Genomic DNA, 40,885 nt, shown 5'->3' with positions numbered 1-40,885 from the left:
GTGCGGAAATCGCGCCGCGGCGTCTTTGGCGTAGGCGTAGTCATTCTCGTCGAAAACAACGAGCTTGAGCACGATTTGCGGCTTCTGCTGCGCCGCTTCTATGCACGCCTGGAATGCAGCCCAATCGGTCCTCATTTCGCTTGACGGCGGCTTTGGGCTGAGAACCAGCACATCAAGATCCGCAAACCAGTCACTGACCACCGAACCCTGGGTTTCCAGCGCAAAACGGTAACCTTCACCATGGCCTCGCTCGATCAGCGCACCGAAGGGCTGAATGGCCGGATTACCGCCTGACAGCGACACCATCACTGGCCGGCCACCGGAAAACCCAACGACGCTTTGCCACACCGCATCGATTGGCATCATCTCCCATTCGTGGCGAAATTGACTGTCCACCGCATGGAGGCTGTCGCACCAGGAGCACCGGTAGTCACACCCGCCGGTTCTGATGAAGACTGTAGGCAAACCGATGAGCACTCCCTCGCCCTGGATCGTGGGCCCAAATATCTCGCTCACACGGATTGCGGGACGCGTGTCCGTCACGGCCGGTATTCCGCCCAGGTTTTCGGGGTTTCGCTCACCCGCACGGCCGCGGTTTCCGGCAGACGTGCCTTGCACCATTCATAGAAATGTCTGGCCAAGTATTCCGCCGTGACTTGCTCATGTCCCAGCACCTCGTTGAGGTGCCGATGGTCGAGGCTCTCGTCGATATAGCGTTTGAGCGGCGCCAGATCGTGATAGTCGCGCACGAAGCCGTGCGCGTCCAGATCCTTCGCCGAAAGTTCCACTTCGACGATGTAGTTATGCCCGTGCAGGCGCGCGCACTGATGATCCGGCGGCAAAGAGGTGAGCTGGTGCGAGGCCGAGAAGTGGAATTCCTTGGTGATGCGGAACATCAGACGCTTCTCCTCCGCAGCGCCTCGAGCCAGAAGACAGGGTCTTGGTAGTCGGTAGGATCAGCGTGCCCCGCGAGATGAAACGCCTCGCGCCGCTCCACGCAGGTCCCGCACCGTCCGCAGTGACGCTCGCCGCCCTTGTAACACGACCAGGTCTCCGCAAATGGCGTTCCGTGTCTTGCTCCATCCCGGACGATGTCGCCCTTCGTGAGGTTGACGTAAGGCGTGTAAAGGCGAATCTCTGCGTAGCCTTCCAGCGCGCGGTCTTGCATCATCTGGAAAGCTTCGATGAAGGCCGGACGGCAATCTGGATAGATGAAATGGTCCCCACCATGGACGGCCATCGCCACCGCTTCGGCCTTGTGCGCGGTGGCGAGACCGAAGGCAATTGCCAACATGATGGCGTTCCGGTTCGGCACTACCGTGATCTTCATCGTGTCTTCGGCGTAGTGGCCGTCCGGCACGTCGAAATTATCGGTGAGCGCTGAGCCGGAAAGGCCGCGGCCGATTTCGGGGATGTTGATGATCTGGTGCGTAGTGTTCAGTCGCTCCGCGCAGAGAGCGGCGAAGCCCAATTCTTTCCTGTGCCGTTGGCCGTAATCGAAAGACAGGAGGCCGGCGAGCTCGTGCTCCGCTGCCACGCTGTGAGCAAGGGAAACGGAGTCCAATCCGCCGGAGCAGATGACGAGAGTCTTCATCGTGGTATCCTTGTTTTGACCGGGTAAGGCTGCGACCGGAGATTTCTCTGCGCTCCCCCTACCCCAGCGAGTCAACTTTGTGAACCCGGTGGAGTCTGATCGCTGACGTGCCGTGGCGCACCGGGCGCCAACAGCGGGCTCTTTCATGGATGTCCAAACCCAAGCATATGCTCAGAAGGACAAATGCGAAGCGACTCGAGGCATTGCTGGGAAAGAAGCTGACCTATCCAAATCTGCGTTACGGATGCTTGCATAAGCCACACGCGAAATTGGCGAATAACGAGGAAGGAACGGAGTTCGTTAACGGCGGGAGTGCAGAAGCCCAAATTCAAGGACAGTGCGCGCGCCCCGCTTCAGGATCAGTTCGATCTGGAACACGAATCCGCCGTTGCAATCACCCCTATATTGCGCGCAATAGCCTACATGGCGTTGGATGAACTGGATTTGGCGATTTTCCAGATGGCGGTCGAAAGCGTCCGCTCACTCTCCCTAAGCTTCAACGAAAAAGCCGCAGAGATAGCCACGAGGAGCCACGGTGTCCTGGTTTTCGACGTGCGGGTCGATGGTGACTCGGAGGTCCAGCGGATCGCAGCCATCCGATATCGAGCCGACCAGACGGGCGTGGTCGCGTTGGACAGACAAGGCCTTGTTACCCGCTCTTGCATGGTCAATGGCACTTTCTCACATTTCATTTCGCCATTGGAGAACTGGGCCAGCATGCCCCTGTCAATGCAGGCCAAGATCGATGTCACCGTCCATGCCGGTCTCTTCCTAGGCGCCTTGCGAAATGCCGGTCATATGCTTGGCAGCTAGCATATGACCGGAATGCATCTGTGGATTTTTGGCTCCACCTGCGCGTCCGAGCGGCCGGCCACCGAGGCTCTGTGGCGCGCGGATGTGTCCGGGGAGAGCGCAACGATCTGCTGCACACGTTCGGATATACCTCACGTGCACGAGCCGCGCTCATTAGTTACCTTCTCCTTCACGTTACAGGGATTGCGCGAAAATATTCCGCCGGTGCGCCTGCTTGGCGGTTACGCCGCGCTTCTGCAGTTAATCGAGCAGGAAAATCGCGCAATCAGTGGAGATCCACGAGAACTGGCTTGAGGTGACCCGCTACCTCAACATGGATCATCTGCGCGAGCACAAGAAAGAGAACCTGAGGGCACTGGCCGCCTGAGACGCGGCCCGCCATGTCCGCCGCTCCGCTAACACGGGGGCTGCGCGGCGGACACGCCAACGTCACCGCTAATGCCACGCCATCTTTGCAGAACATGACGCACACAACTAAAGGGACGGCATGGCCGACATCGCCGCGACGCGTCGCTCTTAGGCCTACGGCAGCGTTGACCATGCCAGCACTTCTTAGATGGGAGCATGAATACGAACCCCGTTCGGCGAGCTATTGCGCGATTCACCATTCGTTCACTTTGTTAGCGCACGTTCATAAGCGGACATGTTGGTGTAGCTCGTACGTGCCCAAAGCCCCGGCGCATCGACCCAGCGCCGGGGCTTTTTTGGTACCAGAAGGCACCGCTGAGAGGAGCATCGTCCAGCGGTGCAGGCCTTGGCTGCTCTGTGAACGATTCCGAAGTTGCTGTTTTTTTGCGGCGTAAAGAAATCCGGGCTTTTACGGCGTCCAAAAACTCGGGTGTCTGCGACGGGGCGCGCCATTTGGCGTGGCAACGCCGGAATTGCGGATTGCACCTAAAAACTTCCTGGGCCCAGGTCGTGCGGCGGAATCGACCGGAATAGTCGTAAGCTTCGCACTACGCCGTCCGGCCAGCATATCAACCGTACGTCGCGCCCGCTGGCAGGAGCATTGGTCAGGCTGAGCATCGTTAAGCGCTACGCCGACAGGCCGAGAACCGGTTGCCATAATACAGGTCCGTTCAGACGTCCCCTCCAGCGGATGCGCTTGAGGCTAGCGTGGGAAATCTCGAGAAAACCGGCGACCGCCTCCGTGTTACCAACCGGCTTCGGCTGTCCGATGCGCGTCAACGGCCACGTTGCGAGACGCAGGATCCGTTCCATGCGCGTATCGGTCACTGTCACAATCCGAGTGAGATTATTCGCCAAGCCGAATTCGATCATGCCGGCGAAGAGCTCGTATGTTGCTTGCGCCAGTCCGCCAGACTTAGGCGCTGATGGAGGGAGATCGAGTGCGAAACGACTGCTCTCCCAAATGCGGGCACTCGCGGGCGCCGCAGTCTCACCCAGCAGCATCGGAAAGGTATCGCGCAACATTGTCGGTCCGGTAGTCGGTAAAAGACGGACGCAACCGCAAATTCGCCAGTCGGATCCCTTGAGAAGCAGATAGACGGGGTTCAGGCTGTCAAATGCGTCTGTTTCCATCTCGCTTTCGGTCTGAACTTCCCAATCCAGCCTTTCCTTGAAGACCCGATGCCTGAGCCCGTGCATTTCGTTGAGCTCGTTTGGAAACTCGCCGTAGAGTTCAGGTGTTATCAGCTGAATCATCTGTCGCCTCCGTGCAGGATGTGTTCCCGCTATCGAAGAGCAAAGCCGACATTGATGCAGCCTGTAGACCTTTACAGCTTTCCAACAAAAGGAGGTCAGGATCTCCACTGACGGGAAGCAGTCAGCCGTGCTATGCCCTGGTTTATGGTTCGCACGCCAAGCTTTGCCTTGGCGTTTTCCAGATGGAAGGTCACGGTGCGTTTCGAGACGCCGAGGATCTGGCTGATATCCCAGGCGGACTTACCGCGCGCCGCCCATTTCAGGGATTCGAACTCCCGTGGGGTCAGCGTTATGCCATCCACCACGCAATCTTCGGCGAGCTGGCGCCGGGCATGTATATGAAAGTTGATTGCGACCAGCTGCAATGCTTTTTCGTAGCGAGTGAGTGACCGCAAGAGAGGCGGACAGGACTGGTCGGAAGCGAAGGTCAGCGCCGCAAACCGGCCGCGATGGTCATGCATGGACATGGTCAATCCGCCGCGAATGCCAAAGTGAGCTGCTTTTTCCAGGATTTCTTGCTGCGAGGCCGGCAGACACTGGCGGGGTCGATCCACGCCCCAATCAAAAGTATCCCAGCCTTGCAGCCCGCGCAGGATCACCGGATCATGGCTGTGGTAGCGCAGTTGCAGATAGTGCGATGTCCAGGATGAAGGATAATTTGAAATCAATCGCGGCGTCTGGCCGGAGACCGACGGGTAACTGAAATAGGCGAAGAGCGGAAAGTCGAAGCCGGCTGCGGCGGACGCCATCGCCTCATGGAGGTCGACCGCATCGATGCTTGCAGAAAGTTGCTCGACGAAGTTTTCGAATACGCGATACATCAGCCCTTTGCGCGACCTCCTCGAATGTTGCTCGATGCCAGGGGAAATCTGGGTCTAAACGACCCCGCATCGATGCGACGCGGACGATTTGGTCGCCATCATCGCCGGCATTACTTTGCTGCTTCCCGGTAAAGCGAACGCCGCGCACCTGGCCGCTTACCAGCCGGGGATGTTGAGACGTTATCGATGAGCCGCGTGTCGCCGAGCCAAGCCGCGACAAGCAAGCGTGCTGGTCGGTCAAGCCTTGCTAGCGGCTGCAGGTCTGTTTCGCCGCGAAGTTCCAGGTACTCGACCTCGCGATAGCCTGTCGCCAGAATTGTTGCACGCGCTTCATCAAGCATGGGCAAGACAGGAGAGCCACGCGCAAGCCGCTCAGCCGTGTCGAGCAAGACCGAAGCCAGCTTTGGGGCAATGGCGCGTTCTGCTGGCGAGAGCCGGCTATTGCGCGACGATAGTGCAAGACCATCGGTTTCGCGGACTGTCGGACATGCGACCACCGTGATCGGGATGTCAAGGTCCCGGACCAAGCGCCTGACAAGCTGAAGCTGCTGGAAATCCTTTTCGCCAAAGAAGGCGAAGTCAGCGCCGGTCTGCAGGAAGAGCTTGGCCACGACCGTCGCCACGCCATCGAAATGGCCGGGCCGGAAGGCGCCGCACAGGCCCTCGCTGAGAGTGGACACCGAAACGGCCGTGGCGAAGCCCGCTGGATACATCTCGTCTGCATCCGGTACATAGAGCAGATGTGCGCCTGTCGGCACGAGCTTGGCAGCATCTTCGTTTTCCGTCCGAGGATAGGCGGCAAGGTCGGCGGCACTGTTGAACTGCTTGGGATTGACGAACAGCGTCACGACTACCCGCTCGGCCTTCTGAAGCGCGGCCCGCACGAGACTCAGATGGCCTTCATGCAAGGCTCCCATGGTCGGCACAACGGCGACACGGGCGCCTGAGCGACGCCATCCCGCGGCAACAGCGCGGAGTTCGGCAACGGTTCGAACGATCGGCACGCTCATGTGACGTCTCCGGCCTTCGTCTCGTTGGCGTAGAGATGTTCGGCTGCCGGAAAGCGCCGTTCCCTCACGTCGGCGGCATAAGCCGCGATCGCCGCATCGGCCTGGTTGCCTAGTTCGGCGTAGCGTTTGACGAATTTCGGCCGGAAAGAGCCGAAAAGCCCAAGCATATCATCGCTGACCAAAATCTGGCCGTCGCAGGCCGGCGAGGCGCCGATGCCGATTGTGGGGACGGCGATCTCCGCAGTGATGCGCCGTGCGAGCGGCTCGGGCACTTTCTCCAGCACCACCGAGAAAGCGCCGGCTTCCGTGACCGCACCGGCGTCGCGCCTGATGCGCTCGGCATCGTCTCCCCGCCCCTGGACGCGGTAGCCGCCGAGAGTATTGACCGCCTGCGGCGTCAAGCCGACATGGGCCATGACAGGCACGCCGCGCGCGGCGAGGAAGCGGATCGTCTCGGCCATGGTCTGCCCCCCCTCGAGCTTCACCGCTGCACAACCGGTCTCCGCCATCAGGCGCGCAGCGTTGCGGAAGGCCTGCTCGGGGCTTTCTTCATAGGAACCGAATGGCAGGTCTACGACCATCAATGCTCGCACCAGACCGCGGCGCACCGCCTGGCCGTGCATGATCATCATGTCGAGAGTGACGCTCAGCGTCGACGAGAGGCCGTGCAGGACCATGCCGACGCTGTCGCCGACGAGAACGATGTCGCAGTGTCGATCGGCCAAACTGGCGATCGGCGTGGTATATGCCGTCAGGCAGACGAGTGGAGTCTGGCCTTTCCGCATCCGAACATCCAGCGGTGCAATTCCCTTTCGATCACCAGCTGCGCTCAACCCATCCCTCCTTCCCTTGCGTTACCCGCCGCGGGTGTCGCGTTTGGCACATTTTTGTGCAAGTGCGAAGAGCTAAAAATGGGGATGCAGCTGTGCGGTGTTGACGTGCGGACAGCCTCGCTTACATTAAATCGATTAAGGCTCCCGGGCTCGGGTCAACCACTTTTACGAACATGGACGATCAGGCAACAGGAACCAGGAAAGACAAAGCCGGCAAGGCGGACCAAGTCAAAGTGGACCTGATCGCCGTCGTCGTGGCCGTAAATGAAAGTGACCCCTGTCTCCTAACCATCGGCCAGGCTGACACCCTGCCGTCCGGACCCTTTGCGCTTGAGCACCGGTCGCCGCAATCCGGTTTGAGGGGGTGGGTCGAGCAGCAGACCGGCCAGCCCTTGGGGTACATCGAGCAGCTTTACACCTTCGCCGATCGGGACCGAATCGGCGCCGAACGCCAGCAGCGCGTCATCTCCATCAGCTATCTCGCTTTGACCAGCAAAGAACAGGCAACGGGCTCATGCAAGTGCGGCTGGCAAAGCTGGTACGACTATTTTCCATGGGAGGACCACCGCTCCGGCACCCCGCCGGTGGTGCTGGATGTTGTGCGACCACGCTTGATCGGTTGGGCAGACGGAGCGAGCGACGCGGCCACGCGACGCGAACGCCGGCAGCGGGCGGCGATCGCCTTTGGCTTCGACGACCGTTATTGGAATGAGGAGCTCGTGCTTCAGCGATATGAGTTACTTTATGAAGCAGGCCTGGTCCAAGAGGCCGGAAGAGGACGGGAGACGCCGCTTCCCCTGGTGCCGAGCAAATCCATGGTCGCTGATCATCGCCGTATCGTGGCAACGGGCATTGCGCGGCTGCGCTCCAAGATCAAATACCGGCCCGTCGTCTTTGAGCTTATGCGACCGACCTTTACGCTACTGCAGCTGCAGCGAACCGTGGAGGCGCTCGCCGGCAGGCTCATCCACAAGCCGAACTTTCGCCGCCTGATCGAGCAACAGGAACTGGTCGAGGAGACCGGCGAGACCACTGCGGAAACCGGTGGTCGGCCGGCGAAGCTCTACCGCTTCCGCCACGCCGTTCTCGACGAAAGGGCCGTCGCCGGGACAAAATTGCCGCTGGCGCGGGGTTGACATCCCTTATACTCACGGCAAGTATATGCCGGTTATCTTCAACTAGAGTATAAGCGGGGGCATCAATGAGCGCCGTGCTGCCTACGGCCGCGTTCCTCTACGAGCGCGTCCGGCGCGTGATCCCGCCGATTGAATGGCCGTCTTTCGTGGACGATATCGAAGCCATCCTTGCGCTCAAGCGCGAGCGCAATGCCATCATCCTGGCGCACAACTATCAGACGCCCGAGATCTACCATTGCGTCGCAGACATTGTCGGCGACAGCCTGGCGCTGGCCCGCAAGGCTGTGACAGTCGAGGCGCAAGTCATCGTCGTTGCCGGCGTGCATTTCATGGCCGAGACGGCCAAGCTGCTTAATCCGAAAAAGACCGTGCTTATCCCCGACCTCGGCGCTGGTTGCTCGCTGGCCGATTCGATCACGGCACAAGACGTGCGGCTGATGCGACAGAGTTATCCCGGCGTGCCCATTGTCACCTATGTCAACACCTCCGCCGCTGTGAAAGCCGAGTCCGACATCTGCTGCACCTCGGGCAACGCAAAGGCGGTGGTGGAATCGCTCGGCGCGCCGCGTGTGATCATGCTGCCCGACGAATATCTCGCCAAGAACGTCGCCGCCGAGACGAAGGTTGGGATCATCGCCTGGAAGGGTCGTTGCGAGGTGCATGAGCGCTTCACCCCGGCCGATATTCGCGAACTGCGCGCCGCACATCCGGGTGTCATCGTGCTGGCCCATCCCGAATGCCCCCCGGACGTTGTCACAGAGGCGGATTTTTCGGGTTCCACCGCGGCCATGTCGGATTATGTCGAGCGGGAAAAACCACCCCGCGTAGTGTTGATGACGGAATGTTCGATGAGCGACAACATCGCGATCGCGCATCCCGACGTCGAGTTCGTCCGCCCCTGCAATCTCTGTCCGCACATGAAGCGCATCACGCTGGCTAACATTCGCGTCGCACTCGAGGAGAACCGGCATGAGGTTCGGATCGATCCCGGGATTGCAGGGCGCGCGCGCCGCTCGGTCGAGCGTATGATTTCCATATGAGCCTCGACGTTCATGACATCGGCGGGGCGCCGGTCATCATCGGCGCCGGTGTGGCAGGCCTGATGACGGCGCTTCATCTGGCGCCGGAACCGGTTGTGCTTCTGTCCAATGCGGGGCTGGGAACCGGAGCCTGCAGCGAGCTCGCCCAAGGCGGTCTTGCGGCAAGTGTCGGCGGCGAGGACAGTCCCGAACTTCATCTTTGTGACACCGTCGCGGCCGGCGACGGTCTCTGCGACGTGACGACTGTGCGGCGAACGGTCCGAGCTGCACCTGAAGCGATCAGGACTCTAGAGCGGTTCGGTGTCGCATTCGATCGACGCGCTGACGGCGCGTTGCGGCTCGGGCTTGAGGCGGCGCACTCGCAGCGGCGGATCGTGCATGCGGCGGGCGATGCCACCGGTCGAGAGCTGGTCCGCGCGCTGATCGCCGCGGCACGGCGCACAGCCTCCATCACTATCCTGGAAAACGTGGAGGCCCGCCGGCTTGTCGTGGAAGACGGGGCGATTATCGCCGTGGTCGCGGCCGGGTGCACGGGCGCAATCGCCTTGCCAACGCGCCGCGTGGTCCTGGCGACCGGCGGCATCGGCGGCTTGTTTAGCGATACGACAAACCCTCCTGGCTCATGTGGACAGGGGCTCGCGCTCGCCGCCTGTGCCGGGGCGGAGTTCGCCGACCTAGAATTCGTGCAGTTCCACCCGACCGCCCTCGAGGGTCCGCGGCGGCCGATGCCGCTGGTGAGCGAAGCGGTGCGCGGCGAGGGTGCTGTGCTCATCGACGAGCAAGGAGAGCGTTTCCTCGCTGAAACCCCCGGGGGCGAGCTTGCGCCTCGCGACGTGGTTGCGCGCGCGGTTTGGCATCAGCTCGCTGTCGGACGCCGTGTGTTCCTGGACGCAAGGCAATGTCTCGGCCTCAGATTTGACAAGCGCTTTCCGGCGATCGCCGATTTGTGCCACCAGGCCGGCATCGATCCCGCGACCGACCCGATCCCGGTGCGCCCGGCGGCACATTATCACATGGGCGGTGTCGCTGTAGACGCTGCCGGCCGCAGCTCCATCGAGGGATTGTGGGCATGTGGCGAGGTCGCATGCACCGGTCTGCACGGCGCGAACCGACTCGCCAGCAACTCGCTTATCGAAGCGGCGGTCACAGCGAGCTGGGTTGCTGAAAGCGTCGCCGACGTATCACACACCCGGCGTCCGCGCGTGTGTTCCGCATTCGTGCCTCGACGGCCAGACGCCTCCGGCATCCGCCCAATCGTCTCGGCCGCGCTCGGCATCATCCGCGATAGCGAGACGCTACGCGACGGGGTGGCGACCCTGTTGCCGATCGCAGCTCACGACAGCGCTGCCTCCGACCCCGCCTTGGTCGCGCTGATGATCGCCATTGCGGCCCTGCGGCGCGAAGAGAGCCGCGGCTCGCACTATCGTTCCGATTTCCCCGGACGCGATGCAGATGCGCGCCAGTCACGGCTGACACTGTGCAGCGCAATACAGACCGCCGTCGCACTCAGCTGGCGGGCGCCGATACGGAGCACCCTGACATGAATTCGTTCTCACCCCTTCCCTCAACCCTGATCGAGCCGATCGTGCGCGGTGCTCTTCTCGAAGACCTGGGCAGATGCGGTGATCTGACCAGCGACGCCGTGATCCCGCGTGATCGCACGGCCACCTTGGTGCTCAAGTCGCGACAGATGGGCATCGTTGCCGGTCTCGATCTGGCCGCCTTCGCCTTCATGCTCGTCGAGCCTGCGATCGACATGCACATCTGGCGAGCTGACGGCAGCGATGTCGCGGCGGGCGAGACTATCGCCAAGTTGTGCGGACCGGCGCGAGGCCTGCTCACGGCCGAGCGCACGGCGCTCAATTTTCTGTGCCGCCTGAGCGGCATCGCCACTGCCACAGCGGCGATGGTCGAGGCCGTGCGTGGCCACAAGGCGAAGATCGTGTGCACGCGAAAGACCACGCCCGGCCTGCGCGCGCTGGAGAAATATGCGGTACGCGTCGGCGGCGGCGCCAATCACCGCTTCGGGCTCGACGACGCCGTGCTGATCAAGGACAACCACATCGCGATCGCCGGCGACATTCGCACGGCAATAGAGCGGGCGCGCGCCGCCGCAGGCCACATGGTGAAGATCGAGGTCGAGGTCGACACGCTGGAGCAGCTCGATGTAGCGCTCACGCTGGGAGTCGACGCAGTGCTGCTCGACAATATGTCGGTTGAGGACCTTGCGCGCGCCGTGGCAATCGTCGGTGGCCGCGCCATCACCGAGGCTTCCGGTCGGGTGACGCCGAAAACGGCTCCGTTGATTGCTGCGACGGGGGTCGACCTCATCTCAGTCGGATGGCTGACACACAGCGCGCCCATCCTCGACATCGGCCTGGATATGCCGGCGCATCAGCGCGCGCTTGAACTGATGGAGATGGAATGAAAGGCATTCCCACCTCCGCTGGAGCGCGCCGACGCAGGAACTGCTCCATGCGAGCCTGCATCTTTGTGCGGCGCACCCTCCAACTGGTTCAGGCTCATCGGGCTGATCGACGATCATAGCGAACCCGAGGAGGGTCGACAGACTCCTGCACGCGCTGTCGGACCAGCGACAAAGCTTTTGATGATGACGATTGGAACGAACTCGGAGTGCGACGTGAAGCAAGCCATGCAATCGATCGAGGGGGCACTATCCCGATGGAACCGCAAAGAGGCCGAGGCTATCCACGGGATGCCGTTCAATGACCTGCTCTTCCTGGCTCAGACAATCCACCGCCAGAACTTCGATCGCAACCGGGTGCAGCTGTCGCGGCTGCTCAGCATCAAGACCGGCGGATGCCCGGAGGATTGCGGCTATTGCAGCCAGTCTACGCATTACGAAACCGGCCTGAGGGCGTCCAAGCTGATGGAGGTGGAGCGTGTCATTGCCGAAGCGATCAAGGCGCGGGACGCCGGCGCCACCCGCTATTGCATGGGCGCCGCATGGCGCAGTCCGAAGGAACGCGACATGGGCTCCGTGGTCGCCATGATCGAGGGCGTGAAGGCGCTCGGCATGGAGACGTGCATGACGCTCGGAATGCTGGACCTCAGTCAGGCGCAGCGCCTGAAGGCGGCCGGTCTCGACTACTACAACCACAACATCGACACGTCCGAGCGCTATTACGGCGAGGTTGTTTCAACCAGGACCTTTGCCGACCGGCTGGAAACACTTGGGCACGTGCGCGAGGTTGGCATGAAGGTCTGCTGCGGCGGCATTGTCGGGATGGGAGAGGAAAAGGCCGATCGCATCGACATGCTGGTCACACTGGCGAACCTGCCCGAGCCGCCGGAAAGCGTGCCGATCAACATGCTCATCCCCATCGAAGGCACGCCGCTTGCCGAGGCCGAGCCCATCGATCCGATCGATTTCGTCCGCACCATTGCGCTCGCCCGCATCATGATGCCGAAGTCCTATGTAAGGCTCTCCGCCGGCAGGACGGCGATGAGCGACGAAACGCAGGCGCTGTGCTTCTTTGCCGGCGCCAATTCGATCTTTGTCGGCGACATGCTGCTGACGGCGGACAATCCCGGCGAGGACAAGGATAATCGTCTATTCAGGCGTCTCGGCATTGAGCCGATGCCACGCGAGGCAAGATGAACGAGCCGCCGCTTGCCCGCTATGAAGCAACCTTGCAGGGTCTGGCACGCAAGGGCCGGCTGCGGACACTGGCGCCGCGCGCCGGGCTCGACTTCTCGTCCAACGATTATCTCGGGCTTGCTGCCTCGAAGAGACTTGGCGATGCAGTCGCGGCGGCAATCGAGGGGGGCACCCCGGTCGGCGCTACCGGATCGCGGCTCCTGCGCGGCAACGCGCCGGAGCATGAGGCATTGGAGGCAGATGCGGCGGCGTTCTTCGGGGCCGAGCGGGCGCTGTTCTTCGGCAGCGGCTACATCGCCAACTTCGCCCTGCTGAGCGCCCTGCCGCGAAAGGGTGACCTGCTGATCCTCGACGAACTCGCGCATGCCAGCATGCATGAAGGGGCGCGGGCTGGACGCGCCGAGTTCAGGCCGGCCACGCACAACGACATAGATGCTTTTGAGGACGCGATCAGGCGCTGGCGCGCCGAAGGTGGCATGGGGCATATCTGGATCGCAGTCGAAGGCCTGTACAGCATGGATGGCGACTGCGCGCCGATGGAGAGCCTGGTCGCGCTTGCCGATCGGTACGAGGCATTCATAGTGGTCGACGAGGCGCATGCCACCGGCGTCTGGGGACCGGACGGCCGGGGGCTGGCCGCCGCTTTCGAGGGCCGCGACAACATTGTCGCGCTCCACACATGCGGCAAGTCGCTCGGCGCATCCGGCGCACTCGTCACTGGGCCGGGAGTGCTGTGCGACTATATTGTCAACCGCTGCCGGCCCTTTATCTACGCCACCGCGCCATCGCCGCTAATGGCGGTGGCGGCGCGCGAAGCGCTCGCAATCCTGGTCGACGAGCCGATGCGCCGCGTTCAGCTGCACGAGTACGTTGCCTTCGCGGGCCGCCAACTGGCCGAGCGCTGTGGCGTGGCGCGCAGCGGCTCGCAGATCCAGCCACTTGTCATTGGCGACGTCAGCCGCACCATGTTGATGGCGGCGGCATTGCAGGCCCGCGGCTTCGACATACGCGGCATTCGCCCGCCGACCGTGCCGGAGGGCACGTCGCGGCTGCGCATTTCGCTGACGCTGAATGTCGGCAAGCCTGACATTTCGGCCATGGTCGAGACGCTCGTCGAGGTGTTGGCCACGGCATGACCACGCGTATCGTCGTCACCGGAACAGACACCGGAATAGGCAAGACCGTGTTCTCGGCTGGGCTGGCCGGGCTGCTCGACGGCTTTTACTGGAAGCCGGTGCAATCTGGTCTCGATGAGGAGACCGACAGTGAGGCGGTTGAACGGCTCGCCGGCCTGCCGTCAGGGCGCGTGCTGCCGGAAGCTCACCGCTTGAAGAGCCCGCTGTCGCCGCATCGTTCAGCCGAAATCGACGGCGTCTCGATTGAGGCTGCCGATCTTGCATTTCCGGTCCTGCCGACACCGCTCGTCATCGAAGGCGCTGGCGGACTGATGGTGCCGATCAACCGACAGACAAGATTTATTGACATCTTCGCTGAATGGCGGCTGCCGGTCATTCTGTGCGCCCGCACCGAGCTCGGCACGATCAACCACACTCTGCTGTCGATCGAAGCCCTGCGGGCTCGCTCCATCCCGCTGATCGGCATCGCCTTCATCGGCGAAGAGGTAGCCGATACGCAAAGGACAATCACCGAATTCGGCGCGGTGCGTCAGCTCGGCAGGCTGCCACACCTCGTTCCGTTGACGCGCGAAACTCTGCGGAAGGCGATGTTTGCCGGCTTCGACCTCGCCAAGATTGCCGGAGGCGAATGATGTCGCGGTCGCCGGTCTGGCATCCATTCACCCAGCACGCGATCGAGCCGGCCATGCCGTCCGTTGTCCGCACGGAAGGGGTTTGGCTAGAGACGAATGACGGAAGGCATATCCTCGATGCAATCTCCTCCTGGTGGGTGGTCACCCACGGGCACCGCCATCCACGGATCATGGAAGCAATCCGGAATGCGACTGAGATGCTCGACCAGGTGATCTTCGCCGGTCTCACCCATCAGCCGGCAGAGCAATTAGCCTCGGCGCTGATCGAAATAGTGCCGGCAGGCCTCGACTGGGTCTTCTATTCCGACAGTGGATCCACGTCCGTCGAAGTCGCGCTGAAGATGGCGCTCGGCTATTACCGCAATATCGGCGCGCCGCGTTCGCGCATCGTCGTCATGGAACACAGCTATCATGGCGACACGATCGGCACGATGAGCGTCGGAGCCCGCGGCGTGTTCAACGCCGCCTACGAACCCCTGCTGTTCGAGGTCGACACCATTCCGTTTCCGGCCGCAGGGCGCGAGCAGGAAACGCTGGATAGATACGAGGCTTTCTCTCGCGACCGCCGCGCCGCCGCGCTGATCCTCGAGCCGCTGGTGCTCGGCGCCGGCGGCATGCTGATGTATCCGGCCTGGGTTCTGGCCGAATTGAAAAAGATCACTGAGGCCTCCGGCACGCTGCTGATCGCCGACGAGGTGATGACCGGCTGGGGGCGCACCGGAACCATGTTCGCCTGCGACCAGGCATCGATTTCTCCTGATATCCTGTGCACCTCGAAGGGCTTGACTGGCGGCGCAATCCCGCTGGCGGCCACGCTTGCCACCGACACCATCTTCCGGGCCCACTATTGCGAGGACCGGAAGAAGACCTTTTTCCACTCGAGTTCCTATACCGCCAATCCGATCGCTTGCGCGGCAGCATTTGCCAATATCGAGATCTGGCGGGACGAGCCGGTGGCCGAGCGGATTGCGGCCTTGAGTGCCGGGCTGGCCGTCGGGCTTCGACGCTTTCGCAACAATACCAACTTCACAGATTGCCGGGCGACCGGCACGATCGCAGCTCTCGATCTGCGCGCCGGCTCAGCCGGCTATCTGGCCGAGATCGGGCCAAAACTGCGCGCCTTTTTTCTCGAACGCGGCCTGTTGGTGCGCCCGCTCGGCAATGTCCTTTATCTTCTGCCGCCCTACTGCATCACCGGCAACGAGCTGGACAGGCTCTATGATGCCATCGAGGAGGCCGGCGAACGCTTCGGTTCCCGGCCATGAAGAGATCGTCGACCATTCTCGGCTTGGGTCATGATGCGCCGTCGCGCAAGGTCGAGAATCCGGAAATCGAAATCCGTCTCGGGCTTGAGCCCGGCTGGATCGAGCAGCGGACCGGGATACGCTCGCGCTTCTGGGCAACGGACCAAGACACGCTGTCGGGTCTTGCCGCGCACGCCGGCGACATGGCGCTGGCGAATGCCGGCATCGACCGTGGCGACATCGGTCTTTTGCTGCTTGCCACCTCGACACCCGATCACCTTTTGCCGCCCAGCGCGCCGCTGGTCGCGCATCGGCTGGGGCTCAGCTGCGCCGGCGCGGTCGATCTGACCGGCGCCTGCGCCGGCTTCATCTATGCGCTTATGTTCGCCGACAGCTTCACCCGTCTGCACGGGAAGGCGAGCCTTGTCATCGCCGCCAACATCCTCAGCCGCCGCATCAATCCGGCGGAGCGCGCCAGTGCCGTGCTGTTTGCGGACGCCGCCGGCGCCGTGGTGATTGCCCCGTGCGATGACCCGGATCGGGGCATTCTCGGCGCCGCGTTGGCTTCGGACGGCTCGCGCTACGGGCTGATCCAGATTCCCGCCGGAGGAAGCAACACACCGTTCCACGGCGGCATGGACCTCGGGCAGACCCGCATGACGATCGCCAACGGCCGTGAAGTGTTCAGCAAGGCCGTGGACATGATGACGGCCTGCTCGCAGGACGCGCTCACTTCTGCCCGAATGCTGCCGCAAGACATTGATCGTTTCGTGCCGCATCAGGCCAATGCTCGGATTTTCGATGTGGTCGGGAGGAACCTCGGAATAGCGGATCAGGCAATCGTCAAGACGATCGCCGAGTACGGCAACTCTTCCGCCGCGACCATCCCGCTCTCGCTGTCGCTCGCCCATCGGACGCAGCCGTTTCGGGCGGGCGAAAAGATTCTCCTTGCGGCGGCGGGTGCCGGCCTCACCGGAGGCGCCCTCATCCTCGGAATTTAGCGGTACGACGGCCATGCACAGGATTTGTCACGAATGACACTAGCAAAACGGGCCCAATGCGAAAAAATAGTCGCCGGCAAGCTGCATGGGCACTGGTTTGATGACGCGAGAGCGAAAACCCTGCAGACGATTTCTCGAGCAGGACGATCGGCAACGCTACTTTGCTGGGCGAGGAGTGGTTGGCGCCAGTCCAGGAGAGCGGAGGTATCCAACTCCTCATTGCGATGAAGTCATCCTCGATATGTCGGCCCTTATTGGTCAACATCGTAACAGCAGTAGTGGCAGCCGTGAATTGAATAACCGGCCCCCCGAAGGCATCAACCGTCATGCAGTCCGAAAAAAATGCTCATCTGCCTGTCTCAACAACGCTGGCTCCATTTCGGAACCCGGTGTTTCGCTCGATCTGGACGGCCACACAAATATCCAGCCTCGGGTGGCTCGTGCAAACGGTCGCCATCAGTTGGCTGATGGCCACGATTTCCGCTTCGGATCTGATGGTTGCACTCGTGCAGGCCGCATCCACGTTGCCGGTATTCTTCCTCTCAATTCTTGCCGGAGCCATCGCCGACAACTTCAGCCGCCGATGGGTGATGTTTACGGGGCACTGCCTGATAGCATTGGCATCAACGACGCTGATGATTTCTGTGGGTCTGGGATTTGCCGGTCCCTGGCTAATTCTCGGATTAGGTTTCCTGGCCGGCTGCGGCTTTGCGCTCACGGATCCGGCATGGCATGCCTCGGTCGGCGATATCCTCGACAAACGTGACATTCCGGCCGCGGTGACGCTGATGTCTGTCGGGTACAACACGGTCCGCAGCATAGGACCGGCTTTGGGGGGCGTGATCCTGGCCTTCTTTGGACCGCTGACCGCTTTCGCCTTGGCCGCGCTGAGTGATCTGGCGCCTCTAGGCGCATTATGGCGCACTAGATGGAATGTTCGCACTTCACCTCTCCCTCGTGAGCGAATGACGATGGCAATTCATGACGGAGTGCGCTTCACGGTATTGTCCTTGGAGATCAGGGCAGCGATTGCCCGTGCGACCTTTTTCGGGCTGGCAAGCATCTCCATCCTTGCGCTACTCCCACTAGTCGTCCGGGATCAGCTGAAAAGCGGCCCAATCGTCTACGGCATCTTGCTGGCCGGCTTCGGCATGGGTGCTTTCGTCGCGGGCATGAGCAATAGCTTTCTAAGGCGGATCACGTCTCAAAACAGGCTGGTATCGTTCGCCTCTGTTGCTTGTGCAGCATGTTGCCTTTCCCTTGCACTCACATCATCGGTCGCCGTGGCGGCCGTTTCGCTGGCACTTGGTGGCGCGGGTTGGCTTATCACCTGGACGGGCATCGACGTGTCGGTGCAGCTGGCAAGCCCAAGGTGGGTCGTCGGCCGCACACTGTCGATATACTACGCCCTGAGCGCAGGGGGTATGGCGGCCGGCAGCTGGATCTGGGGTACTGTCGCACAGGACTACTCCTTAGCCTGGGCTCTGGAGGGCGCCGCAGGCGCTCTGTTGCTGGTTGCAGCTGCGGGGATACTGTTGCCGGTCCGTCCATGGGAAGAAACGGATCAGGAAAGTTCGGATTTTCACGCGCCGGAGCTGGCACTCGAGTTGAAGCCCAGGAGTGGCCCCATAGTCGTCAAGGTCGAGTATCTTATATCCGAAGAGAATATCGAGACCTTTCTGGGCTACATGCGCGCAAGGCGCCATGTTCAGAGCCGTGCCGGTGCGCGAAACTGGACGCTGCAGCGAAATCTTCAAAAGCCTTCGAGTTGGACAGAGACATTCCGCACGCCAACCTGGATGGATTTTCTGCGCCTGAATCATCGGCTCACGGCAGCGGATAAGGAAATCGGCCAGCGTCTCCTGGCACTGCATGATGGAGAGCGTCCTCCGCACACAGTGCTGTCGATCGAACGAACGACTGAGGCAGCTCGTACCCGTGCCTCAACAATCTTTTCTCGTCCTCCCAGGTGACGTGATCACGAAAGCGATCGCATTCTGCCGCGCCGGTCGATTTCAAGCAGCGCGAAGGCCGCATCGCCAGTACGCGGAGCCTATGCGTCCGGCGCTCTCTCGCGAATACCCATGCCGCGCGGGGCTCGAGGCCGGGGGCAGGAACGGTCCGTTCTGGCCATCTTCGATGCGGCGCGCGACGGCAAGAAGGAGGGCATGGGCTTCGAGCGCTGGTGGTCGCGCCTGCGCACAAGCCGATCAGCATCACGTTCGACGTGCGCTTCAGCAGCGCTGTGCGGCTCAGAGACTGGCAGAAGAGTATCTGACTCGCTAGCGGCTGGCGGTGGGCCAGCCGGAGCCAGGCCTGTTCGAAGACGGCGCTGGCGCTCGACCTTTCGGCGCCGGACATGGAGTGAGGGTGGGCGAAACGGAGAACCAGTCGCCTTGACGCCCTTGCAGGACGCCATATTTACCGCGAACGGCAAGCTTTCAGGGATCATTGCTGCGCCTTTGGGCGGCTTGCCGTTCCCGATGTTCGAACGCGTCGGTGAAGCTGTCGAGTTCTTGGGGGGTCATCCCAAGCGCCCGCCCCTCCTCCCGCCATGACGCGACCGCCTTTTCGACTTCTGCGAGTATCGTCTTCGCTCGATCGCTCCTGATCCGGAAATAAGCGATCACCGACATCAGTGCGTCGACAGTCGCTTCGGGCCCAGTTTCCTCGGATATCCAGGTTTTCAGCTCTCGCACGCTCAGGGAACGGGTTGATGTCGAATGCAGGCGCCAGGCGCCATTGCCCGTGATGCACATGGAGAAAGCCGTGATTGTGGAGGTGGTCCTCGACATTGGTGATAAGGATCGAACGCGATGCGCCGCCAAAGCTCTTCGATGTTGGCCGCTGGCTGGCTGCCGTGCTGACGAAGCACATCCACAAGTTCAGTATAGCTATGCTCGCCAACGTCCCCTGACTCTGCGCCGATCATCGTGGCGGCCGAGATATACATGAGTCGATTGCCGTTCGGAGTCCTATCGAAACGCCGTATGAGCGCGACAGGGGCGCCGTCGCTGTCGAGCAGACGTGTCTCAGCAGCATCCACGCCGGCTTTTCTGGCCAAATTCATAGCGAGCACTTCGCCTTTTGTGACAGATCGATCATCGGCAACGCTCGGAAACTTACCGATAGCGAGGCGTCCGTCATCGTCGACGACAGAGCATTTCGGACGAAGGCCCCCAAGGGACGTGCCACGTCCACGCAAATAGGCGAGATCCGTTGCCGTCTCGGTGTTCGTCTCGACGGCGTGCGTGGCTGCGAGGAGTTGACCGATTTCAATGAGCGGCGGCGTGGTGCGTCGACCCTCCTCGGTCGTTCTTTGGTAACGCCCTTCTTCGTCCTTCAACCGGAGCGCACCAATGCGGCTCATGTCGTCCACTGCCAAGAGGTAATCCATCGCGTTCAGAGGCCGCGTTTCCGCGACATTTCCCGCCCGGCGCGCCTCTTGGCGACGCTTGCGTGGTCGCGCTGGATTACACGCCGGCCCCATCCGTCCGGCTCCGTGTCCGCGATCGCGTTGTGGAACACGGATCCATCGCCGGTCTTTCGATGGAATTGAGGGCCAGTAACGAGTGGCAGACCGGGTTCGATCGATAAGCCTTCCGCTGCTCTCAGCCAACCTGCATCATATTCAAAGGCAGCGCTCTCGCGCGCACCCTGCTGATCATAGCGCAACGTACCCAGTAGCATCGCTTCTTCGCCAATGTGAACAGCAAAGAACGTCTCATATTGCACCCGGTGGCTTCCGCACCCTTACCCTCTTGGGCAAACGTTCAGCGTCGAGGAGCAGGCCTTGCTCATCGCGATGCGCGTCGATGATCTGCGCCAAAGCCTCATCAAAGCCCAAAACGAAAAAGGTCATGGCGTAGGCCCCCATAGCGACGGTCGGGTCTCCTTTTTCGATCTTCAGATAGGTGCTCTTTGCGACACCCAGTCGTTCCGCCATCATCATCACGGTCAGGCTGCGCTTCTTACGGGCGACCGCAATGTCGGCGCCGAGCTTGCCAAGCGCCCTCTTGACTCTGGGAGGCAATGTATCTGTCACTGTTGAGCGCATGTTTGTCTCATAGAAACGACCTTAACTCTCTCTAGGGCGCTTATATAAGACCTAAGCCGTGATCTGTCGAGAGTTGGCCTGTTTGACCGAACAAGGCGGTGGCCCTGCAACCAACCGCACTACTCTCGTGAGCATGCATCCATCCGATCCGCAATGGGCGCTAGGTGAGTCGCACGGGGGTGTGAACGATTGCGCCGCTGCAAAACGAAACGGGCCATCCTTGGCACGATCCAGTTGTGCGCTGCAGCGAGGCTCCCGCCTGACGTGTACCGAGCGGCGCCGCCGCATGCTGTCTCGACCCGAGCTTCACAGCAAACAGGTGCTGTCGGTATCGAACGAAAGTGTCATATATCGAACATACGAACCGTCTCCCAAAACGTCTGCTCGGTGCTCAGCCTGACCCCCAAAAAGCAAAAAGAAAAGAGCGCGACGAAGTTGCGCCGGCCAATTTAAGTGTCAGCGCGGAGTTACCTCTTCAGGATGGCACGTCGCTTGCTGCTCCGCATCGAACGCCGACGGCCAACTCACAAATAACGGAGATGAATATTGGTTCAGAAATGCTGAATCCCCGATGTACTGAAAGAATGAGGAACGCTTGTGGGAAGCGCGGCAGGGCAACAGGCGATTTTGCCTTTTCTTGGATCCGGACGGAAGTCGAATCTCACCTCCTTCGGGCAGTTGATAGCCAACCACAGTTGCTTCTTCTATAAGTCGAACTGCTATAAAGAAATGTACAAGTATAACTTGGCTTACTCACACCGGGACTACTCAAGTCAACTTAGTATCGGGCATTCCTCAGGTACGAAAGAGGAGCGAGATGCACATGTTTTTGGTCCTGGGATAGGCCGCCGGTTCGCCCTTTGACGCGTCCGCCTTTTATTCTTTGAACTGGAGATCCAGAATGAACGTAAGCAGTCTTCTTCTCGGCTCAGTTGCGGCCCTGATCTCCGTTTCCGTCGCTCGCGCGACGGACGAAGTCTCCGCGCCGGGTCCGACCGAATATGTCAATATCTGCGACGTCTACGGTTCGGGCTACTTCCATATCCCCGACACCGAGACCTGCGTGCGCATCGGCGGCTACATCCGTTACGACGTCGGCCTCAGCGATGTCCGATCGTATGACGGGATAAGAACCTCCGATGTGAGAACTGGCGAGGCTCAGGGCACCTGGCGAAACAACACGCGTTTCACGTTCAAAACTTGGACGCGCCAGGAGACCGAACTAGGCGCACTGAAGACCTATACTGAGACTCGCGTGAACTTCGGCAACCACAACGCTTATCCGGGTCCGGAAAGCCCTCACAACTATAGCTTCAACAGCGGCGTCAAGTTGTCTTCCGCCTGGATCCAGCTTGGTGGCCTCCGAGTTGGCAAGGACGAGTCGGCCTTCGACACGTTTACAGGCTACGCCGGAAACGTACTCAATAACGTACTCGTTCCGTACGGCGACTTCGATACCAACGTGGCTCAGTATTACTTCGATGCCGATAATGGCTTTTCGGCTCTGGTTTCACTTGAACAAGGGTCGGGTGTAGTCGGTACTATCGACAGCTATGTTCCGCACGTCGTCTTCGGCGTGAAACAGACGCAGGGCTGGGGCGCGATCACCGGCGTAATGGCTCGTGACAGCGACTACGAAGCTTTGGCCGGCAAGCTCCGAGTCGATATCAATGTCACAGATGACCTGTCGCTATTCGGAATGTTCGGCTACGGCTCCATTGGCAATCTCAATGATGACCCAACCAACGCGCTCGCCGCTCACGGTCGCGGCTTCTACAAAATTTGGAGCGGCAACTGGGCTTTCTGGACGGGCGCCACTTACACGTTAAACGAGAAAACTTCATTCAACCTTCAGGTCTCGGGTGATCAGCTCAGGAACTCCGGACTGGCTGCAAACGTCGCCTATATGGTCATTCCAGGTTTCACAGTCACAGCCGAAGTCGATTATGCCCATTACGCCAAGTTCGCTGCCGTCGACCGTTCCGGAACGAACCCGGCTCACGTCGGCAAAAGGAACAGCCTCGGCGGCGTGCTGCGATTCCAAAGCTCGTTCTAACGAAGCGAATCTGAATGTCGGAGGCCCGACTGGAGGCCTCGGTGTCTGGCTTTACGATGTTCAAAATGTGGTCCCGGACGATCATGCCCGGACATTGGTTGCCGGACTTCATAGCCTGATCAGCGAGGCTTCCATAGAGCGCTTAGCAATGCCACTGAATAACTCGTCCAGGACATGTCTCTCGGCCCCATCTGCATCCCTGTTGTGCTACCCTCATTGCGATGAGCGCTCGAGATCGCGAGCTTCGGAGGACCGGCTGAGAAATGCCTGGACGCTTCGTCCAAGCACTCGTCAAGTTTCCTCAGTGGTTCAGAATCATCTTCGGCGACCGTCGTTGCAAAATTAGTTCGGTTCAGTAAGATTCTTGTTCTGTTTGGGTCATCTTGAAGAACTACTCCGTGTCTGAGTCGCAGCGGACCGCCCAGAGGCGCGCAAGCCTTTGGTCCTGATCGAACCCGTGACAGCATAAGCTCGATCTTTAGTCCACGTTGGTGCTACCTTGCCTAGTTCTCCGGCGCGTGATTTGTCGCCGAGATATGGCGGATCGAGCCGGCGTCCTCAGCAGCACCGCAAATTGCGCGTGATTGCATCCATGTCGTGGATGTTCTTTATCGAAGCAATCGATTTCTCTGGCTGTCCGATGATGAATATGAAGCGTCACGTGGCGTGGTGGGCGCCATCGGAGTAGTTGCATGGAAGTTTGTCCAGTGTGGCCCGGGTGCCGAGGCGTTCGGTGAGGTCGACCATGTGATCAGCAATCGAACGGCAATCGGCGGTCGTGGAGACAATGAGCACGGATTCGGCCAATAGCTGGGACCATCTACCTGATAATAGCTGCTACAAACCGCATGTGGTCGGCGAGCACGGCCGCGCGCGGGAATGTCCTATGTCGGTCGACCTGAAGCCGCGATGGTGGCGTACCGAACTGTTCGGCCGCAAATTGCGACGATGTCGCCCACATCACAGCTGCGACTGCAGTTTCTCATGCCAGCGCTAAATTGAAGTGTTCAGTAGGAGCCAAAGCAATATGCACCGTCGTAATCTGATCAAAGGATTTGTTGCACTCGGCGCGTGTCCTATTTGCGCTGAAGCCGCGCGGGCGGCCAGCACCGAATGGGGATATGCCGGCCTGGTCGGACCCGAACAATGGGGGCATTTGGACAAGACAAATTTGGTCTGCTCGGCGGGCATGCAGCAATCGCCGGTCGATATCCGGGGCGCGGTCAAAGCGGATATTCCGCATATCGCCATAGGCTGGCACAAGGGCGGCGGCAGGATGGTGAACAACGGCCACACCATTCAGATCAACCTGCCGCAAGGCAGCACGCTCACTCTGGGGGATCGTGTCTATGAGCTGCTACAGTTCCATTTCCATGCGCCAAGCGAGCACCACGTTGCAGGCAAGAGTTTCCCGATTGAAGCGCATTTTGTCCATAAGGACCGCAACAGCGATACTCTGGGTGTGCTGGGCGTGTTTCTGACGCCAGGCGCGACAAATGCCAGTTTTGCCAGGCTTGCTGCAGCATTTCCGGCAACGTCAGGCGAAGAGGCAGCGGTCGACGACGTCGACCCGAACGGGCTTCTGCCGGCTTCGCTTGGCTACTGGACATATGAAGGATCTTTGACGACACCACCATGCACCGAAAACGTCGACTGGATGGTGGCGACGGAACCGGTTGAGGTCGACCCAGCAGACATCGAGCGATTTACCTCGCTATATCCCCGGAACGCGCGCCCTATCCGTTCACCCAATCGGCGCTTCATCCTGGGCTTCAGCTGAGGGTCCCTGAAGCCGCGAGGGGTCGAAGCATCGCGTGCGCGTTGTATTCATCTGCTTCCAAGATCGCAACGATGTGCTCCGCATCGCGGGGGTCCTTTGGGCGCTCATTCTCGTTCTGGAAGCGGGCCAAAACCAAGTTTGGCAACGGTGTTGAACCGTCCTCATAAGGGGAGAGGTAGGCGTGGCTTTCCTATTCCAGCAGCATCCGGCCGCATACCGAACCCGTGGCGAGCTGGACTTCAGGTTGGATCTTCGCAAGGCGTGCACCGCGGATCAAACGCCGTTTCCTTGGGAAACACGGCTCAGTTCCGACAAAGCAATTGTAATCGCCCTAGCCGCCTCGATTGCGCTCTTGGTCGGGACGCAGGGGCAGCCCCCGCAGATCAACGACGCGATCCTAAGCCAACTGCGAACGATTCAGATCAACGATGCATTGCTCCGGCGCGACGTCGCCCGCGCCCGGACGGATATGGTATTGGACTCCCGATCGGTTGCTTCTACCGGACAGGCATTGCAAAGGAATCGTGAAAACTTGCAACGCCCTCCCGAGACTTCGCCCGATGAGAGCTCCGGGCAATCCAGATTGCGCGCGCAGCTCATAAACTCGATCGAAAACAAAGAGGCTGCCGTCTCAGCCTTGGTCAAGCAAGATCAGCTTGTGCAAAACTGTCTCGCAGATCTTGCTCGCTCGCTTGGTCGCCTTGGGGGGGCATCGTCGCGCAGAGTTGCACTGTCTAAGCTGATCGCGTTTTCGGCCGAACCGGGGCTCACCCTTGCATCACAGATGGATCAGCCTCCCGACCGATTTGCTCCGAGCCAGGCCCGGGCTGCCGCGGATGCTTTGGGCATTTTCCGCAGTCTCCTGTCTTTTTTATGGAGGTTGGACCAAGCTGCCAATCAGATCGCATCCCTCGACACGTCCTCCAGGGCCGCCGAACTGGAGCGAGAGCATCTGAAAGGCTACAGCTTGGCCAGCGCGCAAGCGCAGCGTACGCGATTTTTCTTTGGCTTGCTGTCCATATGCCTCTGCTTGTTTGCGATCATTCGGTCCTCCAGGCAGCATCTGCGGATGAACCGGCTGAAAAGGCGGTTGCAGCTTGAAGAGGCAATGCGTGAGATCGAATCTCGCTTCAACGATAGCAAAGCAAAGAACGCCTCGGCGTGCTTTTCCACCGAAGCAGCGCTTAGAGTCGTGCAACGCGTTTTCGATGCGCATCAATGCGCGCTTGCTCTGGTGGATCCGAGTCTCAGCAGGCAGACTGAGTGCTTTGTGGCGACCACGTGCATACCCGTCTGGAACGTCGCGCTTATTGATGAAGTCGTTTCACTTGTCCGTGCCGGACGACCAGTGTTTCGCGTCGTTCCGGCGGCGGAAATGGTTCGGACCGCCCTAGGCACTTCCGGTGTTTGTCAAATTGTTGCTTGCAGGGCCTCCGATCAGCAGGCTGTGGTTTGCATCCTTGTTTTTGAACGAGATCGCTCACTCCCCTCAGCAGACGACCTGCGGGTTCTTGCCAGTGCCATTGTGCGTTTGAGCAACCATCTTGAAATGCAACGAGTAAATGCCGAACGCGACCTTCTGGTGAGTCGATGGGAGCATGTGGAAAGGCTGAGGACCGTCGGCACGATCGCAAGCGGCGCCACACATGAATTCAACAATATTTTAGGCGCAATAATCGGATATTCAGAGATTGCCCAAGGGCTGGTGCGTCGACCCTCTAGGATTCGGAACCACATCGACCAAATCATCTTAGCTGGACACCGAGCCAAGCTGATCGTTGACCAGATCTTGTCACTCAGCCGAAACCGGAAGCGCGTGGCAGTGCCTATCAGCGTCTCCGAGATGGTTATGGATCTTGCGCCATTGCTGCGGGTTACAGTTCGTGCGGGTGTTCAGTTGAATTTCAAGATCAATGAGTGGCAAACGGTGGTCGAGGGCAGCCCAACCGAGATACAGCAAATCCTTATGAATTTGTGCAAGAACGCGTCGGAGGCTGTCTTGAACCAGGGCCGTGTCGAGATTAGCGTTTCCCGCGCCCAAGTGTGCCAAACAAAGCCACTGGCTCGGGGCACCTTGAGACCTGGACACTACGTTCTCCTCTCCATCAGCGACGATGGCCCGGGAATTGCAAGTTCGATACTTCCGCATGTCTTTGAGCCCTTTTTTACCACCCGCTCTCGCCTCGGCGGGACCGGGCTGGGTCTTGCTGCGGTTGACAGGCACGTGAGCGCGCTCGCAGGATGCCTTGACGTCACCTCAGCTGTTGGCCGAGGTACCCGCTTTGATATCTACTTACCGGCCTCCGAGGAGGAGCCAGTCAGCGCTGACATCGCTGTCGGCCCATACGACGGATCACTTGGCAACGGAGAAATCATTGCAGTCGTGGAGCCCGACCCAGCAGAGTTGGAGATCTACAAGAAGAATATCGCCGCGCTGGGTTATAAGCCGGTCGGCTTCGCGACCTTCGAAAGCCTTTGCGGCTGGATCGAGAGCGGGAAAGCAGCCGACCTGCTGATCTTGGGTAAAATGCCTTTCCTCGAGCGAGAACAGGCAGAATCCGCATGCCCCACCCTCATGACGGTGCCTGTCATAGTCGTCGGTGAAATCGACCTCATGCCGGTCACATCTGCTAATCAGACCTTCGTCCTTTGGCTAGCGAAGCCGGTCTCGTCCAGGACAATGGAGCATGCAATTCGTACAATGATGATGGCATGATGCCGCTGACTCGCTCAGGCTACCCAAGCAATCTGAGAAAGCCCGTCAAAGAGGCATCGAAGCAGAACAAAATGACGCGTCACATCACAATCGACCTATCGAGCCCGAGACGTTGTTCTAGCCTTAGTGCTTGTTAAGAAGGTCGGCTACTGTCTCTCCCCGTCGCCGGGCATCGGCGGCGAGCCATACCTCTCCCACCTCATATACTTCGCCTTGGGTACGGAACGGTACAATGACGTCAATGGCAGCCGACAGCATGTCAAGAAGCGTGCGGTCTTCCACAGCGGCTCCTTGCGGGCTGCTCTTGACGAGTGAAAAGAGCTTTTTAAAGCCTTGGACCGGATCTGCCCCGTGAATCGTTGATATTGATCCCGCATGGCCGGAGACGACTTCGCTGAGGTAGGCCCATGCAGCATCGTCGCGCATCTCACCCAGCAATATTCGATCAGGGCGCATGCGCAAGCTGGCTTGCAACAGTTGCTCTGCCGTCACCGCACCTATGCCTGCCTGGTCTTTTGGATAGAGTAACCGGACATGGTTCTCATGCGGGATTGCAAGTTCGAGCGTGTCCTCGATACTTATCAGTCTCTCTTGCGGGGGTATAGCGTTGATCAAAGTCTTGCTCATTGTCGTTTTGCCGCTTCCAGTAGGTCCGCAAAGCAGCATCGTGAGCCGCCCGCAAACGCACGCTCGCAAAAATTGCTCCAAGTCACCATGGTCGTAGTGCTGAAGAATCGTTTCGTCCTGCCGCTCTTGGCGCTCCTTTCGTGACCGCCATTGATTCCAACGCGAGTATTCGTAGCGAGAAGAAACTTCCTTAAGCTCGGTCACACGACTTGAGGGACGCCGTATGGTCAGGCTTATTGTTCCTGAGGGAACAGCGGGCGGCAAACAGATCTGCAGCCGCTCTCCGTTCGGCAGCTCAGTCGCACAGAGGGGGCTTTGCGGTCCGACATCTTGCTTGCGCAGCGCTCCAGCGAGGATCGCGATGTCCTCCAGATCGTCATAAGATAGCGGTAGCGGATGTTTCGTGAAAACGCCGGCCTGTCGGACAAAGGCTTCCCCAGGCCGGTTGATAGCGACCTCTTCGGTCCTTGGCTCCTCAAGCCATTTCAGAACGGGGTCGAGAAGCAAACGCAATTGAGGATCAGCCTCCGATCGCATTTTTGTCTCTCCGGCGTTCGCGATGTTGGGGGGCTGGCGCCACGGCGGTCGCTCTAAGTTCGTATACATCTGAGAAATCGAGGTCCCGAGCCACAAAGATGGATACAGCATCTCCCTGGTTTTTCTTCAGAGTTGGCGGAAGGTTGATCGTCGCTCTCAGTGTCGTCTCGACGGCTTGTCCACCATTGCTCTGGAAGCTGTTGATGCCGCTTCCTTCGCCAGAGCTAGCCGCATATTGACCGGCCGCCTGAAACGCACCTTGAAGGACGCTCATGAGCATTGCTCCGCCAAAGCGCTGCCAGACGTGATTATCCACCGTGCCAGGCATACCGGAGCGGCCGAGTTCGTCAGCGCCCGGCGATGCTATCGACACGAGGGCATGGTCAGGCGTTTCGATGCGCGTCCACAGCACGAAGACACGCGCATCCCCCTGTTGGAGACCGCGCTGGATCTCGCCAATCACGGTCGTCCCGCGATCCAGGAGCACGACATTGTTGGTAGCGCCGCGGACGTCTTTAGGTAACACGCACTTCACATAACCCGGTAAATTTGTGTCGACTGCCGTTTGCAAAATGCAGGGAATGATCGTTCCTTGAGTAATCACTAGATCAGGGTGCGGCAAAAGTGTAGCCCGGCTTGGCTCCTGTATATCTGGCTTCAATCGCCCTGACAGATCGCCACCGATTGAAATCTCATCCTCGGTCGCGGGAGCATCCTTATGGTGGTCTTCGCTCCGCTGACCGTCGTCGGGCATTTGACTGCTGCTACTGTAGGCGAAAATTGGTGTTTCCTCCGGCGGCGGATCAGCTGGCGCCGGTGGCGTGGATGGCGCAGGATCTGCCGCCTGCGCCGCCTGTACGGGTGCTGGAGGTTCGGGAGCAATCTCGATTGGCACAGGGCGGTATGGCTCAGCGTTGGGGAAAATTGGCGGTTTTGGCTGAGATGGTTCATCTTGTGTGCTGGGACGACCTCCGAGCCAGATGAGCGATAGAGATGAGATGAGAACAAGACCAGCGACGGCCAACTTCTGCGATCCCGATAGATGCCGGCGGGCCGGCTCCGAGACGATCGATCTAGATGCATCGACATCGTGTGCCGACTGTGGGCCGGTTTCATTCATCGGCCCGAGCCTTTCAAAACGCGCCACACGTCGGGTCTCACTGTACCGGTCCCTGGCGCTCGTCCCACAGGATCATAAGCCCTGTTGAAAATGGACAGGACCGTATTGCCATCTCTCAGACGCCATTCCCGGGCGACTGCGGATACTTCAACATAGTCCCCTTTGACTGTGTAATTGGCAGCGGCTTCCTTGCCGTCGGGATTGATAACGTAGAGGGAGGGTATGCGGGAATTGCTTGCGAAGCCAAATACGGTCGTAAAGCCATTATCGAAGACTTCCAGCGGCGCCAGCGATCGGTCGCCCTTTGCGACGTAGTGAAAATTGCTTTCGTCCGGACTGGCGGTTGCGGCGGGCCGATTCAACAAATCCTGAACTCTGTCATCTTGCAGCACTTTCGCCCGGGCCTGACCAAGAATCGAGCGCCTTTCTGCTTCCTTTCTCTGAGCAGCAGCCTCATCAGCAGGGTAGGTGAACTGCACACTGTAGTATAGGTCAGGTTGCTGCTCATCGAGTTTTGGCATCGCTCTCGTTGAAATACTGAATACGTATCTCCGTGTACCGGACTCACTCTCGGCCAGCACGATGACCGGCTGCGGCGGGAGCATCCGGCTAGCCTTAAAAAAGAGATAGTTGGCGCGCGGGAGCGCAGCCAGGTCTTTGCTATTGGAAACGGCCACGGCTGCGACGGTCTCGTTGGTCGCGAATGTGACAACCAGCGTTGCCCCCACTGCGGTCGATAGGCGCACCACTTCGTCGGGACGGTAAGCCAGGTAGCGCATCCGCGCATCATGCTTGCCGGCAAGTGGCGTGTCTTCCGCGGACGCCTCGATCGTTAAGAAAAGTGAACAGGCCATCGCGAGAAACGCTCGTTTTGTCATGGCTGTACGGGCCCCGGGATTGATACACTATCTTCCGAGGCTTGATAGGAGGTAACGAGTAGTCCTCCCGGATTGGTCAGCCTCGATTGCCCAGGCAGACCCGTCAAGCGCTCGTAGCGGATGGTTGCTGTCCAGGTGGTCACCATCGGCATCTGCCCATCAACGATAAGAGAGCGTTTGTAGCGGATCTGTTGAACGTCCGGACTGATGTCATTTGAGGAAATGTGCTCAACCTCGAGCTTGCCGCGCTTGCCGACCGTGACTTGCGGCGAGGTGGGATTCGGATAGTTGAAGTAATCTTGATATTCCTGTCGCACAGCCGGTGCGCTGAAACTGGATACGAGATCATAGCCGTATTGGGCTGTATCTGCTGTGTAGCCCTCGCGCAGGCGTACATATTCCCACAGCGAAGCATTTACGACGGCCCGGTCTTGGGTTGCCGGCAGTTGAGAGACTGACACTTCGCTGTCAACTGTCCCATCCGGCCGTACCCAAAGGAACACAGGCACGAGCTTGGCCAACGGGACCATGGCAGCGATGGTAAATGCCTGCGCAACGTTTCCTAGGACCGCCGCCGCCGCAAAGGCTATAAGGGTCTTTGACAGGCGCCGCGCAGACTTCGCTCGTGACGTTTGAAACGCTTCCACCTCCTTGTAGTGGGCGGCTAGCGTTTCTCTCTCCACCAGAAGGGCATGTTCAGGAAACTTCACTTGGGCTCTTCCGCGCAATCGACCTGAAGATCCTCAGGGGTGATTTCCCATTGTCCCACGTTCAGTTGGAATGGCGTACCCGCACAGGTCGCAAGCCCATCGGTTGTCTTGCAGGCGGCCAAAGCTAGGATTGATAAAATTAGGCAATATTTCATTTTGGCACCGCGCTAGTGATTGATTAACGACCCGCCGTTTTGGCAGGGGGGCGAGTGAGGCTGCCAGGCAGTTGGTTCGTACTTGCCCAAGAGCCGCCGGCGATGCTGCTGGCGATCGCCGGAAGCGCGACGATCAGAGCGTCGCCAGCCAGGAAAAGCATGTCGAGTTCGTAAAGCCCGATGATCTTGGCTGCTGTCGTACCGGAGTTTTTGATCACCGCAAGCATGACTACCAGCGAGGCTGCTTCGGCAGCGATAACTATCGTTGCAACGATGTTGAGGAGGAGAAGCAGCAGCCCATACGAGAGCAGTTGGCCGATCCATTTGGTAGCTATGTCTCGAGTGTGATCAAAAAGGTAGCCTACAAGAACCAGGGGGCCGATCGCCAAAAGCACCTTCGTCAGAATTCCGACGGCATCATAGATCTCGAACGCTGTCCACAGCGCGCCGTAGAAAATCCATTCCGCTCCCTGGAAAGCAAGTATGTCCTGGCCATTCATAGGCCCAATTTCGGAAGCAATCACCTGAAGGCTATACTGAGTTAAAGCAAACATCATGTCGAGCTTCTGGGGGATACCGATGAAGGGCAAGTCGCTGCCACTGATCTGGTGAGCAAGCCTTGGAATCGTCTCGTCGAAGACCGCTTCAATGTACTGCTGGTAGTTGGCCTGGCTTAAGATAAGGGCAACGACAATCGATACCATGATTACGCGCGAGATACCCCCGCGCGCATCGACTTGACCACGCATGACCAGACAGCCTTGGATTATTATCCAAAGCGTGACACACGCGACCAGAGGCGCGCTGACCGCCTCTTGGATTTTTTCAAGCACGTTGTGCAGCCCTAACGTAAAGGCCTGATGAAAGATCGTGTCTATAGCCGTGAATGGCGCGTGAATTTTGAAAGTCATGGCGTGAGCCTGATTTGTCGCTGATCAGCGCAGCTGAGCCGGATGAACTCAGCGTCGTTTACTGGCGGATGCCAAAAAAGATGCTAGCGGTCTTCTGGCGTTCGCGACGCTGCGTGGCGGCCTCCTCCCCGGCGTGAAGGCTCGCTTGTGCAGTTGCCATCGTCAGCAGACTTGTGGCCTGAACATTTTGGATGATCGCATCATGGATCTGCTTGAGGACCAGACCGTTGGTCACTGTGGCCTGCACAATATTTCCCGAGCGGGAAAGCTGACCAAGCGTGTTGTCGTTAGCCTTAAGGCGCTTGTCCATTACGTCCAGAGTGTCGGCTGCAAGACCTGCGGCATTGGCGGCACCAGCGATTTGCTCCTCTAACAGTTTCCCTTCTGCATCGGTGCCGGTGACTATCCGAGTTGGGTCCTGCGCAATGTTACGCGCTATGGTCGAAACTGGCGCCCGAGCATCAAACATCTGCCCCTCCAGCTTATTGCTCGACGGGTAGTGATTTCCTTGGTTCAGTGCGCCCAACAGTCCCATGACACCGAATGACGACGTTAGCATATCCACCATTTCGATCGTGGCAGCGAGCGTCTCGGCTGACTTTATAAGGATCGCCGCAGTGGAAATCGCGGTCGCGGTCGCTTGTGCTTCTGTTAGAGGGTCGCTGACGACAAATTGCGACCTGGCCTGTCCGTGAAGCAGAAGGGAAGCAGCAAGCGTCGTTGCTGCAAGCTTAGCAAATCTCATGAATATTCCTCCGTCAGTCTTGAACTTCGTGGTAACGAGCCATGAACTTATCGAGCCACCCACTTGGGGCATCTCCGTACTGGTCACGAAGCTGGTCGGCAAAGCGCACGGTGTTGGCCCGCCCCGAGAGCACGGCTACGTACTCGCGCATCTGGCCAAGGTCGAATTCGCAAACAACACTCCCGCTGTCGCGCTTGAGCAAAAACTTGCGGCTGCCAATTGCCATTCCCTGGCGGATTGCCTCGAACTCCTGAGTAGTGCACTTCAAGCCATCGACATACGCGGCCCGGTCGGCCGTCGGTGATGGGTAGAAAATCTTCGTCATGCATTGTGCAACGAGACTAGCTCCGAGGGGCGATTCCAGCACGTGTTCAGGCTGCTGCGTTGCGAGTATCAACATCCCGTTGTTCTTGCGAACGGTGAGCAAGAACTTGTCGATAACAGCCGAGAACTGTGGGTTGAGCAGATAGAAGCGAAATTCGTCGCAGCTCATGACGAACCGACGGCCATCGACAACAGCGCCCACGCGGTGCAGAAGATATGCGGCGGCCGGCGCACAGACCTCCTCAAATTCCAGGAGCTGCGTCATGTCGAAGCCGGTAATGGAGGCATCAAGCCTTACTTCGTCGACATCGCCGTCAAAGGCCCATCCAAGCGCATTCCCTCTACACCACCGCTGCAGCCGCGCTCCTGCGCCCTCGGAGGGGCCGTGCAGCAGGAATTCGCGCAGGCCCGCAATTGAGCGCATGACGGGCTCGAACGAAAGTTGACGAACAATGCCACGTTCCAGTCGACGGCTTTCCTCCGGCGAGATCGGACCACGGCCGTCACTCTCGATTAGGGCCATCAACCATTCGCGCAGAAAGTCCAGCGAGGCGGAGGTGTTGTCCAGTCCACGCAGAGGAGCCAAGCCGCTCGGAGCGCCTCTGCGCAACGCTAGATATGTCCCTCCCGTGGCTCGCACCAGCAGTTCACCACCCCGGTCCTTATCGAAAAAGACGATGGCACCATCGCGATCGACCACGCTTTGTTCAAGCATCGCGAGGATAAAGGTCATCAGCGTCGTCTTGCCTTTGCCGACGGGCCCGAATATCGCCGTCATGCCGACGTCATTCTCATGGGGGATGTAGTCGAAAGAAGTTCCACCGTTTGTGCGAAAGCGCGCAACAGCTTTGCCCCAATGGCCGGAACTGCAACCGCTTGGGAAGTTCTCAAAAGAGACAAGCCCGGCAAAATTGTACGAGGTGATCGCCCCGGGGCGCGTGCGCCACCTGTTGTTCCCCGGAAGTTGGGACCAGTACGCGGCCTCCATGCCGATACCCTCTTGGACGATTACGGCGCCCGCGTCGGCCAGCCTTGCGCGCGCATTTGCTGCGCGATCTGCAAGGCTATTGAGGCTGTCGGCATAGACGCACAGGCTCAGATGATGCGAACCCATGACGAACTCGTTGCTTGCCAGTGCGTCCTCTGCTTCGGCAAGTTCATTGATCTGGGTGAGAGCCTTGTCGCCGGCACTCGTCATCTGGCTGGACTTAAGGCTAAGCTTCGCATGAGCTTGTGGCCGAGTGAGGAAGGAAAAGCTCTGGCTGAGGACAAGCGGGAAGTTGGCGGACAGCAGGGGATTTAGCATGCCTGGCCGCGTCGTCGCCGGATATTCACGGAACGAAAACAATGATCCCACGGAGCTATCCCCGGGCCTTCGAATCTCAAGCGCCCGTTTCCCGCAGATGACCTGGTCAGTGTAGATCGAGGCGCCAAGTGAGCCGGTAACCATCGGAACCGGAAGAAACCGGCAAGTCATTATCAGCCGAAGCGCCTCCCCAATTTCCGTGAAGAGCACGTTGCCTTTCTCACGAATACCCAACCGGCGCAGACCGTAACCGCCGAGTGAGCCAGCAATGATCTGCCAGAGGTCTTCAAGGCTTCGCATTTGGGTGGCCAAATCGTTGTCATTCCGTCTGGGGGATTTTGCAATGCGCAAGCCGATCTTGCCGATTGCGGTGCGGGGGAACACAACGACAGTGAGGAAGTGATCGTTGCGAAAGAGCTTTCCCGACAGCACACGGCTCTCATAGGCCTCGCTCAGACTGCCAGCGAATGCACTTTGAAACTGGCGCGGTGCCGGCTCCGGCACATCGTTGTTTCGCACAAGATGAGCGTATAGCGTGACATTGTCATCGGCGATGTTGCGCAAGAGAGTGTTGAACGCGCGGCAGCGCGAGTTGCGCATCTCAGCGTCTTCCAAATCAAATGGCAGGCCGCTCACGTGTGCCATGGCCATGATCGATCCGTCTTCCAGAAGGACAACCTGGTCGCTGAGATGACCAACATACGGAAGATAGATCTCGCCAGATCTCTCGGTCCGGCCACTGGCGCCAAACATTACACCATTCCTCTTCCGCGTTTCGGCACTCTGATCGGATTGGCGCTGACGCTCGCGCCGCCCCAAACCGGCCCGTCCACGCTTCTGCCGGCGGTCTGCAAATAGAGGAGCGCGACGCTTGCGGCGTTATAGTCACGCTCAACAACCAGCCGCGCTCCGAACCAGAGTGGCACGAGCACGATTTCGTAGAGTGGATTCTGAAGGATAATGATGACGAGCCCAGCCAACATCATGAGCAATCCGGCCAGCGTCAGCGGCACCCCCAGAAACAGTGCGGGGCGTGTCGCCGCCACATAGAGGGTGCTCACTTCCAGCCGGTCGCTCATCAGCCACCGCCTATGAGCGCCTTGCCCAGGAAGCTGGCGCCAAACATGATGACGATCCCTCCAACGACACCCGCAACCAGGCCAAGTGAAGCACGACCGAACATCCAAGAGATACCGATGGCCACGAGTCCGAGCACGGCCAGTGATTGTCCGAAGGGGCCAAGTATGAAGGTGCAGATATTCTGGACCATCTTGGCGGGATCTGTCCCTCCGGTCACCTGAGCCGCGGCCGGTCCGCTGGAGAAGACCATCCATGCCGCGCCTGCAGCAGCGGCCGGTACATATTCAGCCGCCATGCGCAGCATGGAAAAAGGCAGAGGAACACGCGTTTTAAACGCATGAAATATTTTGAGTGGCTTCATCATTGCATCTCCATGATTCAATCGAATACGAGTTTGTTCGGGTTCGAGGGTTCCCGCTCTTCCGCAGCCTGGCTGCCTGTCGGACCGGAGGGATCGGCCCCGGAGCGGTTTCGCTGATAGGAGCCCCAAACGTCCCACGAATCTTGTGCGGGCTGCTTTTCATTAGTCTGTTGGCTCTGTTCGAGCAGAGGGGGCACTGTTTTCGGACCGGCTGCCTCAAGGTCTGGCCCATCTTGAGCGGTCGGCTCCAGCGTTCGCTCAAGGAGACTTGAGATGTCCTTTGCGGCCGACTCGACCTTGCGTACATAACCGTTGGTGAAGCCACGCGTGACGTCGCCCGTGTTATAGGCCGAGATGGCACGGCGAAGCGCAAGTTGCTGCGCCGGAGCAGTCGTGCCGCCGGCATACCGGCTTTCAAGCAAGTGGGCGGCAGCCGAAAGCGAGGCGCAGGGCTCGAAAGCCTTATCCGGTGTGAGATTGAGCATGGGAAAGTTGTTGCTGTTTATCTGCATCAATCCAACGTCGACAGAATGTTGTGCTTCGAGGCGGTGCTTGATGCCTCGCGTGGCTTCCAGGTGATCTATCCAGCGAAGCTGCTCACCTGTGGTGTTGTCATGAGCCACCAGCGGTTCAAAGCCACTTTCAATCTTGGCAATCGCGGCGAGGGTGGACGGCGCAACCCATGGAGCGCATTTGCGCGACAGGCTGTGGAACTCACGGGGAGAAAGTGGCGCGGGCTCGGCTGGGAGTGACATGGATGTCAACAGGACGATGGCCAGGGGCCAAGCTGCAATAAACATTCCCGATCACCTACCTTTCCAAGCCGCCGGACGAGTTCTGCCCCTGTCCGGCACGCGCTTATCGGGAAGGTCTGTTACTCTGTGATGTTCAATTTCAGCTTTTCGGTTTCAACTGAAACAAAGACCGTGTTCGTGTTAGCGTAGGTGAGCAGCTTGCGCATGCGTGGGCTGGCGCGGGCCCGATCAGCCAGCGACATCCGGAGCATCTTGGTACGATGACTCCTGTGCGGGATTGCTCGTCCCGGCCGTCCGTTGCTCCTGGACCGTGGCCCGCGACTTCGGCGTCATGGATGGTGATGGGATCTTCTGTCATCGCTAAGCCAAGGACAAAATGGGAAGCTTGGCGGGTTTCTTCAGGCTCGGGATCACCGTGGGGAATCGACGAAGGCGCTAAAGCAGCCCAACTTTGCCGATATGCTGCCGTGCTTTAAGAGACAGCCATGCGCGGCCCTGCACACTCAGATCATTGTTTGAGACCGCGAGCTCGTCCGCGAAGCTGGCTCGAAGGCGCAAATCCGCGGGGGCGAGGGTCAACTGGGAAGACGTGGCGGCGCAGCCCATCCTGGTGCGAGCCTGGTTCAGCTGTTCGGCCGCGCCGCTACCGGGTGGATCATGCACTGTCCCATCGGCAGAAAACCGCATGTCATTGACGGAGTCCGACGGCGCAATGGACAGCATAGTGACACGCTCAAGATGGAGGAGTTGCAGTAACCGAGAAATGTTAGCCCGGACGTTCGGCGACCTGCCGGTCGCCCGAACAGCATTTTGAGGCCGCCGGCCACCTTGGACGAAGCCGGCTTGGCAGGAGACCTACTATTTGGCACAAGGCCGCTGCAGCGAATCACGGTCTTCTTCCGCCGACCGCCTCTCCGATCAATTAAACGCCGCGCTGCTCAACCATGTCCGAGCTGGATCCACGAGCCGGAGGATGTCGAGATGATCCAGCCGCACGCAACGGCGAGTGGTATCAGGGGCAGCTGTTCTGCGTCGGTCCCCAGGGTAGCTCGGCATCAGGTTTAGACAAGGGGATTCAAAATTGAAGGTGAGCCGTTGAAACATGTTCTTGTCGTTGACGATGATGCCGCAATGCGGCGCCTCATCGCCGAGTATCTCACGATGCATGCCCTGAAGGTAACCGCAGTCCACGATAGCAAGCAGTTTGACTATGTTCTTTCACATGAGCCAGTCGATCTCGTGGTTGTTGACCTTAACCTAGGCCGGGAGGATGGACTTGCGATCGTCCGCAATCTGGCGACAAAATCGGATGTTCCTATCATAGTGATCAGCGGCGACCGGCTTGATGAGGCGGAAAAAGTGGTTGCACTGGAGCTCGGCGCAACCGATTTCATTCCCAAGCCTTTCGGGATGCGCGAATTCTTGGCCCGCATTCGAGTAGCGCTACGCGAGCGCATGTCTAGTCCGCGAACCAGAGATCAGCGCTCATTTCGCTTTGGGGCCTGGAAGCTCAGCGTGAAGCAGCGGCGACTGATCTGTGCGGAGCGTGGCGAGGTCAAGCTTACCGCATGTGAGTTCAATCTCTTGATCGCATTTCTGGAGAACCCCCGCAACGTACTATCCAGAGAACGGCTTTTGCTCGCGAGCCGTGTGCGTGGAGAAGAGGTGTACGATCGAAGTATCGATGTCCTAATCATGCGCTTGCGCCGAAAGCTGGAGGCTGATGCGGCCAATCCTCGCCTAGTCAAGACATGCCGTGGTGCAGGGTACTTCTTCAACGCTGACGTAGACGTTAGCTACGGAGGTACCTTGGCCGCGTGACAGCAGCTATTCTTGAGATTGGCCGAGGCTGATCAAGCGTAAGACCGTATGTCCGCTTCTGCCGGTGAGGTAGCTCGCCCTACACTGCGCGTCCGAGGTTGCTCGGGCGGTCCGAGCCGATCCTCATCACAGGAGGACGAGCCGTGGCAGATTATAGGGAAGCATTTGTCGGAATCGATGTCGCTAAGCTGAGGAATGCCATCGCGATTGCGGAAGCCGGCCGGGAGGGAGAGGTTCGGTTCTTCGGCGAGGTCGACGCATCGGATACGAGTATGCGCCGCGTTATCCAACGGATCGCCGCCAAGTTCGATCGCATCCACCTCTGCTACGAGGCGGGCCCAACCGGCTATGGCCTTTACCGGCTGATCCGTTCCCTTGGCCATGAATGCACCGTGGTCGCGCCATCGCTGATTCCAAGGAAGCCTGGCGATCGGGTGAAGACGAACCGCCGGGATGCTCTTTCATTGGCAAGGCTGCTGCGCGCCGGCGAACTGACGGCGGTATGGGTTCCCGATGAAGATCACGAAGCCATGCGAGATCTCGTTCGCGCCCGGGCAGCCGCGGTTGAGACGCTGCGGGTCCATCGCCAGCAGGTGAGCGCTTTCATGCTCAAGCATGGGCGTGCCTATCCGCGCACGAAGAACTGGACCATGCGCTACCTGCGTTGGTTGCAGGAGCAGCGTTTCGATTATCCTGCACATCAGATCGCGCTCCAGGAAATGGCCGAAGCGGTGCGCGTCTCAAAGAGCGTGTGGAACGGCTTGAGCGCGTGATCGAAGAGTTCATCCCGAACTGGTCGCTGGCGCCGATCGTGGGAGCGCTCCAGACATTGCGTGGGGTCGATCTGATCGTCGCCGTGACGTTCGCCACCGAGGTCGGCGACGTAAGCCGTTTTGAGAGCCCTCGCCAGCTCATGGGCTATCTGGGCCTCGTTCCCGGCGAGCGGTCGACTGGAGAGACAATCAGGCGTGGCGGCATCACCAAGGCAGGCAATGGCCGCGTTCGCCACATGCTAGTCGAGAGCGCCTGGACCTATCGACATCCACCGCGGATCGGCAAGGCGAAGCTGTACCGGTTGGAGCAGGCACCGCCGAAAGTCCGTGAGATCGCATGGAAGGCTCAGGCCCGCCTGACGACCCGGTATCGAAAGCTGGTTGCGCGAGGCAAGCGAACGACGGTGGTCTGCACGGCGATCGCCCGCGAACTAGTCGGCTTCATGTGGGCCGTCGCCAGGGAGGCACGCTCCACCTGATCGCTCGCCGCGGCAGTGTACACCTCGCGCATGGGCGGAGGCGGGACCACGGCAGGGGAATGCCCGTCAGACGCTTTGTGGCCGGCAAATTGACCGACGCCCGCAGTAAGATAGGAACAGCCCCGGACGCACAATCGGGAATGCGGTAGCCAACCCGCGCATCAGAGCTTGATCACCGACGTCCTTCAGTTCCGCCTCCACCCATGCGCGCTCATCAGAATGAGCAGCCGTTCCTCGGATCGGGCGACCTCCTGCGTTCCAAACCTTGACAGCGGACATCAGAGCGGTGTTCTTAGGCCACAGCCTTGAGCTCGAGCTTGTTGATGTAGACCCAAGGCAGGAGATCGTCCATCTGGCTGTTGGGGTGGCCGTTGACGATCCTGGTGAGGACATCGGCGAGATAGCCGAGCGGTTCGACACCATTGAGCTTGCAGGTTTCGATCAGCTAGGCGATGACTGCCCAGTGTTCGGCACCGCCGTCGAGCCAGCGAAGAGCGCGTTCTTGCGGGATTGAGCGCTCGACGGTGTTGCTGTCGATCTCGATACGGCCGTCGTCAAGGAAGTGCGAGAGGCCTTCCCAGCGTGAGAGCGTGTAGCGGATTGCCTCGGCGAGCTTGATCTTCTGACTGATCAGGCCGAGCTTTTCGCGCAGTCAAGGTTCAAGATCGGCGACAATAGCGCACCTATTTCCTGACGCATCGCACGGCGTTCATTGGCCGATCGGCCGCGGGTATCGTCCTCGATCTTGAGGTCGGCGATCGTCTCAGCGCCTGGCTGGCGATCGGCGAGTTCCAGGCCTACAATCGCCTGCCAACAGTGCCAGCCTGATCAATTACGGCGAGAGCTACCGGTCCGGAGATCGCATCAGCCTCTCCGTCGCCAAAGAGCTGTTCTGCTTCATCCCGGCCATCGAGCTCAACGCCCCGCGTCGGAGCGCTCTCTGCTTCTGGAGGAAGCCATGAGGTCCGCTCGGGCTTGATCGGAGGCTTGCCTGATGGGCGTCGTGGTTGCTTCGCTCGCCTGCCGCCCCGTGGCGAGGGTTTGCGGATTATCGGTCCTCTGCCTCTTCTCCGGTCTCCACAGCGCTGTGGAATGTTCATTGTTGATGATGACGCCGCCGCTGTTCACGAGGTTGTTCCTGTCAAGT

General features: G+C 59.7%; 36 protein-coding genes and 3 pseudogenes. 17 read left to right on the top strand and 22 right to left on the bottom strand.

The annotated features are described in order from the left end of the window. From queE to queC, 3 genes are all read right to left on the bottom strand, one after another. A partial coding sequence (gene queE, locus AC0L2A_RS30250; RefSeq protein ID WP_473611905.1) for a 7-carboxy-7-deazaguanine synthase QueE occupies nucleotides 1-543 on the bottom strand: 543 nt, incomplete at its 3' end. Continuing rightward, nucleotides 540-896, bottom strand: a complete 357-nt coding sequence (gene queD / locus AC0L2A_RS30245) for a 6-carboxytetrahydropterin synthase QueD (RefSeq protein ID WP_065010611.1) — start codon at nucleotides 894-896, stop codon at nucleotides 540-542. The genes queE and queD, both read right to left, overlap by 4 nt. After that, nucleotides 896-1,594, bottom strand: a complete 699-nt coding sequence (gene queC, locus AC0L2A_RS30240) for a 7-cyano-7-deazaguanine synthase QueC (RefSeq protein ID WP_473611904.1) — start codon at nucleotides 1,592-1,594, stop codon at nucleotides 896-898. The genes queD and queC overlap by 1 nt, the downstream gene beginning before the upstream one ends. 423 nt (nucleotides 1,595-2,017) lie before the next feature. Between queC and AC0L2A_RS30235 the strand changes: the two genes are divergently transcribed. Beyond that, entirely contained in the window at nucleotides 2,018-2,407 is a 390-nt protein-coding gene (locus AC0L2A_RS30235) for a hypothetical protein (RefSeq protein ID WP_473586349.1), read from the top strand. A gap of 3 nt (nucleotides 2,408-2,410) precedes the next feature. Continuing rightward, on the top strand, nucleotides 2,411-2,701 hold the full coding sequence (locus AC0L2A_RS30230; RefSeq protein WP_473611903.1) for a hypothetical protein: 291 nt from the start codon (nucleotides 2,411-2,413) through the stop codon (nucleotides 2,699-2,701). A 741-nt stretch (nucleotides 2,702-3,442) separates the two neighbouring features. Here AC0L2A_RS30230 and AC0L2A_RS30225 read toward each other — a convergent pair. The 4 genes from AC0L2A_RS30225 to panB form a co-directional block, all read right to left on the bottom strand. After that, nucleotides 3,443-4,072, bottom strand: a complete 630-nt coding sequence (locus AC0L2A_RS30225; protein ID WP_473611901.1) for an acyl-homoserine-lactone synthase — start codon at nucleotides 4,070-4,072, stop codon at nucleotides 3,443-3,445. Nucleotides 4,073-4,167: 95 nt separating this feature from the next. Beyond that, nucleotides 4,168-4,893, bottom strand: a complete 726-nt coding sequence (locus tag AC0L2A_RS30220; protein WP_473611900.1) for a LuxR family transcriptional regulator — start codon at nucleotides 4,891-4,893, stop codon at nucleotides 4,168-4,170. 110 nt (nucleotides 4,894-5,003) lie between these two features. Then, the gene (gene panC, locus AC0L2A_RS30215) at nucleotides 5,004-5,903 is read right to left on the bottom strand and encodes a pantoate--beta-alanine ligase (protein WP_473611899.1); all 900 of its coding nucleotides are present in this window, start codon (nucleotides 5,901-5,903) and stop codon (nucleotides 5,004-5,006) included. Continuing rightward, a complete protein-coding gene (panB, locus tag AC0L2A_RS30210; RefSeq protein ID WP_473491927.1) occupies nucleotides 5,900-6,736 on the bottom strand; it encodes a 3-methyl-2-oxobutanoate hydroxymethyltransferase in 837 nt (278 codons plus the stop codon). The genes panC and panB overlap by 4 nt, the downstream gene beginning before the upstream one ends. A gap of 173 nt (nucleotides 6,737-6,909) precedes the next feature. Here panB and AC0L2A_RS30205 point away from each other — a divergent pair, with 173 nt between their 5' ends. The 10 genes from AC0L2A_RS30205 to AC0L2A_RS30160 all read left to right on the top strand — a co-directional run bounded on the left by AC0L2A_RS30205 (nucleotide 6,910) and on the right by AC0L2A_RS30160 (nucleotide 18,520). Beyond that, nucleotides 6,910-7,872 carry an NUDIX hydrolase gene (locus AC0L2A_RS30205; protein WP_473491928.1) on the top strand — a complete coding sequence of 321 codons (963 nt, stop codon included), beginning with the start codon at nucleotides 6,910-6,912 and terminating at the stop codon, nucleotides 7,870-7,872. Nucleotides 7,873-7,937: 65 nt separating this feature from the next. Next, nucleotides 7,938-8,912, top strand: a complete 975-nt coding sequence (gene nadA, locus AC0L2A_RS30200) for a quinolinate synthase NadA (RefSeq protein WP_473611897.1) — start codon at nucleotides 7,938-7,940, stop codon at nucleotides 8,910-8,912. Then, nucleotides 8,909-10,456, top strand: a complete 1,548-nt coding sequence (locus AC0L2A_RS30195) for an L-aspartate oxidase (protein ID WP_473491932.1) — start codon at nucleotides 8,909-8,911, stop codon at nucleotides 10,454-10,456. Before nadA ends, AC0L2A_RS30195 begins: the two co-directional genes overlap by 4 nt. Beyond that, nucleotides 10,453-11,340 (top strand): carboxylating nicotinate-nucleotide diphosphorylase, encoded by an 888-nt coding sequence (gene nadC / locus AC0L2A_RS30190; protein WP_473491933.1) that lies wholly within the window; start codon nucleotides 10,453-10,455, stop codon nucleotides 11,338-11,340. Before AC0L2A_RS30195 ends, nadC begins: the two co-directional genes overlap by 4 nt. A gap of 225 nt (nucleotides 11,341-11,565) precedes the next feature. Next, nucleotides 11,566-12,534 (top strand): biotin synthase BioB, encoded by a 969-nt coding sequence (gene bioB / locus AC0L2A_RS30185; protein WP_473492065.1) that lies wholly within the window; start codon nucleotides 11,566-11,568, stop codon nucleotides 12,532-12,534. Next, entirely contained in the window at nucleotides 12,531-13,670 is a 1,140-nt protein-coding gene (locus AC0L2A_RS30180; RefSeq protein WP_473611896.1) for an 8-amino-7-oxononanoate synthase, read from the top strand. Before bioB ends, AC0L2A_RS30180 begins: the two co-directional genes overlap by 4 nt. Then, on the top strand, nucleotides 13,667-14,302 hold the full coding sequence (gene bioD / locus AC0L2A_RS30175) for a dethiobiotin synthase (RefSeq protein ID WP_008874741.1): 636 nt from the start codon (nucleotides 13,667-13,669) through the stop codon (nucleotides 14,300-14,302). The genes AC0L2A_RS30180 and bioD overlap by 4 nt, the downstream gene beginning before the upstream one ends. Then, nucleotides 14,302-15,567, top strand: a complete 1,266-nt coding sequence (locus AC0L2A_RS30170) for an adenosylmethionine--8-amino-7-oxononanoate transaminase (protein WP_473611894.1) — start codon at nucleotides 14,302-14,304, stop codon at nucleotides 15,565-15,567. The genes bioD and AC0L2A_RS30170 overlap by 1 nt, the downstream gene beginning before the upstream one ends. After that, nucleotides 15,564-16,547 (top strand): beta-ketoacyl-ACP synthase III, encoded by a 984-nt coding sequence (locus tag AC0L2A_RS30165; protein WP_473491937.1) that lies wholly within the window; start codon nucleotides 15,564-15,566, stop codon nucleotides 16,545-16,547. The genes AC0L2A_RS30170 and AC0L2A_RS30165 overlap by 4 nt, the downstream gene beginning before the upstream one ends. A gap of 326 nt (nucleotides 16,548-16,873) precedes the next feature. Beyond that, nucleotides 16,874-18,520: an MFS transporter gene (locus tag AC0L2A_RS30160; RefSeq protein WP_473611893.1), complete on the top strand. Its 1,647-nt coding sequence runs from the start codon at nucleotides 16,874-16,876 to the stop codon at nucleotides 18,518-18,520. A 475-nt stretch (nucleotides 18,521-18,995) separates the two neighbouring features. Here the strand turns inward: AC0L2A_RS30160 and AC0L2A_RS30155 are convergent. The 3 genes and pseudogenes from AC0L2A_RS30155 to AC0L2A_RS30145 form a co-directional block, all read right to left on the bottom strand. Then, nucleotides 18,996-19,917, bottom strand: a pseudogene (locus AC0L2A_RS30155) (type II toxin-antitoxin system HipA family toxin). 32 nt (nucleotides 19,918-19,949) lie between these two features. Then, nucleotides 19,950-20,282 carry a HipA N-terminal domain-containing protein gene (locus AC0L2A_RS30150; RefSeq protein WP_473611892.1) on the bottom strand — a complete coding sequence of 111 codons (333 nt, stop codon included), beginning with the start codon at nucleotides 20,280-20,282 and terminating at the stop codon, nucleotides 19,950-19,952. Then, nucleotides 20,272-20,604 (bottom strand): hypothetical protein, encoded by a 333-nt coding sequence (locus AC0L2A_RS30145; RefSeq protein ID WP_473491940.1) that lies wholly within the window; start codon nucleotides 20,602-20,604, stop codon nucleotides 20,272-20,274. Before AC0L2A_RS30145 ends, AC0L2A_RS30150 begins: the two co-directional genes overlap by 11 nt. A 901-nt stretch (nucleotides 20,605-21,505) precedes the next feature. On the opposite strand from AC0L2A_RS30145, the gene AC0L2A_RS30140 reads away from it, so the two are divergent. From AC0L2A_RS30140 to AC0L2A_RS30130, 3 genes are all read left to right on the top strand, one after another. Then, the gene (locus tag AC0L2A_RS30140) at nucleotides 21,506-22,660 is read left to right on the top strand and encodes a porin (protein ID WP_473611890.1); all 1,155 of its coding nucleotides are present in this window, start codon (nucleotides 21,506-21,508) and stop codon (nucleotides 22,658-22,660) included. 1,027 nt (nucleotides 22,661-23,687) lie between these two features. Then, nucleotides 23,688-24,440 (top strand): carbonic anhydrase, encoded by a 753-nt coding sequence (locus AC0L2A_RS30135; protein WP_473491941.1) that lies wholly within the window; start codon nucleotides 23,688-23,690, stop codon nucleotides 24,438-24,440. 181 nt (nucleotides 24,441-24,621) lie between these two features. Continuing rightward, complete coding sequence (locus AC0L2A_RS30130) at nucleotides 24,622-27,156, top strand: two-component system VirA-like sensor kinase (protein WP_473611889.1); 2,535 nt, start codon at nucleotides 24,622-24,624, stop codon at nucleotides 27,154-27,156. 123 nt (nucleotides 27,157-27,279) lie between these two features. On the opposite strand, the gene virB11 is transcribed toward AC0L2A_RS30130, so the two are convergent. The 11 genes from virB11 to AC0L2A_RS30075 are packed head-to-tail and all read right to left on the bottom strand — an operon-like array spanning nucleotide 27,280 to nucleotide 36,710. Beyond that, nucleotides 27,280-28,320, bottom strand: a complete 1,041-nt coding sequence (gene virB11, locus AC0L2A_RS30125; protein WP_473491945.1) for a P-type DNA transfer ATPase VirB11 — start codon at nucleotides 28,318-28,320, stop codon at nucleotides 27,280-27,282. Further along, nucleotides 28,304-29,440 carry a type IV secretion system protein VirB10 gene (gene virB10, locus AC0L2A_RS30120; protein ID WP_473611888.1) on the bottom strand — a complete coding sequence of 379 codons (1,137 nt, stop codon included), beginning with the start codon at nucleotides 29,438-29,440 and terminating at the stop codon, nucleotides 28,304-28,306. Before virB10 ends, virB11 begins: the two co-directional genes overlap by 17 nt. After that, a complete protein-coding gene (locus AC0L2A_RS30115; protein WP_473611886.1) occupies nucleotides 29,437-30,318 on the bottom strand; it encodes a P-type conjugative transfer protein VirB9 in 882 nt (293 codons plus the stop codon). The genes virB10 and AC0L2A_RS30115 overlap by 4 nt, the downstream gene beginning before the upstream one ends. Continuing rightward, the gene (locus AC0L2A_RS30110; protein ID WP_473611885.1) at nucleotides 30,315-31,028 is read right to left on the bottom strand and encodes a type IV secretion system protein VirB8; all 714 of its coding nucleotides are present in this window, start codon (nucleotides 31,026-31,028) and stop codon (nucleotides 30,315-30,317) included. Before AC0L2A_RS30110 ends, AC0L2A_RS30115 begins: the two co-directional genes overlap by 4 nt. Then, on the bottom strand, nucleotides 31,025-31,183 hold the full coding sequence (locus AC0L2A_RS30105) for a type IV secretion system lipoprotein VirB7 (protein WP_473491950.1): 159 nt from the start codon (nucleotides 31,181-31,183) through the stop codon (nucleotides 31,025-31,027). Before AC0L2A_RS30105 ends, AC0L2A_RS30110 begins: the two co-directional genes overlap by 4 nt. A gap of 23 nt (nucleotides 31,184-31,206) precedes the next feature. Continuing rightward, nucleotides 31,207-32,094 (bottom strand): type IV secretion system protein, encoded by an 888-nt coding sequence (locus tag AC0L2A_RS30100; protein ID WP_473611884.1) that lies wholly within the window; start codon nucleotides 32,092-32,094, stop codon nucleotides 31,207-31,209. Nucleotides 32,095-32,152: 58 nt separating this feature from the next. After that, entirely contained in the window at nucleotides 32,153-32,839 is a 687-nt protein-coding gene (locus AC0L2A_RS30095) for a TrbJ/VirB5 family protein (protein WP_473611882.1), read from the bottom strand. A gap of 13 nt (nucleotides 32,840-32,852) precedes the next feature. Beyond that, nucleotides 32,853-35,222 (bottom strand): type IV secretion/conjugal transfer ATPase VirB4, encoded by a 2,370-nt coding sequence (gene virB4 / locus AC0L2A_RS30090; protein WP_473611881.1) that lies wholly within the window; start codon nucleotides 35,220-35,222, stop codon nucleotides 32,853-32,855. Then, nucleotides 35,222-35,548 carry a type IV secretion system protein VirB3 gene (locus tag AC0L2A_RS30085; protein WP_473491954.1) on the bottom strand — a complete coding sequence of 109 codons (327 nt, stop codon included), beginning with the start codon at nucleotides 35,546-35,548 and terminating at the stop codon, nucleotides 35,222-35,224. Before AC0L2A_RS30085 ends, virB4 begins: the two co-directional genes overlap by 1 nt. Beyond that, nucleotides 35,548-35,913 carry a pilin major subunit VirB2 gene (gene virB2 / locus AC0L2A_RS30080; protein ID WP_473611879.1) on the bottom strand — a complete coding sequence of 122 codons (366 nt, stop codon included), beginning with the start codon at nucleotides 35,911-35,913 and terminating at the stop codon, nucleotides 35,548-35,550. The genes AC0L2A_RS30085 and virB2 overlap by 1 nt, the downstream gene beginning before the upstream one ends. 14 nt (nucleotides 35,914-35,927) lie before the next feature. Next, nucleotides 35,928-36,710, bottom strand: coding sequence for a type IV secretion system lytic transglycosylase VirB1 (locus AC0L2A_RS30075; protein WP_473611878.1), 783 nt, complete (start codon nucleotides 36,708-36,710; stop codon nucleotides 35,928-35,930). A gap of 1,050 nt (nucleotides 36,711-37,760) precedes the next feature. Here AC0L2A_RS30075 and virG point away from each other — a divergent pair. Continuing rightward, nucleotides 37,761-38,486 (top strand): two-component system response regulator VirG, encoded by a 726-nt coding sequence (gene virG, locus AC0L2A_RS30070; RefSeq protein ID WP_473523896.1) that lies wholly within the window; start codon nucleotides 37,761-37,763, stop codon nucleotides 38,484-38,486. Between the two features lie 143 nt (nucleotides 38,487-38,629). Further along, nucleotides 38,630-39,738, top strand: a pseudogene (locus AC0L2A_RS30065) (IS110 family RNA-guided transposase). A 292-nt stretch (nucleotides 39,739-40,030) separates the two neighbouring features. On the opposite strand, the pseudogene AC0L2A_RS30060 reads toward AC0L2A_RS30065, so the two are convergent. Continuing rightward, nucleotides 40,031-40,526: pseudogene (locus AC0L2A_RS30060) on the bottom strand (transposase domain-containing protein); the annotation flags it as partial. Nucleotides 40,527-40,885: the final 359 nt, after the last annotated feature.

The sequence above is a fragment of the Mesorhizobium sp. WSM4844 genome, assembly GCF_055811775.1.
Note: the sequence above shows the minus strand (reverse complement) of the source record. Positions and strands in the feature narration are given on the sequence as shown.

Bases quoted from the DNA above. Each gene is read 5' to 3' on its own strand.
- queD (WP_065010611.1), bottom strand. From the start codon at position 896: ATGTTCCGCATCACCAAGGAATTCCACTTCTCGGCCTCGCACCAGCTC.
- queC (WP_473611904.1), bottom strand. From the start codon at position 1,594: ATGAAGACTCTCGTCATCTGCTCCGGCGGATTGGACTCCGTTTCCCTT.
- AC0L2A_RS30235 (WP_473586349.1), top strand. From the start codon at position 2,018: ATGGCGTTGGATGAACTGGATTTGGCGATTTTCCAGATGGCGGTCGAA.
- AC0L2A_RS30230 (WP_473611903.1), top strand. From the start codon at position 2,411: ATGACCGGAATGCATCTGTGGATTTTTGGCTCCACCTGCGCGTCCGAG.
- AC0L2A_RS30225 (WP_473611901.1), bottom strand. From the start codon at position 4,072: ATGATTCAGCTGATAACACCTGAACTCTACGGCGAGTTTCCAAACGAG.
- AC0L2A_RS30220 (WP_473611900.1), bottom strand. From the start codon at position 4,893: ATGTATCGCGTATTCGAAAACTTCGTCGAGCAACTTTCTGCAAGCATC.
- panC (WP_473611899.1), bottom strand. From the start codon at position 5,903: ATGAGCGTGCCGATCGTTCGAACCGTTGCCGAACTCCGCGCTGTTGCC.
- AC0L2A_RS30205 (WP_473491928.1), top strand. From the start codon at position 6,910: ATGGACGATCAGGCAACAGGAACCAGGAAAGACAAAGCCGGCAAGGCG.
- nadA (WP_473611897.1), top strand. From the start codon at position 7,938: ATGAGCGCCGTGCTGCCTACGGCCGCGTTCCTCTACGAGCGCGTCCGG.
- AC0L2A_RS30195 (WP_473491932.1), top strand. From the start codon at position 8,909: ATGAGCCTCGACGTTCATGACATCGGCGGGGCGCCGGTCATCATCGGC.
- nadC (WP_473491933.1), top strand. From the start codon at position 10,453: ATGAATTCGTTCTCACCCCTTCCCTCAACCCTGATCGAGCCGATCGTG.
- bioB (WP_473492065.1), top strand. From the start codon at position 11,566: ATGCAATCGATCGAGGGGGCACTATCCCGATGGAACCGCAAAGAGGCC.
- AC0L2A_RS30180 (WP_473611896.1), top strand. From the start codon at position 12,531: ATGAACGAGCCGCCGCTTGCCCGCTATGAAGCAACCTTGCAGGGTCTG.
- bioD (WP_008874741.1), top strand. From the start codon at position 13,667: ATGACCACGCGTATCGTCGTCACCGGAACAGACACCGGAATAGGCAAG.
- AC0L2A_RS30170 (WP_473611894.1), top strand. From the start codon at position 14,302: ATGTCGCGGTCGCCGGTCTGGCATCCATTCACCCAGCACGCGATCGAG.
- AC0L2A_RS30165 (WP_473491937.1), top strand. From the start codon at position 15,564: ATGAAGAGATCGTCGACCATTCTCGGCTTGGGTCATGATGCGCCGTCG.
- AC0L2A_RS30160 (WP_473611893.1), top strand. From the start codon at position 16,874: ATGCAGTCCGAAAAAAATGCTCATCTGCCTGTCTCAACAACGCTGGCT.
- AC0L2A_RS30145 (WP_473491940.1), bottom strand. From the start codon at position 20,604: ATGCGCTCAACAGTGACAGATACATTGCCTCCCAGAGTCAAGAGGGCG.
- AC0L2A_RS30140 (WP_473611890.1), top strand. From the start codon at position 21,506: ATGAACGTAAGCAGTCTTCTTCTCGGCTCAGTTGCGGCCCTGATCTCC.
- AC0L2A_RS30135 (WP_473491941.1), top strand. From the start codon at position 23,688: ATGCACCGTCGTAATCTGATCAAAGGATTTGTTGCACTCGGCGCGTGT.
- virB11 (WP_473491945.1), bottom strand. From the start codon at position 28,320: ATGCGATCGGAGGCTGATCCTCAATTGCGTTTGCTTCTCGACCCCGTT.
- virB10 (WP_473611888.1), bottom strand. From the start codon at position 29,440: ATGAATGAAACCGGCCCACAGTCGGCACACGATGTCGATGCATCTAGA.
- AC0L2A_RS30115 (WP_473611886.1), bottom strand. From the start codon at position 30,318: ATGACAAAACGAGCGTTTCTCGCGATGGCCTGTTCACTTTTCTTAACG.
- AC0L2A_RS30105 (WP_473491950.1), bottom strand. From the start codon at position 31,183: ATGAAATATTGCCTAATTTTATCAATCCTAGCTTTGGCCGCCTGCAAG.
- AC0L2A_RS30100 (WP_473611884.1), bottom strand. From the start codon at position 32,094: ATGACTTTCAAAATTCACGCGCCATTCACGGCTATAGACACGATCTTT.
- AC0L2A_RS30095 (WP_473611882.1), bottom strand. From the start codon at position 32,839: ATGAGATTTGCTAAGCTTGCAGCAACGACGCTTGCTGCTTCCCTTCTG.
- virB4 (WP_473611881.1), bottom strand. From the start codon at position 35,222: ATGTTTGGCGCCAGTGGCCGGACCGAGAGATCTGGCGAGATCTATCTT.
- AC0L2A_RS30085 (WP_473491954.1), bottom strand. From the start codon at position 35,548: ATGAGCGACCGGCTGGAAGTGAGCACCCTCTATGTGGCGGCGACACGC.
- virB2 (WP_473611879.1), bottom strand. From the start codon at position 35,913: ATGATGAAGCCACTCAAAATATTTCATGCGTTTAAAACGCGTGTTCCT.
- AC0L2A_RS30075 (WP_473611878.1), bottom strand. From the start codon at position 36,710: ATGTTTATTGCAGCTTGGCCCCTGGCCATCGTCCTGTTGACATCCATG.